Below are 53,731 nucleotides of genomic sequence, written 5' to 3'. Positions count from 1 at the left end.
GCGCCGCGGGACGGGGCACCCGCGACGGCGCCCGAGGACGCGGCGGCCGACGGCGGCCCGGCGGCCCGGACCCCGGACCACGACGAAGCGCCCGACGACGACCCCGCCGCCCTCCCGGCGCACGACGACCACCCCCTCGCCGCCTACGTCCTGCGGGTCAACGGAACCGACCGGCCCGTCACCGACGCCTGGATCGGCGAGTCCCTGCTGTACGTCCTGCGCGAGCGGCTCGGTCTCGCCGGGGCCAAGGACGGCTGCTCGCAGGGCGAGTGCGGCGCCTGCAACGTGCAGGTCGACGGCCGCCTGGTGGCATCGTGCCTGGTCCCGGCCGTCACCGCGGCCGGCAGCGAGGTGCGCACCGTCGAGGGCCTGGCCGCCGACGGGCGGCCCTCCGACGTGCAGCGCGCGCTCGCCCGGTGCGGCGCCGTGCAGTGCGGCTTCTGCGTGCCCGGCATGGCGATGACCCTGCACGACCTCCTCGAGGGCAACCCCGCGCCGACCGAGCTGGAGACCCGCCAGGCCCTGTGCGGCAACCTGTGCCGCTGCTCCGGCTACCGGGGCGTCCTGGACGCCGTCAAGGAGGTCGTCGCCGAGCGCGAGGCGCACACCGCCGACGGCGACGGGCCGGACACCGAGGAGGCGCGCATCCCGCACCAGGCGGGTCCCGGCGCCGGCGGCGTCAACCCGGCGGCCTTCGAGTCACCGGGGCTCTTCGGCAGCCCCACCGCCTTCGGCGCACCGGAACCGCACGACCAGCAGTACGGCCAGGACGGAGGCCAGGCGTGACCGACGAAGCCGCCACCGCGACCGCCGCCACGGCGGCACCCGCCGCCGAGCCCGAGCCGCCGCACGGCCTCGGCGCCTCGCTGCCGCACGCCGACGCCCGCGCCAAGACCGAGGGCACCTTCCCCTACGCGGCCGACCTGTGGGCCGAGGGACTGCTGTGGGCCGCCGTGCTGCGCTCCCCGCACGCGCACGCGCGCATCGTCTCCATCGACACCACCCACGCGCGGGAGATGCCCGGCGTGCACGCCGTCGTCACCCACGACGACATCCCCGGCACCCCCCGCCACGGCCGGGGCACGCCGGACCGCCCGGTGTTCGCCTCCGAGGTCGTGCGGCACCACGGCGAGCCCATCGCCGCCGTCGCCGCCGACCACCCCGACACCGCGCGGATGGCGGCCGCGGCCGTCATCGTCGAGTACGAGGTGCTCGACCCGGTCACCGACCCCGAGCACTCCTTCGAGGCCGCGCCGCTGCACCCGGACGGCAACCTGATCCGGCACATCCCGTTGCACCACGGCGACCCGGAGGCGGCCGGCGAGGTCGTCGTCGAGGGCCAGTACCGCATCGGCCGCCAGGACCCGGCCCCCATCGGAGCCGAGGCCGGCCTCGCGGTGCCGCGGCCCGACGGCGGTGTGGAGCTGTACCTCGCCTCCACCGACCCGCACACCGACCGCAACACGGCCGCCGCCTGCTACGGCCTGTCCCCGGATCGGGTGAGGATCGTCGTCACCGGGGTCCCCGGCGCCACGGCCGACCGCGAGGACCAGGGCTTCCAGCTCCCGCTCGGTCTGCTCGCCCTGAAGACCGGCTGCCCGGTGAAGCTCACGGCCACCCGCGAGGAGTCCTTCCTCGGACACGCCCACCGCCACCCCACCCTGCTGCGCTACCGCCACCACGCGGACGCCGACGGCAGGCTGGTGAAGGTGGAGGCGCAGATCCTGCTCGACGCGGGCGCCTACGCGGACACCTCCGCCGAGGCCCTCGCCGCCGCGGTCTCCTTCGCGTGCGGCCCCTACGTCGTCCCGAACGCCTTCATCGAGGGCTGGGCCGTGCGCACCAACAACCCGCCCTCCGGCCACGTGCGCGGAGAGGGCGCCATGCAGGTCTGCGCCGCCTACGAGGCGCAGATGGACAAGCTGGCGAGGAAACTCGGCCTGGACCCGGCCGAGCTGCGCCTGCGCAACGCCCTCGCGACCGGCGACGTCCTGCCCATCGGGCAGACCGTGACCTGCCCGGCCCCGGTGGCCGAACTCCTGCAGGCGGTCCGTGACTTCCCGCTGCCCGAGCTGCCCGTGGACACCCCCGAGGAGGAGTGGCTGCTGCCCGGCGGCCCCGAGGGCGCGGGCGAGCCGGGCGCGGTGCGCCGGGGCGTCGGCTACGGCCTGGGCATGGTGCACATGCTCGGCGCCGAGGGCGCCGACGAGGTCTCCACGGCGACGGTGAAGGTGCACGACGGCGTGGCCACCGTGCTCTGCGGGGCCGTGGAGACGGGCCAGGGCTTCACCACCCTGGCCCGCCAGATCGTCCAGGAGACGCTCGGCATCGACGAGGTGCACGTGGCCCCCGTCGACACCGACCAGCCGCCGGCCGGCGCGGGCTGCCGCGGCCGCCACACCTGGGTGTCGGGCGGCGCGGTGGAGCGGGCGGCGAAGATGGTCCGCACCCAGCTCCTGCAGCCCCTGGCCCACAAGTTCGGCATGTCCACCGAGCTGCTCCAGATCACGGACGGCAAGATCACCTCCTACGACGGAGTGCTGTCGACCACCGTCACCGAGGCGATGGAGGGCAAGGAACTGTGGGCCACGGCCCAGTGCCGCCCGCACCCCACCGAGCCGCTGGACGCCGCCGGCCAGGGCGACGCCTTCGTGGGGCTCGCCTTCTGCGCGATCCGCGCGGTGGTGGACGTCGACATCGAGATCGGCTCGGTCCGGGTGGTGGAACTGGCGGTCGCCCAGGACGTCGGCCGGATCCTCAACCCCGCCCAGCTCGAGGCCCGTATCGAGGCGGGCGTCACCCAGGGCGTGGGCATCGCCCTCACCGAGAACCTGCGCGCCCCGCGCGGCCTCGTCCGCCACCCCGACCTGACCGGGTACGCGCTGCCGACCGCCCTGGACGCGCCGGACATCCGGATCGTGAAGCTGGTCGAGGAACGGGACGTGGTCGCGCCCTTCGGCGCGAAGTCGGTCAGCGCGGTCCCGGTGGTGACGTCTCCGGCGGCGATCGCCTCCGCCGTCCGGGCGGCCACGGGCCGTCCGGTCAACCGTCTCCCGATCCGCCCGCAGGCGGCCGTGGTGACGTCCCCGTGACCACACCCCGGCGCACGGCGGCGGCCGTGCCCGGGCCGGGCGGGCAACGGACCCGGCCCGTCTGACGTCCTTCCTGCCGAGGGCCGTTGTCAGTGGTGCGGCGTAGTGTGCCGAGCAGTCGGGGGCACCTGCCCGGGCACCGCGCACGACGACGCGCACACAGGCACGCACGGGGACGATCGCGGGGGAGCGATGAGCACGACCGACGCCGGGGTCCCGGCGATCACACTGACCGAGGCGGAACTGGGCCGGCACATCGCCCACGCGCCGACCCGCGGGCTGCTCGCGGGTCCCGGACTGCCCGCCGAGACCGACCTGTTGACCTTCTCCCCGCTGCGCGCGCACGGCCTGCGCACCCTCGGCGACGCCACCGACGGCCCCTTCCACCTCGCGGAGGAACTGCGCGACCGCCTGGTGATCGGCGAACTGCTCAACCCGGGCGGCATGGAGCGCGAGTCGATCCTGCTCGACGGCGACACCGGCGAGCTGACCACGGCCTACCTCGCCGGCCCGGGCGCCCCGCGTCCTTTCGCGCCCTCGCTGGCCACCCTGCTGCGTTTCGCCGCGGTCACGGAGGAACTGGCGGGGCTGCGCGGCCGTTTCGCGTCCCTGGCGGGCACGTACGGCCCGAGGACGGTGACCGAGGCGTCGCGCCGCCTGCTCGCGCTGTTCGCGAAGGGCACGGACGGCCGTGTCCCGCCCTACTGGAAGGCCGCGGCCCTGATCCGTCCGCTGGCCCTCGTCGCGGGGCCGGGCACCACGTCCGGTCTCACCCTCGACGTTCCGGCCCGCCTGCTGGACCAGGAGTTCGGCCACGGCCGGGTGGCCAGGTTCGAGGAGGTCGACTTCCCCGCCACGCTCACCCACGAGCCGACCCGCCGCTTCCTGCGGGAGACGGGCCTGCCGGAGGAGGCGGCCGTCCTCCACGCCGACACCGACGCCCCGCTGCCGACGCTCACCGAGTACTTCAGCGCCGAGCACTGCGACGACCACCTCCTGGACGCCCTGCCCGCGCACGCCGGCCACCTGATCCGCCTCGGTCACCTGGCCGAGGACGACAGCCTGGTGGTCGACGGAAGAACGGGCGCGGTGCTCACCCTCAGCGGGCCCGGGGCGACGCTCCACCCGCTGAACACCGATGTCTCCACCCTGGCGTTCACCCTCTGGCTCCTGCACCACGAGCGCACCATCGACGGACACCTGTCGAACGAGCTGAGCACGCAGGCCTACGACCACCTGGCCGCCGCCATGATCCACACCCTGACCGCGGTCGACCCCGCGGCCACCCTGCCGGACACCGCCTGGCACTACTGGACCCAACTGCTCCAGGACGGGGCGGGCGGGGAGCTCTAGTGCCGCCCGTCCGGATCGTGCCGGGCTCGCTGGTCCGGCCCGTCGAGGGACGCCAACCGCGGGCCGCGTCCGGAACCGAACCCGCCCGGGTCCCCGCGAAGCCGACTCCCCGGCGGACGCGGTACGGGGCCGGCGCGGATCGGGGGTCTACGACCAAGGTCGGAGCGCGAGCGGGACCACCGACAGGGGTCAAAGGCGGCTGTGCACCTTACTCTGGCGACCATGAGTGCCCTCGAGTCCCGTGACACCGCTGTGCCGGCCGACGCCGCCGAGAAGGACGGCGGTGGTGTGCTGAGCCGGGACCGCCGGGCGCTCAGTGTCGGGATCGTCTCCGTCGTGTGCCTCATCGCCTTCGAGGCGACCGCAGTCGGGACCGCGATGCCCGTTGCCGCACGCGAGCTGCACGGGGTGGCGCTGTACGCGTTCGCGTTCTCCGCGTACTTCACCACCAGCCTGTTCGGCATGGTGCTCGCCGGCCAGTGGTCCGACCGGAGCGGCCCGCTCGGCGCGCTGACCACGGGCATCGCCGCCTTCGCCGCCGGACTCGTGGTCGCCGGGACCGCCGGTGCCATGTGGGTGTTCGTCCTGGGGCGGGCCGTACAGGGTCTCGGCGGCGGGCTGGTCATCGTGGCGCTGTACGTCGTCGTCGGGCGGGCCTATCCCGAGCGGCTGCGGCCCGCGATCATGGCGTCGTTCGCCGCGGGGTGGGTCGTACCGTCCATCGTCGGCCCGCTCGCCGCGGGCGCCGTCACCGAGCACCTCGGCTGGCGCTGGGTCTTCCTCGGCATACCCGCCCTGGTCGTCCTCCCGCTCGTGCTGGCACTGCCGCAGATACGGGTCCGGGCGGCGGGCCCCGTGGACGGCGCCGACGGCGCCGCCTCCTTCGACCGGCGCCGCATCCGGCTCGCCCTCGCGATCTCCCTCGGCGCGGGACTCCTGCAGTACGCCGCCCAGGACCTGCGATGGCTCTCGCTGGTCCCCGGTCTCGCCGGTGCGGCGCTGCTCGTCCCCGCCGTGCTGGGGCTGCTTCCGCGCGGCACCTACCGTGCGGTGCGCGGTCTGCCGTCCGTCGTGCTGCTGCGCGGACTGTCCGCCGGGTCCTTCATCGCCGCCGAGTCCTTCGTCCCGCTGATGCTGGTCACCCAGCGGGGGCTGTCGCCGACGCTCGCCGGGTTCTCGCTGGCGGCCGGCGGGGTCACCTGGGCGCTGGGCTCGTGGGTGCAGTCGCGGCCCCGCGTGGAGCCCTACCGGGAACGGCTGATGACGGCGGGCATGGCGCTGGTCGCCGCCGCGATCGTCACCGCGCCGGGCGTGCTGCTGCCCTCCGTCCCCGTCTGGAGCGTCGCCGTCGCCTGGGGTTTCGGCTGCTTCGGCATGGGGCTGGTGATCTCCTCCACCAGCGTGCTGCTGCTCAAGCTCTCCGCGCCGAGGGACGCCGGTGCCAACTCGGCGGCGCTCCAGATCTCCGACGCCCTGTCCAACGTCGTCCTGCTCGCGGCGACCGGCGCGGCCTTCTCGGCCCTGGGCGGCGGGGACGCGGCGGCCGCGTCGACCGCGGCGACCGGCGGTTCCCACTCCGCCGCCTTCGCCGCCGTCTTCCTGCCGATGGCGGCGGTGGCACTGGTGGGTGCGTGGGTGACGCGGCGGCTGCGGTCCCCCGAGTGACACCGTGCGGCACCGCGCCCCGACTGTGATGTGAGTCGCACCCGCGGGCGACCCGGCTCCGTTCGCGCGTGGGCGTCGCCGGGCCGCCGGTAGGGTGGCCCGGTCGTCGTACGCAGCCGAGCCGTCCCACCCCTTGACCCACGGAGACCGTGACTACCACCGCCGCTTCCTCCGCGCACTCGCACCACCTCTCGCCCGCCTTCCCCGGCCGTGCCCCCTGGGGCACCGCCAGCAAGCTGCGTGCCTGGCAGCAGGGGGCGATGGAGAAGTACATCCAGGAGCAGCCGCGTGACTTCCTCGCGGTGGCCACGCCCGGCGCCGGCAAGACGACCTTCGCGCTGACCCTCGCCTCCTGGCTGCTGCACCACCACGTCGTGCAGCAGGTGACCGTCGTCGCGCCGACCGAGCACCTCAAGAAGCAGTGGGCGGAGGCCGCGGCCCGGATAGGCATCAAGCTCGACCCCGAGTACAGCGCCGGCCCGCTCGGCAAGGACTACCACGGCGTCGCGGTCACCTACGCGGGCGTCGGCGTCCGCCCGATGCTGCACCGCAACCGCGTCGAGCAGCGCAAGACACTGGTGATCCTCGACGAGATCCACCACGCCGGTGACTCCAAGTCCTGGGGCGAGGCCTGCCTGGAGGCGTTCGAGCCCGCGACCCGGCGGCTCGCGCTGACCGGTACGCCGTTCCGGTCCGACACCAACCCGATCCCCTTCGTCACGTACGCGGAGGGACAGGACGGGATCCGCCGCTCCGCCGCCGACTACACCTACGGCTACGGCAACGCCCTCGCCGACCACGTCGTCCGGCCCGTCATCTTCCTCTCCTACAGCGGCAACATGCGCTGGCGCACGAAGGCCGGCGACGAGATCGCCGCCCGGCTGGGCGAGCCGATGACCAAGGACGCGGTCAGCCAGGCCTGGCGCACCGCCCTCGATCCGCGCGGGGAGTGGATGCCCAGCGTGCTGCGCGCCGCCGACCAGCGGCTCACCGAGGTCAGGAAGGCCATCCCGGACGCCGGCGCCCTGGTCATCGCCTCCGACCAGGACTCCGCCCGCGCCTACGCCAAACTCATCCGGGAGATCACCGGCACGAAGGCGACCCTCGTGCTCTCCGACGACGCCGGCGCCTCGCAGCGGATCGACGACTTCAGCGGCGGCTCGGACCGCTGGATGGTCGCGGTCCGCATGGTGTCCGAGGGCGTCGACGTGCCCCGGCTCGCGGTCGGGGTGTACGCCACCACCATCTCGACCCCGCTGTTCTTCGCCCAGGCCGTCGGCCGTTTCGTGCGGTCCCGGCGCCGCGGCGAGACCGCGTCCGTGTTCCTGCCGACCGTCCCGGACCTGCTGACCTTCGCCAACGAGATGGAGAAGGAACGCGACCACGCCCTCGACAAGCCCAAGAAGGAGGGCGAGGAGGACCCGTACGCCGAATCCGAGAAGGAGATGGAGGAGGCGAACAAGGAGCAGGACGAGGACACCGGCGAGCAGGAGCAGTTCTCCTTCGAGGCGCTGGAGTCCGAGGCCGTCTTCGACCGGGTCCTCTACGACGGCGCCGAGTTCGGCATGCAGGCCCACCCGGGCAGCGAGGAGGAGCAGGACTACCTCGGCATCCCCGGCCTGCTGGAACCCGACCAGGTGCAGATGCTGCTGCAGAAGCGGCAGGCCCGGCAGATCGCGCACAGCCGCAAGAAACCGGACACCGAGGCCGACCTGCTGGAAGTGCCCGCCGAGCGCCGGCCCGTGGTCAGCCACAAGGAGATGATGGAGCTGCGCAAGCGGCTCAACACCCTGGTCGGCGCCTACGTCCACCAGAGCGGCAAGCCGCACGGTGTCATCCACACCGAGCTGCGCCGGGTGTGCGGGGGGCCGGCCAGCGCCGAGGCGACGGCCGGGCAGCTCCGGCAGCGGATCGCCAAGGTTCAGGAGTGGGCGACTCGCATGCGGTAAAAGCCTGGGGTACGTGCGTATGGGGACGAATACAGGCAGTCCGGATCCGGTCTTGACCGGATTCTGGACGGAGGCTTCCGCTCAGCGAACCGCCTTCGCTACTGTCCGGCTACGCACACGCCCCGTGGCAGCGCCGCCGCGGAGCGCAGCCGTGAAGCGACATGGCCCGGAGCCGCCGGGCGTCCTGCCGATCGGCGGCCTCTGAAGCGCGTCGCCGTCGGGACTCGGTGCCGCATCCGTCGCTCCGGGGTCCGCCGACCTCACCGCCGAAGGAGTGGGCGTCGTGACCGCGGAGACCTCCCAGACGCTCGACCGGGGACTGCGTGTCCTCAAGCTGCTGGCCGACACCGACCACGGGCTGACCGTCACCGAGCTTTCCAACAAACTGGGCGTCAACCGGACCGTGGTGTACCGGTTGCTCGCCACGCTGGAGCAGCACGCGTTGGTGCGGCGTGACCTGGGCGGGCGTGCCAGGGTCGGGCTCGGGGTGCTGCGGCTCGGCCGCCAGGTGCATCCGCTGGTACGGGAGGCGGCGCTGCCCGCGCTGCGGTCGCTCGCCGAGGACATCGGGGCGACGGCGCACCTGACCCTGGTGGACGGGACCGAGGCGCTGGCCGTCGCGGTGGTGGAGCCGACCTGGACGGACTACCACGTGGCCTACCGGGCCGGTTTCCGGCACCCGCTGGACCGGGGGGCCGCGGGCCGGGCGATCCTCTCCGCCCGCCAGTCGCCGCAGGCCGACCCCGGGTACACCCTGACGCACGGGGAGCTGGAGGCCGGCGCCTGCGGGGCCGCGGCACCCCTCGTCGGGGTGACGGGCGTCGAGGGCAGCGTGGGCGTGGTGATGCTGGCGGACTCCGTGCCGGAGCGGGTGGGGCCGCGGGTGATGGACGCGGCCCGGGAGGTCGCGGAGGCGCTGCGCTGAGCTTGCGCTGAGCTGTGGTGGGCCGCCACCGAGGGGTCACGTAGATTGATTGCGTGCTCTCACGTCTCACGCGTTCCCAGGCCGTCGCCGTCTGCACCCTGCCCGTCGTGGCCCTGCTCGCCACGGCGGTCTTCGCGCCGCTGCCGTTCTCGGTGGCGCAGCCCGGGATGACGGCGAACGTGCTCGGCAAGAACCGGAGCACCCAGGTGATCACCGTGTCGGGCGCGCCGGCCCGGAAGACCAGCGGGCAGTTGCGGATGACGACCATCGAGGCGACCGGCCCGGACGCCCGGGTGTCGCTCGCGGACGTGCTCGGCAACTGGTTCCGCACCGACCGGGCCGTGATGCCCCGGGACGCGGTCTACCCGAGCGGGAACAGCGTCAAGGAGATCGAGCGGTACAACGCCAGGCAGATGCGGCAGTCCCAGGACGCGGCGACGCAGGCGGCGCTGAGGTACCTGGACCTGAGCCCCGACAAGGTCAAGGTCCGGTTGAAGCTCGCGGACGTGGGCGGGCCGAGCGCGGGGCTGCTGTTCACCCTGGGGATCGTCGACACGCTGGACGGCGACGGCCGCGGCGGCGACCTCACGGGCGGCCGCACCATCGCCGGAACGGGCACGATCGACGCGGCCGGCAAGGTCGGCGCGGTGGGCGGGGTGGCCCTGAAGACCCAGGCCGCCCGGCGGGACGGGGCCACCGTCTTCCTGGTGCCGAAGGCCGAGTGCGCCGACGCCGAGTCGGAGCTGCCGAAGGGCCTGCGGCTGGTCCCGGTGACCACCCTCGAGGGGGCGGTGGACGCCCTGGTGGCCCTGGAGCAGGGCAAGGGCGCGGTCCCGAGCTGCTGAGGGCTGTCCCGCGATCCCCGGCGGGCGCACGACGGCAACCACGGCACCCCGCCGCGTTGTCGGATCACCCGGGTACGCCCGGCACGAGGACGGCCCCGCGCCTGTCGGCCCACCGCGTCCGACGCCGTGCGCCGATCCACCGGGGGCACGGGACAGCCCTCGGGGTGCGGGAACGGGGTCGGCCCGTCGCGGCGCCCGTCGCGGCGCCCACCGGCGCCGCCCCGCCGCGGCGCCCGCCCCGCGGGGGCGCGCTCCTGTGACGCGGCCCGGGGCCTCACCGGGCCGGCGCCGGGACGGGCTCCGGGGCGGGCTCCGGGGCGGCGGCGAGCCGCAGACCGAGCTCGACCAGCGTCCAGCCGACGCGGGTGCGCGGTTCGACCGGGGGCTTGGCCTCGGCGGCGAGGTGATGCGCGGCGGCGGCCCCGCGCAGACTGGTGGTGTGGTGCTCCGGGGCGGCCGGGCCGGGGGAGCGGCTACTTCACGAACCCCTCCGCCTTCATCCAGTCCAGTGCCACCTGGTGCGGGTCCTGTCCGTCCACGTCGACCCGGGCGTTCAGCGTCTGCGCCACCGAGTTGTCCAGCCTGGCGTTGACCGGTTCGATGACCTTCGCGATGGCGGGCCACTTCTCGAGCACCTTGCTGTTGATCACCGGCGTCGCGTTGTAGTTGGGGAAGAACTTCTTGTCGTCCGCCATCACCACCAGGTTCATCGACTTGATGCGCCCGTCGGTGGTGAACACCTCGCCGTAGGTGCACGCCCCCTTCTCCACCTGGGTGTAGATGATCCCGGTGTCCATCTGCGTGATGTTCTTCGCCGGCACGCTCATGCCGTACGCCTTCTCCATGCCGGGCAGCCCGTCCGCCCGGTTGGCGAACTCGCTCTCCACGCACAGGGTGACGGCTCCCGGGTCCCGCTCGGACAGCTCGGCCACCTCGGACAGCGTCCTCGTGCCGTACTTCTTGAAGTTGGCCTGGTTCATGGCGAGCGCGTAGGTGTTGTCGAGCTTCGACGGCTCCAGCCAGGTCAGCCCGTTCCTCAGGTCCGCGGCTCGCACCGCCTCCCACTGCTTGCGCGGGTCGGGGATCGGCCGGCTGTTGCCCAGGTAGGTGATCCAGCCCGTGCCCGTGTACTCGTACTGCGCGTCCGCGTCACCGCTCTTGACCGCCTCCCGCGACCCGATGGAGCCCTGGATGCCGGTCCGGTCCAGGACGTCCGCGCCGGCGGCCTGGAAGGCGATCCCCATGATCGCGCCGAGGATGAGCTGCTCGGTGAACTCCTTGGAGGTGACGGTGAGATGGGCGCCCTTCAGCGGCTCGCCCGCCCCGATGGAGCCCGGCCGGACGTCGTCGACCATCGGGGAGCCGCTGGTCAGGCCGCAGCCGGCCGGTACGACGAGCAGCGCCGCCAGCGGCAGCGACACCAGGCGCCTCATGTTCCCGCCTCGAGTCCGCGCGGCCGCAGCATGATCTCCGCCAGCAGCGCCAGCCAGTCGACCAGCAGGGCCAGGGAGATGGTGAGGAGGGCGCCGAGCACCAGCACCGGCATGCGCTGGGTGGTGATGCCGGTGGTGATCAGCACGCCCAGGCCGCCGCCCCCGCCGAAGGTCGCCAGGGTCGCCGTACCGACGTTGAGGACCAGCGCCGTACGGACACCGGCGAGGATCAGCGGTACGGCGAGGGGCAGTTCGATGCGGGTGAGGACCCCCAGCGGGGACATGCCGATGCCGCGGGCCGCCTCCAGCAGGGTCGGGTCGTTGGCCTTCAGGCCGGCGATGGTGTTGGCCAGCACGGGGAGCACGGCGTAGACGATGATGCCGATCAGGGCCGCCCTCGTGCCCGTCCCCAGCGCGATCACCAGCAGTGCCAGCAGGCCGATCGCCGGGGTCGCCTGGCCCATGTTGGCGATCGTCATCGCCAGCGGGGTCGCCTTCCGCATGGCCCCGCGGGTGAGCAGGATCCCCAGCGGGATCGCGATGATCAACACGAAGAACGTCGAGATCACCGTCAACTGCACGTGCTGCCACAGCGCCTTGGAGACCTGGCCGCCCGAGAGCGCGTTTCGCGAGATCGTGTCCAGGTCCGCCTGGCGGAACCACAGCCAGGTCGCCAGCAGCAGCAGGACCAGGAACGTGGGCAGGACGGTCAGCTGCTGCCAGCTCAGCCGGCCTGCGTGCGGGCGCCGCCGGGGCGGCGGGGCCTGTTGATCCGCCGTCGGTTCCGCCTCGCCCTCGTCCCGCGGGGGCGGCTCCCCGGCCTCGTGCTCGTCCCCGGGCCGCTGCTCGGTGCTCACGCCTTCGTCTCCCCTCCGTGCCCCTCCTGCTCGAAATGGGTCTGCTGGCTGCGGGCCTCCTCCAGCTCGGCCTGCGCCTCCATGGCCTCCAGCCGGTCGGCCTCCAGCAGTTCGTGCACGGAGTTGATCAGCGTCTCCATGTCCACGACGCCGATGTACGCCCCGCGCCGCCCGGTCACGGCCACCCGTCCGGCGTTGTCGGTGAGCACCGCCTCCAGCGCGTCCCGCAGGGTCGCGTCCCGGGTCACCGTGTCGTGCACCAGCGTGCCCGCGCGGGCCAGCGAGCCCCGGGCGCGCATCAGGTCGCCGCGCCGCAGCCACTTGTAGGGGCGGCCCCGCTTGTCGAGCAGCAGGATCTCGTTGGTGCCGCCGCCGCGCAGCATCCCGAAGATCTGCTGCAGCGGGGTGTCCACGGTCACCGTCGGGTAGTCCCGCATCTCCACGTCCCGGACCCGGGTCAGGTTGAGCCGCTTCAGGGCCGCGCCCGCGCCGACGAACCCGGAGACGAAGTCGTCCGACGGGTTGGTCAGGATGGCCTCCGGGGTGTCGAACTGCGCGATGTGCGAGTGCTCGCGCAGGACGGCGATCCGGTCGCCCAGCTTGATCGCCTCGTCGAAGTCATGGGTGACGAAGACGATCGTCTTGTGCAGCTCGCGCTGGAGCCGGATCAGCTCGTCCTGGAGGTGGTCGCGGGTGATCGGGTCGACCGCGCCGAACGGCTCGTCCATCAGCAGCACCGGGGGATCGGCGGCCAGGGCCCGGGCCACGCCGACGCGCTGCTGCTGGCCGCCGGAGAGCTGGCGCGGATAGCGGTCGCGGAACTCGCCCGGGTCGAGCCCGACGAGGTCCAGCATCTCCTCGACCCGCTCGCGCACCCGGCTCGTGGACCAGCCGACCATCTTCGGCACCAGGGCGATGTTCTGCGCGACCGTCATGTGCGGGAACAGCCCCGAGGACTGGATGGCGTACCCGACCTTGCGGCGCAGCCGCACCGGGTCGATGCGGGTGACGTCCTCGCCGTCGATGCGGATGCGCCCGCCGGTCGGCTCGATCAGCCGGTTGATCATCTTCAGTGTGGTGGACTTGCCGCAACCGGAGGGGCCGACGAAGATCACCGTCTCGCCGGCCCTGATCTCCATGCTGACGTTGTCGACGGCGGGCTGCGGATTGCCCGGGTAGCGCTTGGTCAGGTTCTCCAGCTCGATCGTGGCGCCGTGCGTGGAGGTCGTCTCAGCCACGGATCCCCCTGGGAATGGTCAGCCGGCCGAGCAGCACGTACGCGGCGTCGAACAGCAGGGCGAGGATGACGATGCCGATGGTGCCGGCGAGCACCTGGTTCAGGGCGTTCTTGCTGCCCAGCGAGGCGAGCCCGCGGAAGATCTCATTGCCCAGGCCGGGGCCGGAGGCGTAGGCGGCGATGGCCGCGATGCCCATGAGCATCTGCGTGGCGACCCGGATCCCGGTCAGGATGGGCGGCCAGGCCAGCGGCAGCTCGACGCGCAGCAGCCGCGCCGACCGCGACATGCCGATGCCGCGGGCCGCGTCCACCAGCGCCGGATCGACCCCGCGCAGGCCCACGATGGAGTTCCGCACGATCGGCAGCAGTCCGTACAGGGTCAGCGCGATCACGGTGGGCGCCACCCCGAGGCCCACGATCGGGATGAGCAGGCCGATCATCGCGAGCGAGGGGATGGTCAGGAAGGTCGCCGTGGTCGTGGTGGCCAGGTTGCCCGCCCACTCGGAGTGGTAGGTGGCGATCCCGATCAGCACACCCAGGACGGTCGCCACCACCATGCACTGGAAGACCGCGCTGGCATGCTGATAGCCGTCCGCGAGCAGTTGCTGGTGCCGGCTGCCCAGATACTCCCAGAAGCTCACGCGCCCTCACTCCGGCTCGTCGGAACCTTCCCGGCGTCCGAGCCGCGCGCTCGCCCGCCTCCGGCTCACTCGCCGACGGCGGCCTGCTCCACCAGCGGGATGATCCGCAGCGGAACGGGGTTCTCCATGACGATCGCCGTGGAGGCCCGGACGATGCCATCAAAACCGACGACCCGGTCGATCACCCGCTGGAGATCGGCGTTGGACCGGGCCACGAGCCGGCACAGCATGTCCCCGCTGCCGGTGGTGGTCAGCAGCTCCAGCACCTCCGGCACCGTCGCCAAGTGCGCCCGTACATCGGCCCCTTGGCCCTGCCGGATCTGCAGCGTGGCGAACGCGGTGACCGGGTAGCCGAGCGCCGCCGGGTCCACCTGGGGCCCGAAGCCGCGGATGACTCCATTCGACTGAAGCCGGTCCAGACGCGCCTGCACCGTCCCCCGGGCGACCCCCAGCCGACGGGACATCTCCAGCACCCCGATCCGCGGCTCCCGCGCCAGCAGCACGATGATCCGGCCGTCCAGGCGATCGATCGCCACAGCACCTCCCGGGGATGGTCATCCTGTACAGAAAGTCCGCTGAAGGGGCTCTTCGGCTGAACATATTGACCAGTGATGATGTGAACTATTGCGCACCTTGCAGGCCCGGTCCACCCTTCCGCTATGACGCAGACCACAGACCACACTCCCGACACCGCACGGCAGGCCGACCCCTTCCCGGTCAAGGGAATGGACGCGGTCGTCTTCGCCGTGGGCAACGCCAAGCAGGCCGCGCACTACTACTCCAGCGCCTTCGGCATGAAGCTGGTCGCCTACTCCGGACCGGAGAACGGCAGCCGCGAGACCGCGAGCTACGTGCTGGAGAACGGCTCGGCGCGCTTCGTCCTCACCTCGGTGATCAAGCCGAGCAGCCCGTGGGGCCACTTCATCGCCCAGCACGTGGCCGAGCACGGCGACGGCGTCGTCGACCTGGCCATCGAGGTCCCGGACGCGCGCGCCGCCCACGCCTACGCCGTCGAGCACGGCGCCCGTTCGGTCACCGAGCCCTACGAGGTGAAGGACGAGCACGGCACGGTCGTCCTCGCCGCCATCGCCACCTACGGCGAGACCCGCCACACCCTGGTCGAGCGCACCGGGTACGACGGCCCGTACCTGCCCGGCTACGTGGCGGCCGAGCCGATGGTCGCGCCCCCCGCCCAGCGCACCTTCCAGGCCATCGACCACTGCGTCGGCAACGTCGAACTCGGCCGGATGAACGAGTGGGTCGAGTTCTACAACAAGGTCATGGGCTTCACGAACATGAAGGAGTTCGTGGGCGACGACATCGCCACCGAGTACAGCGCGCTGATGTCGAAGGTCGTCGCGGACGGCACCCTGAAGGTGAAGTTCCCGATCAACGAGCCCGCGATCGCCAAGAAGAAGTCCCAGATCGACGAGTACCTGGAGTTCTACGGCGGCGCCGGTGTCCAGCACATCGCGCTGAACACCAACGACATCGTGCAGACGGTGCGGACGATGCGCGCGGCCGGCGTCCGGTTCCTCGACACCCCGGACTCCTACTACGACACCCTCGGCGAGTGGGTCGGCGACACCCGCGTGCCGGTCGACACCCTGCGCGAACTGAAGATCCTCGCCGACCGCGACGAGGACGGCTACCTGCTGCAGATCTTCACCAAGCCGGTCCAGGACAAGCCGACCGTGTTCTTCGAACTGATCGAGCGGCACGGTTCGATGGGCTTCGGCAAGGGCAACTTCAAGGCCCTGTTCGAGGCGATCGAGCGGGAGCAGGAAAAGCGGGGCAACCTGTAACGGCGTCCCTCAGGACATGTCGTCCGGCGGGGGCTCGTCGGGAATCTCCCCGAGCTCCCGCAGGGCCTCTCGCGCGGCCCCGGCCCCGGTCGGCGAGAAGTACGGGTTGATCCGCAGCGCTTCCTCCAGGTGCCGCCGGGCCGGCCCGTCCAGCCCCAGCTCACGCTCGATCATGCCGCGGTGGAACGCGTACGGGGCACTGAGCACGCCACCGCCCTTCGCCTTGTCCGTCGCGACCGAGGCGTAGGTCAGCGCCTCCGTGTCCTCGCCGGCCCGGTGCAGCGCCCAGCCGAGGGCGTCGGCCACCTCGATCCCGGGCTGGCGCCGCCACTCCTCCCGCAGCCGCTCCACCGCGTCCCGGGCGTCGGCGTGGTCCGCCTCGAACCGCCCGATCAGCAGCTCCTCGTCCACCCCGCCCGCCGCCGAGAGCCGGACCCGCTCGCGCAGCAGGTCGTAACTCTCCTCCGCGTCCTCGTACCGGCCCAGCGACTCGTACAGCTCGCCCAGCTCCAGCGCGTCGCGCGGGTCCGGCTGCCGGGCCAGCGCCGCGCGGTACGCGGCCACCGCCTCGTCCGTGCGGCCCAGCGCCGCCAGCGCCCGCCCCCTGCCCGACAGCGCCGCCCGGTGGCCGGGGGCCAGCCGCAGCGCCGCCTCGAAGTGCCGCAGCGCGTCCTCCCGGTCGCCCCGCTCCCAGGCGAGCCGGCCCACCCCGGTGAGGTACGCGGCCTGCTCGGCGGGGGTGCGGGCGGCCGCCGCCGCGTCCGTGAGCTGGGCCACGGAGTCCTCCCGCCAGCCCCGGTCCCGGTAGACGGCCGAGGCCCGCGCCATCACCGCCGGCCGGTCGGCCGCCGCGGTGCGCAGCCCCAGCAGCTTGTCCAGGGCGTCCCGGGCCGCCTTGTAGTCGCCGAGCCCGGTGTAGGCGTCGATCAGCGGCGGATACGCCGACCAGCGCTTCGGGGTCAGCTTCAGCGCCTGCTCGCCGTACCGTTTCGCCGCCGGGAAGTCCCGCCGAGCGTTCGCCAGCGAGGTCAGCCCGCCGAGCGCCGCCGCGCGCTCCGCCGGCCGGGTGCCGGCCGCCTCCAGCGAGGTCCGCAGCGCCCGGTCCGCCTTCGGGAAGTCCGCCGCGTCGGAGGCGCTCCGACCCCGCTGCACATACGCGGCCCCCAGCACCGCCCAGGCCCGCGCGTCCCGGGGCCGGGCCCGCACCGCGGCCTCCTGCCGCCCGATGAGCGCCGACAGGTCCGGCAACGCGGCCGGGACCCCGGAGGTCACCGCGGCGGCGGTCAGCGCCGGCGACTGCGCCCGCGGTCCCGCGGCGGGCGGTGCCGCACGGTGGTGCGCCGGCTCCGGCGGCAGCAGCATCAGCACCCCGCCCGCCGCGGCCGAGCCCGCCAGCACGGTGACCAGCAGGCGCCGCAGCAGGCGCCGGGTGCGGCGCGGCGGGGGCGGCCCGGCCACCAGGGACGTTCCGGGGGCGGAGCTGCCGTGCGGTCGGATCTCCATACCTTCACTGTGCGGCAGCGCACCGGGCACGTCCGGGTGGCCCAAGGGCGGCACGGACGGGGTTCACACCGATGGCCCCCGAGTGTCACGCTGTGATCGTGAGCCGTATCGAAGCGCCCCGCGACGAAGAGACGAGCAACCTCACCGACCGGCTCCTGGCCGGCCTGCCGCCCGAGGCCGTCCTGACCGATCCCGACGTCACGGCCTCCTACGCCAACGACATGGCGAGCTTCTGCCCGTCCGGCGCCCCGGCCGTGGTGGTGCTGCCGCGCACCGTGGAACAGGTGCAGCACGTCATGCGCACCGCGTCCGGGCTGCGCGTCCCCGTGGTCCCGCAGGGTGCCCGCACGGGCCTGTCCGGCGGCGCCAACGCCACGGACGGCTCCATCGTGCTGTCCCTGACCCGGATGGACCGCATCCTGGAGGTCAGCCCGGTCGACCGGATCGCCGTCGTCGAACCGGGCGTCGTCAACGCGGCGCTCTCCCGCGAGGTGGAGAAGCACGGCCTGTACTACCCGCCGGATCCTTCGAGCTGGGAGACGTGCACCATCGGGGGCAACATCGGCACGGCGTCCGGCGGTCTGTGCTGCGTGAAGTACGGCGTGACGGCCGAGTACGTGCTCGGCCTGGACGTCGTCCTCGCCGACGGCCGGCTGATGTCCACCGGCCGGCGCACCGCCAAGGGCGTGGCGGGCTACGACCTGACCCGTCTCTTCGTGGGCTCCGAGGGGTCCCTCGGCATCGTCGTGCGGGCCGTGCTGGCGCTGAGGCCGAAGCCGCCCCAGCAGCTCGTGCTGGCGGCCGAGTTCGCCTCGTCGGCCGCCGCCTGCGACGCCGTCTGCCGGATCATGGAGGGCGGACACGTGCCGTCCCTCCTCGAACTGATGGACCGTACGACCGTCAAGGCGGTCAACGACCTCGCCCACATGGGCCTGCCGGAGACCACCGAGGCACTGCTGCTGGCCGCCTTCGACACCCCGCACCCCGCCGCCGACCTCGCCGCCGTCGGCGCGCTGTGCGAGGCGGCCGGCGCCACCCAGGTGGTGCCCGCCGACGACGCCGCCGAGTCCGAACTCCTCCTCCAGGCCCGGCGGCTCTCGCTGACCGCGCTGGAGGCGGTCAAGGGCACGACGATGATCGACGACGTGTGCGTGCCCCGCTCGAAGCTGGGCGCGATGCTCGAGGGCGTCGAGCGGATCGGCGCCGAGTACGGCCTCACCATCGGCGTCTGCGCGCACGCCGGCGACGGCAACACCCACCCCACCGTCTGCTTCGACGCCCAGGACGACGACGAGTCCCGGCGGGCCCGTGAGTCCTTCGACGAGATCATGGCGCTCGGCCTGGCGCTCGGCGGCACCATCACCGGTGAGCACGGTGTGGGCGTGCTCAAGAAGGAGTGGCTGGCGCGGGAGATCGGGCCGGTCGGCGTGGAGATGCAGCGCGCGGTGAAGGACGTCTTCGACCCGCTCGGCATCCTCAACCCGGGCAAGCTCTTCTGAGCCGCCGGCCTCACCCGGCGAGCAGCTCGTCGAGCGCGTCGTCGAGGCCGAGCCGCGCGTCCTCGGTGCCCGGCGGCACCGCCCGCAGCGTCCGCTCCAGCCAGGCGGACACCGGCGTGGCCGGCAGCTCCAGCAGGGCGTCGCCGTCCGGCGAACTCAGCGCGACGAGGACGACGCCGCGGCCCTCGGCCTTCGTCGGCCAGACGCGCACGTCCCCGTGCCCGCAGGGCCGGAACACCCCGTCCACCAGCAGGTCCCGGGCGAACGTCCACTCGACGGGGTGCTCGGAGGTGGTGTGGAAGGTGAGGCGCACGGCGTAGGGGTCGCCGGAGCGGTAGCCCAGCCGGGCCGGCACCGGGACGCTCCGTTCGGGCGACAGGACGAGCTGGATCTCCAGCTCCCGTTCCACCACGGTCTGCTGCATGACCTGTGTTTCCTCTCTTCCGGGGCCGCTCTGCGCGGGCCCGCACCGGGGGAGAGGGAGCAGGGGGGCGACCATTACGCGGGTCCGGGGAAGTTTCTCCGGCCGCGTGCGGGAGCCGTGGACGGCGTTGCCCGGAAAGGGGCGGGTACGGCGGGACTGGCGGTGCGGCATGCCCCGGTCTGATAGATGTGGAGCCCCTTACCACCCCCGAGCAGATACGGGACGACGGACATGAGCGCCCCAACCCCGGCCCCCGGTGACGACAGGCCCCGCGAGGGCTACTACCCGGACCCGTCCATCCCCGGTTACGTCCGGTACTGGAACGGCGCCTCCTGGGTGCCGGGCACCAGCAGGCCGGCGCCGCGGGACGGCGTACCGCTCAACCCGCCGCCCGGCTTCCGCCCGGCGGTCCCGGCCGTGGAGGAGACGGGCCCGCACTTCTTCGACGAGGACCCGCAGCCGGGGCCCGCCGCGGAGCGGCCCGACCAGCGGCAGGCGCCCGCCTGGGACGCCGGTCCCGGGGTCCCCGCGGTCGGTCCGTCCCATCCGTCCGGCCACGCCGCCCGTACCGACGGCACGGCGCCGATCCCGCCGGCCGGGGAAGAGCCGGATCCCAGCGGCACGTTCATCTTCCGCCGTCCGGTCCCGGGTCCCGCGGCCGTCCAGGACTCCGGGACCATGACGTTCCGTCAGGTCCCGGGGCAGGGGCAGAACCCGGCCCCGGAGCAGCAGTCCGGCGCGCCCGCGGCCTCCGGCCCGGGTGGTGCCCCCGGTACCTCCGGCACCCCCGGGTTCGGCCCGGCGGCCACCGGTTCCGGCGGTGAGCCACCCGCGGGCTTCGGCGCCCAGGGTCCGACCGTCGCGCCGCAGGCGGGTCCTGGCGGGGCGGGCGGATCCGGTGGCAAGGGCGCGCCGGGACCGGCCGCGGGCCCAGGCTTCGGCGCCGGCAAGGCGGCCGCCGCGCGTGCGGCGGACACCCGGACCCCGCCCGCTCCCCAGGCCTCGACCGCTCCGGCAGCCGCGGCCTCCGCCGGACCGGAGCGGGCCGCACCCCGGCAGGGCGTGCCCCACCAGTCGGCGGCCCGGCAGCCCGGCGACTCCGGCACCCCGCTGACCGCCGGGCCGGGCGGCGGCCAGGCGTCCTGGGCGCAGCAGGTGCACCGGCTGGCCGGGGCAGCGGACGAACAGCCCGTGGCGCCGTGGAAGCCGCCGGTGGAGGACCCGTTCCAGGCGGTGGCCCGCCGGCAGGCCGCGGCCCGCCCGGCCGGCCTGGGCAAGCGGTTCGCCGCCCGTCTGGTCGACAGCCTGGTCGTCGGCGCCGTCACCGCGGCCGCCGCCGTCCCGCTCGGCACCCGGGCGGTCGACCACATCCAGGACAAGATCGACGCGGCCAGGCTGTCCGGCCGCACCGTCACCGTCTGGCTGATCGACGGCACGACCGGCACCGCGCTCGCCGTCGTCCTCGGCGTCCTGCTGGTCTTCGGCGTGCTGTACGAGGCGCTGCCCACCGCCAAGTGGGGCCGCACGCTGGGCAAGAAGCTGTGCGGGATCGAGGTCCGGGACATCGAGGGCCACGAGCCGCCGGGGTTCGGCGCGGCCCTGCGCCGCTGGCTGGTCTACAGCGTTCCCGGCCTGCTCGGCGTCGGCCTGATCGGGGTGCTGTGGTGCCTGTTCGACCGGCCCTGGCGCCAGTGCTGGCACGACAAGGCCGCCCACACCTTCGTGGCCGACTGAGGCGGGCCGGCGGGTCCGCGTGACCCGTACGGCCGCCCGCCGGATGCGGAGCCGGCGCGTTCGCGGTCCACTCGGGCACATGAGCAGCGAACCGCCCCCGGGCTCCGGCGCGGAGCCCCCCGAGGACGACCCGTTCAGGAAGCGGCCCCCGTCGGACCAGGGGGCGGGCTCGCCCTACGGCAGCCCGTACGGCGACCGGCAGCCCCCGCCGCCGGGCGGCGGGCAGCCGCCTCCCGGTGAGGGCGGGCAGCCCCCGCCGCCCGGGGAAGGGCAGCAGCCGCCCCCCTACGGCGGTGGTGACCCCCATGGCGGCGGCCCCTACGGGGGCGGGCCGTACGGTGCCGGCGGACCCTACGGCGGTGGCCCGTACGGCGGTCCCGCCGACCCCCTCGCCGGCATGCCTCCGCTCGCGGACAGCGGCAGGCGCACCCTGGCCCGCATCATCGACATGATCCTCGTGGGCGTCGTCGTCTGGCTGGTCACCTGGCCCCTCGGGGTGCACCAGTACGAGGTGAACGGGAACCGGATGGAGGTCGGCCGGTCCCTGTGGCAGTCCTTCGTCGCCGCCGTCCTCTACGTCGCCTACGACACGATCATGATCGCCAGGTCGGGGCAGACCCTGGGCAAGAAGTGGCTCAAGATGCGGGTGGCCAACCTGAACGACGGTGCCACGCCCTCGACGCAGACCTCGCTGGTCCGCGCCCTGGTGCTGTGGCTGCCGTTCGCCTTCTGCTGCGCCTGTGTCTGGACGGTGATCTGCGGCGGCTGGAGCTACTTCGACAAGCCGTACAAACAGGGCCTGCACGACAAGGCCGCCAAGACGGTGGAGGTCGACACCCGCTGAGGCGCGGTGTGCCGGTGCGCGAGCGGCGGGCCCGTGGATGCCACGGGCCCGCCGCTCGTGTGCGCGCCCTTCAGAGCGTGGTCGGGACCCGCTCGCTCTCCCGCGCCGGCTCCGCGGGCCGCACCGCGGCCCCCGTCCCGGGCAGGGGAACCGTCATCGCGACGAGCAGCCCCAGGGCGAGCGCGGCCAGGGCGATGACGGCGACCGCGAGAACCGAACTCGCCTGCGACAGCAGCAGCATGGCGAGTGTCGACAGGATCACGGTGCACGAACCGTAGGCGAGCTGTGCGGGCGTCGGACGAGGCATGGCAATCGTGTCCTCGGAACATCTCGGGGGATTCGGGGTGCCGTTCGACTCTCTGCGCGGTGCATGCCCGAGCGGCGCGCCCGGTAAGCATGCCCTAACCCACGGTACCGGTGCACAGGGGGCGCACGGAGTCATGGGGTCCGGGAAGTGGCCGGTCGCACGCGCCGTCGGGTGGCACCTTCCGGCGTTCGTAAAGCGAACCCCGTCTCCGCATAGTGCACTTGTCCTGCTCAAGTCAAGGTCTGTTTTTTCTTCTAAACCTCTAGTCAAATGACGTCACTTGATACACGCGTTGAACGTGCGCGCACGGAATCCTCCATCCAATGGGAACCCCCTGTCCGTGTGCGCGGCGCGGGGGAGGAACTCAAGTGACCAGCAGAACCTGGACGTTCAGAGCCGCCGCGATAGGCGTGGCGCTCGCGACGGCCTCCGCCACGTACGCGACCTTCGCGGTCGCCGAGGCGAGCACCCAGGCCCCGTCGGCAGCCGCGAACCGGCACGACCCGGCCCCGGTGCACCAGAAGGCCCACGACCTCGACGGCCCGCTGAGCAAGACGCAGCGCGCCCAGCGTCAGGAGGCCCTGAACCAGCTCATAGCGGGCAAGACGAAGGCCAAGAACCGCAACGGCTCGAAGGTCGTCCAGCTCAAGAGCAGGAAGGGCGACAGCAAGTACGTCGAGCTGAGCCGGGAGAAGACCGACAAGATCTTCACCATCCTGGTCGAGTTCGGCGACCAGACGGACCCCAAGTACGGGGGCACCGCCGGCCCGCTGCACAACACGATCGCCAAGCCGAACCGCAAGAAGGACAACTCGACGGCCTGGCAGCAGGACTACAACCAGAAGCACTTCCAGGACCTCTACTTCGGCACCGGCTCGAAGAAGCAGTCGCTGAAGAAGTACTACGAGAAGCAGTCCTCGGGCCGCTACTCGGTCGACGGCGAGGTCTCGGACTGGGTCAAGGTCCCCTACAACGAGGCCCGTTACGGCAACAACGCCTGCGGTCAGACGAACTGCTCCAGCGTGTGGAACGTCGTCCGCGACGGCCTCAACGCCTGGGTCGCCGACCAGAAGAAGGCCGGCAAGTCCGACGCCGCCATCAAGGCGGACCTGGCCAAGTACGACCAGTGGGACCGGTACGACTACGACGGCGACGGCAACTTCAACGAGCCCGACGGCTACGTCGACCACTTCCAGCTCGTGCACGCCGGTGAGGACGAGTCCGCGGGCGGCGGCGCCCAGGGCACGGACGCCATCTGGGCGCACCGCTGGTACGCCTTCGGCACCGACGCCGGCGCGACCGGCCCGAGCGACAACAAGCTCGGTGGCACGCAGGTCGGCGACACCGGCATCTGGGTCGGCGACTACACCATCCAGCCGGAGAACGGCGGCCTCGGTGTCTTCGCCCACGAGTACGGCCACGACCTCGGTCTGCCGGACGAGTACGACACCGCCGGCGGTGACAACTCCACCGGCTTCTGGACGCTGATGTCCTCCGGTTCCTGGCTGGGCACCGGCAAGGAGTCCATCGGCGACATGCCCGGCGACATGAACGCCTGGGACAAGATGCAGCTCGGCTGGCTGAACTACGACACCGCCAAGGCGGGCGTCAAGTCCTGGCACAAGCTGGGTGTCGCCGAGTACAACACCAAGTACCGCCAGGCGCTGGTCGTCTCGCTGCCGGACAAGGCCGTGAAGACCGAGATCGTCACCCCGGCCGAGGGCGCCACCCAGTGGTGGAGCGGCAGCGGCGACGACCTCAAGAACACGCTGACCCGCTCCGTGGACCTCACGGGCAAGTCGTCGGCCACCCTCTCGCTCGACGGCTGGTACGACATCGAGTCCGAGTACGACTACCTCTACACCGAGGTGTCGACCGACGGTGGCGCCAACTGGACCGCCGTCGACGGCACGGTGGACGGCCAGGCCATCCCGCGTGACGCCTCCGGCAAGCCGGCCCTGACCGGCACGGTCGACAGCTACAAGAAGCTGTCGTACCCGCTGGACGCCTACGCCGGCCAGAAGGTGCAGCTTCGCTTCCGCTACCAGACCGACGGCGGCGTGGCCCTGAAGGGCTTCACGGCCGACGAGATCACGGTGACGGCCGACGGCACGCCGCTGTTCTCCGACAACGCCGAGTCCGCGGACGCCGCTTGGACCGCCAAGGGCTTCTCCCGCGTCGGCGAGTCCTTCACCAAGGACTACAAGCAGTACTACCTCGCCGAGAACCGTCAGTACGTGTCGTACGACAAGACCCTCAAGGTCGGCCCGTACAACTTCGGCTTCTCGTCGCGCCCGGACTGGGTGGAGCACTACCCGTACCAGAACGGCCTGCTGATCTGGAAGTGGGACACCTCCCAGGCGGACAACAACACCAACAGCGCCAACGGCCACCCGGGCACCGGTCTGATCCTGCCCGTGGACGCGCACTACAAGGCGCTCAAGTGGGCCGACGGCACCCTGGTGCGCAACCGGATCCAGGCCTTCGACTCGACCTTCGGCCTGGGCGCCACGGACGCCTTCACGCTGCACAAGGCCGACAAGGCGCTCAAGATCAAGTCGCACAAGGGCGTGCGGGTCTTCAACGACCACACCAGCACCTACTACGACGCGTCCAACCCGACCGGTGGCGTCAAGATCACTGACACCAACACCAAGGTCAAGATCGTCAAGCAGGGCCACGGCGGCACGACGCTCGAGCTGGAAGTCGGCCCCGCGGTGAAGTAGCGGATATTTCCGCAGGTCAGAAGCGTATCGGCGGTGACCCCCTGGCGGGTCGCCGCCGATCGTGTTTAGGTGCGTCCTGTGGCTCGCTTATTGACACCGACCGAAACGGGGATGTGACCGCATGGCCGCAGGAGGCTTCAGCAAACTGCCGAACGGCACGGTGGTGGTGGCACTCAACCTGCCCAGCCCCAGTCCGGCAGGCGGCTCCACCGGGGTACGCGTCCTGGTGCACGCCCAGAACCGGGCACGAGCCCTGACCAGGCTCCGCAACCTGGGTCTGCGCGCCATCTACCTGCGGGGCAACGCCGCCCCGCCGACCCCGGACGAGATCACCGCGGTGCTGCACCATCCCGACGGCCTGATATGGCGCACGGCACCGGACGCCGGGGTCGCGGTGACCGAGCTGTGGCATCCCATCCGCGCCCTGCTGCGCGCACCGGCCGTGGCCCGGCGCGGCTGAGCGTCCCGGACGGGCGGCGGCCCGGGGGGCCCGGGGCCGCCCGTTCGGATCAGGCCGGATCCGGGCGGCAGCCGGCCCTCAGCCGCCGACCACCGGCTTGCCGGTGAGCTCCACCCCGGCCTCGCGCAGCTCCTCCAGGGCCCGCTCCGTGGTCTCCGGTGCGACGCCCGCGGTCAGGTCCAGGAGGACCTGCGTGCGGAAACCCTCCCGGAGCGCGTCCAGCGCCGTGGCCCGTACGCAGTGGTCGGTGGCTATGCCGACCACGTCCACCTCGTCGACGTGCCGGGCGCGCAGCCACTCGGCCAGCGGGACCCCGTTCTCGTCGGCGCCCTCGAAGCCGCTGTAGGCCGCCGAGTACGCGCCCTTGTCGAAGACCGCGTCCACCGCGCCGGAGGCGACGGCGGGCGCGAAGTTCGGGTGGAAGCCGACCCCCTCGGTCCCCGCGACGCAGTGCGCGGGCCAGGAGTGGACGAAGTCGGGGTCGTCGGCGAAGTGACCGCCGGGCGCGATGTGGTGGTCGCGGGTGGCCACCACATGGCGGTACCCGGTGCCCCCCGCCTGTCCGATCAGCTCGGTGACGGCGGCGGCCACGTCCGCGCCGCCGGCCACCGCCAGGCTGCCTCCCTCGCAGAAGTCGTTCTGCACGTCTACGACGATCAAGGCGCGGCGCATGGTGGGTGTCCTTCGACTGTCCGGTTGAGTGACTGAGCCTGGAGTCCTAGAGGTCCCTGCGGGAGGGGGTCGGTGGGCGGGGGAGCGGAGGTCGTCCTGCTTTAGTTACCCGAGAGGCCCTGCGCGTACTCCGTCGGGAGGACGGGCTCGCCCCGGGAGAGCTGCGTCGCGGACAGCGGCAGGGCGGCGCGCGCCGCGATGTGCCGGTCGCGGGGCACGTCCAGCGACTCGCGGGCGACGACCTCGCCGCCCTCGACCAGCCGCACCAGGAGCTGCTGTCCGGCCAGCTCCTCGGGTACCGGCCCGGTGCCCACGACCTCGGCCTCCGCGATGCCGTCCCGGTCCAGCCGCCGGGCCGCCCACTTGCGGCCGCCGACGGAGACCTTCCCCCCGCTGGACCTCTTCGCCACCGGCACCAGCGGCGCCGCCGCGTCGGCGGAGGCGGCCCGCGCGACCAGCTTGTAGACCATCGAGCAGGTCGGGTGCCCGGAGCCGGTCACGAGCTGGGTGCCGACGCCGTACGCGTCCACGGGCGCGGCCGCCAGCGAGGCGATGGCGTACTCGTCCAGGTCGGAGGTGACGACGATCTTCGTGTCGGTCGCGCCCAGCTCGTCGAGCTGCTGCCGCACCCGGTGCGCGACCAGCAGCAGGTCCCCGGAGTCGATGCGCACCGCGCCCAGCTCGGGACCGGCCACCTCCACCGCCGTGCGGACGGCCTCGGCGACGTCGTAGGTGTCCACCAGGAGCGTGGTGCCCCGGCCGAGGGACTCCACCTGGGCCTGGAAGGCGTCCCGCTCCCGGTCGTGCAGCAGGGTGAAGGCGTGCGCGGAGGTGCCGACCGTCGGGATGCCGTACCGGAAGCCGGCCGCGAGGTCGGAGGTGGTCGCGAAGCCGCCGACGTACGCGGCCCGGGAGGCGGCCACGGCGGCCAGCTCGTGGGTGCGGCGGGCGCCCATCTCGATCAGCGGCCGGTCGCCGGCGGCGGAGGCCATCCGGGACGCGGCGGCCGCGATCGCCGAGTCGTGGTTGAGGATGGAGAGGATCACGGTCTCCAGCAGCACGCACTCCGCGAAGGAGCCCTCGACCCGCAGGACGGGCGAGCCCGGGAAGTAGACCTCGCCCTCGGGGTAGCCCCACACGTCACCGCTGAAGCGGTAGCCGGCGAGCCACTTCAGGGTCTCCTCGTCGACGATCCCGCGCTCCCGCAGGAAGCCGAGGACGCCCTCGTCGAAGCGGAAGTTCTCGACCGCGTCCAGCACCCGCCCGGTGCCCGCCACGACGCCGTAGCGGCGCCCGTGGGGCAGCCTCCGGGTGAAGACCTCGAAGACGCTGCGCCGCTCGGCCGTGCCGCCCCTGAGGGCGGCCTGCAGCATCGTCAGCTCGTACTGGTCCGTGAAGAGCGCCGTCGAGGGAACGTCCACCGGCAGCCCAAGGTCCGCCACGTCCACCACTACCTCCGTCAGCTCGTGGCTGCCCGGCTCCCCCGGGCCCGGCCGGGGGTCCGGGGACCGGCCCCGGTGTGTGCAGCATGACGGGGATGCTACCCCCATTTCGTCAGTGTGACGAATAGTGCCGCGCGTGGCAGCATGGGCGGTGTGACGTCACCCGCGCCCGTAGAGATCGAACGCACCGAGTCGGCGGAGGAGGTCTTCGCCGTACCCGAGCCCGACGTCCCCTGGGTCACGATCGTGCACAACGACCCGGTCAACCTCATGAGCTACGTGACCTACGTCTTCCAGTCCTATTTCGGCTACCCGAAGGACAAGGCGACCAAGCTCATGCTCGACGTCCACCACAAGGGCCGGGCGGTCGTCTCCAGCGGTACCCGCGAGGAGATGGAGCGCGACGTGCAGGCGATGCACGGTTACGGACTGTGGGCCACCCTCCAGCAGGACCGGAAGTAGCGATCCCCTCCATGCCCGGAACCTTCGAACCGATTCCCGGTGGCGGCGCGGCCGTCGCCCTCGACGACGTCGAGATCTCCATCATCCGGTCGCTGGCCGTGCAGCTCCTGGAGCTCATCGGCCCCGGCCCCGCCGAGGACGCCGACCCGCTGGCCGAGCTGTTCGCCGACGGGCCGAGCGAGCCGCCCGCCGACCCGGTCCTCAGGAGGCTCTTCCCCGACGCCTACACCGACCCCGAACGGACGCCCGCCTCGCCGGCCGAGGCGGAGGAGCGGCAGGCGCACTCCGCCGAGTTCCGCCGCTACACCGAGAACGACCTGCGTGCGGGCAAGCGGGAGAACGCGCTCGCGGTGATCCGCACCCTGGACGCGCTGAACGCCTCCGACGCGGGCGCGGCGGTTCTCAAGCTGTCCCCGGAGGAGTCCCGCTGGTGGCTCGGCGCCCTCAACGACCTCCGGCTGGCGATCGGCGCCCGGCTGGAGGTCTCCGACGAGGGTGACACCGAGCTGCTCTACCGGCTGCCGGACGAGGACCCGCGCAAGCCGATGGTGATGGCCTACCTGTGGCTGGGCGGGCTCCAGGAAACGCTTGTGGCGACCTTGATGCCCTGATCGTCCCTCTTTCGTGTTCGCTCAGAGGACACTCAAATCCGGATAACGATCATGTCACCACTGAGGTCCTTTTTGCCTCATTCGGGCGCTCTTTGTCCGCTTCTCCCTGTGTGATGCGTCACAACCGCCTCCGGTGCTCGATATTGCGGCCGTGATAGATCTTCACGACCGCCCGGCCGACACCACCCATGTCCGGCCGGGTGCGCCACCGAGCCGGCAACCGCCGGCCAGGCACGGGCGGGCTCCCGCAGCTCCGCCCAGCTCCATCAATCCGGGGGGATCGAAACCCGATCCGAGGCCGACGCAAGGCCTGGGTCGGCATGGAGAAAGGCGCACCACACATGGCCTCCGAGAGGGTCACGGAAACCCCTGAAGAGGGGTACGAACGCGGGCTCGGCAGCCGTCAGGTCCAGATGATCGCCATTGGCGGCGCCATCGGCGTCGGCCTGTTCCTGGGAGCCGGGGCGAACATCGCCAAGGCCGGTCCCAGCCTCATCCTCATGTACGCCCTCGCCGGCGTGATCATCTTCTTCATCATGCGGGCCCTGGGCGAGCTGCTGCTCTACCGTCCCGTCTCCGGCTCCTTCGCCGAGTACTCCCGCGAGTTCCTCGGCCCGTTCTTCGGCTACTTCACCGGCTGGACGTACTGGCTGATGTGGGTGGTCACCGGCATGGCCGAGCTGACGGCCGCCGCCATCTACGTCAACTACTGGTTCCCGGCCGTCCCGCAGTGGGTCACGGCACTGGTCTTCCTGGTGGTCCTGTTCGTGGCCAACCTGATCTCGGTCAAGCTGTTCGGCGAGATCGAGTTCTGGTTCTCCATGGTCAAGGTCACCGCCCTGATCGGCATGATCGTGATCGGTCTGGGCGTGCTCACCTTCGGCTTCAGCGCCGCCGGTGACACCGCGCACGTGGCGAACCTGTGGCAGTTCGACGGCTTCTTCCCGAAGGGCGTCGGCTCCTCGCTGATGACGCTGCAGGGCGTGATGTTCGCCTACCTCGCCGTCGAGCTGGTCGGCGTCACCGCGGGCGAGTCCGAGAACCCGGAGAAGACCCTCCCCAAGGCGATCAACACCCTGCCGTGGCGCATCGCCCTGTTCTACGTGGGCGCCCTCACCGTCATCCTGTGCGTGGTCAAGTGGACCGAGTTCGCCGAGGGTGTCAGTCCCTTCGTGAAGGCGTTCGCGGTCATCGGCATCCCGGCCGGCGCCGGCATCGTCAACTTCGTGGTGCTCACCGCGGCCCTGTCCTCCTGCAACTCGGGCATGTACTCCACCGGCCGCATGCTGCGCACCCTGGCCGACAACGGCGAGGCCCCGCGCGTCTTCGCGAAGCTGTCGACGACCAAGACCCCGGCGCTCGGCATCACCGTGTCGATGCTGTTCATGGGGATCGGCGTGATCCTCAACTACGTCGTCCCGGAGAAGGCCTTCGGCTACGTCACCTCCGTGGCCACCGCGGCCGGCATCTGGACCTGGCTGATGATCCTGGTCAGCCACGTCCTCTACCGCCGCGCGGTCGACGCGGGGCGGCTGCCCGCGTCCTCCTTCCCGGCGCCGGGCGGCGCGGTGTGCTCGTACATCGCCATCGTCTTCCTGCTCTTCGTCACCGGCCTGATCGCCTACGACGCCGACTCCCGGATCTGCCTGTACGTGATGGCCGGCTGGGCGATCGCGCTCGGCATCGGCTGGAGGGTCATGAAGAACCGCGCGCCGCAGGTCACGGACCGCGACGAGCAGGTGTTCGAGAAGGTCGGCTGACCAGGGCGGAAACCCCTCCCCCAGGACGTCCGGTCGCCGGGAGTACTCGTGGCAGTCCCGGCCGCCGCCGCTCAGGGCGTCCACCATGTGGGCCGCCCCGTACCGAACCTCGGTACGGGGTGGCTCCTCTGCTTATCCTGGCCCCCATGCTGACCATCACCCAGGCCCTGTACGACCAGATCGTCGCCCACGCGCGCGAGGACCACCCCGACGAGGCGTGCGGCGTCGTCGCGGGCCCGGTGGGCGCCGGCCGCCCGGAGCGCTTCATCCCGATGCTGAACGCGGCCCGCTCGCCCACCTTCTACGAGTTCGACTCGCAGGACCTGCTGAAGCTCTACCGCGAGATGGACGACCGCGACGAGGAGCCGGTGATCATCTACCACTCCCACACCGCGACCGAGGCCCATCCCTCCCGCACCGACATCGGCTACGCCAACGAGCCCGGCGCCCACTACGTCCTCGTCTCCACCGCCGACACCGACGGCCTCGGCGATTTCCAGTTCCGCTCCTTCCGCATCCTCGACGGCGAGGTCACGGAGGAGGAGGTCACGGTCGTCCAGGCGTACTGACAGGTGCGCTGATCTCGGAAGTCTCATCCACTGGCCGGCGATCATCCGAAGTGTGGGACGACACTCCGGAGATGGGGGCGGGAATCGATACGATGACCTCATGGTTATCCGAGACGTGAGCGACAAGACGCCGGGCATGCTGCTCGTGGCGCGGCTGCACGTCGACCTGTGCAGGCTGGCCAGCGCCATCTGTTGACGCAACGCGCCCCTGCCGCCGTACGGCCATGAGCCGACGGCGCCCCCTCCCGCGTACACGAGACGCCCGCGCTGTCGCGCCCACCGACCTGACTCATTCCGACAGGAGCCCTGACGCCATGGCCATCGAGGTCCGCATCCCGACCATCCTCCGCACGTACACCGACGGCCAGAAGGCCGTGGAGGGCACCGGGGACACCCTCGCCGACCTGTTCACCGACCTGGAGTCCCGGCACCCGGGCATCCAGGCCCGTATCGTGGACGGCGAGCAGCTTCGCCGGTTCGTGAACGTCTACCTGAACGACGAGGACGTGCGTTTCCTCGACGGCATCTCCACCAAGCTGGCCGACGGCGACAGCGTGACGATCCTGCCGGCGGTCGCCGGCGGATCCGCCGCCGCGGAGGCCCGCCCGGCCGGGGTCGCGGTCGGGCGGCGGGCCGGAACGGCCTGATCCCCATGCGCTACGACTCCCCGCTGGCCGCGGTGGGCAACACCCCCCTGGTGCGCCTGCCGCGGCTCTCGCCGTCCGACGACGTCCGCATCTGGGCCAAGCTGGAGGACCGCAACCCCACCGGTTCGGTCAAGGACCGCCCGGCCCTGCACATGATCGAGCAGGCGGAGAAGGACGGCCGGCTGACCCCGGGCTGCACCATCCTCGAGCCCACCTCGGGCAACACCGGCATCTCCCTCGCCATGGCCGCCAGGCTCAGGGGCTACCGCATGGTGTGCGTGATGCCGGAGAACACCTCGCAGGAGCGTCGTGACCTGCTCGCCATGTGGGGCGCCGAGATCATCTCCTCCCCGGCCGCCGGCGGCTCCAACACCGCCGTGCGCGTCGCCAAGGAACTCTCCGCCGAGCATCCCGACTGGGTGATGCTCTACCAGTACGGCAACCCGGACAACGCGGGCGCCCACTACGCCACGACCGGCCCGGAGATCCTCGCCGACCTGCCCTCCGTCACCCACTTCGTCGCGGGCCTCGGCACCACCGGCACCCTCATGGGCGTCGGGCGCTACCTGCGCGATCACAAGCCGGACGTCAAGATCGTCGCCGCCGAACCGCGCTACGACGACCTCGTCTACGGGCTGCGCAACCTCGACGAGGGCTTCGTCCCCGAGCTGTACGACGCCTCGGTCCTCACCACCCGCTTCTCGGTGGGCTCCGCCGACGCGGTCACCCGCACCCGTGAACTCCTCCAGCAGGAGGGCATCTTCGCGGGTGTCTCCACGGGTGCCGCCCTGCACGCGGCGATCGGCGTCGGCAGGAAGGCCGTCAAGGCCGGCGAGAGCGCCGACATCGTCTTCGTCGTGGCCGACGGCGGCTGGAAGTACCTCTCCACCGGCGTCTACACCGCCGCCACCACCGAAGAGGCCATCGAGACCCTGCACGGCCAGCTCTGGGCATAGGTCCGTGCGCCCGCCGGGGAATTCCGCCCTCCGTGCGCGGGATCCGTCCGCGCCGCTGCCACGTCACATCGGTACCAGCGGCCGGACGGCCGGCCACGGACGAAAGGCGGACCCCATGCGTCGAACGACGACCCTCGCCCTCGCGGCAGCCGCGCTGCTCCTCGCGGGCTGCGGCTCGCAGAGCGGCGGGGACGGCGGGGACGACACCGGGGGCGGCAGCGGCCGGGTGTCACCGTCGGCGAGCGGCTCGCCGGCCTCCGGCGGGTGCGTCTCCCACGCGGAGCTGACCGCCGCCGACGACGGCCACACCGTCTGCCTGACCGGGGGCGGTGAGCTGCGGCTCACCCTCGACGGCACCAAGGAGCGCCCCTGGAGGCCGGTCGCGGCCGACGGCCCCGCCCTGGAGGCGATCAACTCGGGCTTCGTCATCCAGCCGGGCGACGCCACCGCCGCCTACCGGGCGAAGGCCGCCGGCACCACGAAACTCACGTCCTCCCGGCCCCTGTGTCCCGAGCCCACGGCCTCCGGCCAGGTCTCCTGCAAGGGCCTGCAGGAGTGGACGGTCACGGTGACGGTCCGCCCGTAGCCGCTCGGCCCCGCTCAGCCCGCGAGGTGGCGCACCTGGTCCCACAGGACCGGGTCGACCACGCCCACCCGGCGCCGGAAGTCCCCCACCGGCACCTCCCGCAGCTCGTCGGTCTGCAGGAAGCTGGGCCGCCCGTGCGCGTCGCCGACCGCGCCGGGCGGCAGCGGGATGACCCCGGCGCGCTCGTCGTGGTACTTGCTGGTGATCTTCGCCACCGTGGCCCGGTTGCCGCGCACGGCCAGCACCAGACAGGGGCGGTCCTTGGCCTCCGCCCGGTCCTCGTAGGGCACGTTCGCCCACCAGATGTCCCCGGGGCGCGGGCGTGTCAGGGTCCGGTCCCGGGCCCCCGGGCGTCCGGGCGGCCGCAGTCTGCGCCCGCGGGGCCGCCGGCTCCGCCCCCAGCCGTCGACGAGCGTGGCGACCAGCGCCAGCAGTACCACCGCCGCGAGCGCCAGCCACCAGGACGTGTCCATGAGGACGACGTTACCGGCGCGCGAACGACAACGCGCGCCCTCCTCTGTTCTCACGCGCTCCTGGTCCAGCCGAACCGGTGACAGCGCAGGTGAGTTCGCCCACAACGGCCCCTGGTGGAGGAGCGACCCGTGCTTTTGCGCCTTACGCTCGACGGACCGCACGACCCCCCTCTGCCATGCCCCGGCCCGTTGTGCCGGCTCCCCGCCCGCCGCCTTTCTGCCAACGGAGGTTTCTGCTTCATGAAGCTCACCGTCGTCGGCTGCTCGGGGTCGTTCCCCTCCGCGGAATCGGCCTGCTCGAGCTACCTCGTCGAGGCCGACGGCTTCCGGCTGCTCCTCGACATGGGCAACGGCGCCCTCGGCGAGCTGCAGCGCCACTGCGGTCTCTACGACCTCGACGCGATCTTCCTGAGCCATCTGCACGTCGACCACTGCATCGACATGTGCGCCTACTTCGTCGCGCGCTACTACCGCTTCGACGGCGGCCGCTGCGCCCCGATCCCGGTCTACGGCCCCGAGGGCACCGAGCACCGCCTGACCACGGCCTACGCCGACACCCCCTCCGCCTCGTCCATGAGCGAGGTCTTCGACTTCCACACGGTCAAGCCGTCCACGTTCGAGATCGGCCCGTTCCGCGTGCACACCGAGCGGGTGCGGCACCCCGTGGAGGCGTACGGGATCCGGATCGAGCACGGCGGCAAGGTGCTGACGTACTCCGGCGACACGGGAGTCACCGCGGCGCTGGACGAGCTGGCCCGGGACGCGGACCTGTTCCTGTGCGAGGCCGCGTTCACGTACGGCAAGGAGGACATCCCGGACCTGCACCTCAACGGCCGGGAGGCCGGCGAGACGGCGGCCCGCGCGAACGCCCGCCACCTGGTCCTCACCCACATCCCGCCCTGGACCGATCCCCAGCTCAACGCGGCCCACGCCCGAGAGGTCTTCACCGGCCGGGTGGACCTGGCGGTCCCGGGAACGACGTACGAGATCTGACCCCTGGTACACGTGGAAGGGCCCCGGAGTCGATCGGCTCCGGGGCCCTTCCACGCGTACCAGGGAGGCTACTTGGCCTCCGCCTTCTGCAGCTCGGCCAGTTCCTCGTCGGACTCGCGGCCCGGTGTCGGCAGGTTGAACCTGATGATGGCGAAGCGGAAGATCACGTAGTAGACGACCGCGAAGCACAGCCCGACCAGGACCAGGCCCCAGGGGTTGGTCGCGATGCCCAGGTTCAGGCCGAAGTCGACCACGCCCGCGGAGAACCCGAATCCGTCCTTCATGCCCAGCGCCCAGGTCAGCGCCAGCGCGACCCCGGTGAGGACCGCGTGGATGCCGTACAGGACCGGCGCGATGAACATGAAGGTGAACTCGATCGGCTCGGTCACACCGGTCACGAACGAGGTCAGCGCGATCGAGAACATCATGCCGCCGACCACCTTGCGGCGCTCCGGACGGGCGCAGTGCACGATGGCCAGGCAGGCCGCCGGGAGGCCGAACATCATGATCGGGAAGAAACCGGTCATGAACTGGCCGGCGGCCGGGTCGCCGGCCAGGAAGCGGGCGATGTCGCCGCTCTTGCCGTGGTAGTCGCCGGCCTGGAACCACGGGAACGAGTTGAGCAGGTGGTGCATGCCGATCGGGATCAGCGCGCGGTTGGCCACACCGAAGATGCCCGCCCCGACCGCGCCCGACCCGACCAGCCACTCACCGAAGTTGTGCAGACCGGTGCCCAGGACCGGCCAGATGTAGCCGAACACGATGCCGAGGACCAGACCGGCGAAGGCCGACAGGATCGGCACCAGGCGCCGGCCGCCGAAGAAGCCCGCCCAGTCGGGCAGCTTGGTGCGGTAGAAGCGCTGGTAGATCAGGGCGACCACGATGCCCATCACGACGCCGCCGAGGACCTTGGCGTCCACCGGAGCGTCCACCATGACGACCTTGCCGTCGACGGCGGTCGCCACCTTCGGGAGGTTCTTGTCGGTGAACGTGCCCAGCACGTTCTTGAAGACCAGGTAGCCGACCACCGCCGCGAGCGCCGTCGAGCCGTCCGACTTCCTGGCGAAACCGATGGCGATGCCCACGGCGAAGAGCAGCGCCATGTTGTCGAGGATCGCGTTCCCGCCGGCGGCCATGAAGCCCGCGGTCTTCGTCAGGAACGTGGGGAACGACGGGCGCCCCAGCATGTCGGTGTTGCCGAGGCGCACCAGCAGGGCGGCGGCCGGCAGGACCGCCACCGGCAGCATGAGGCTGCGGCCGATGCGCTGCAGCACAGCCATCGCGCCGGCGCCCTTCTTCTTCTCGGCCGCGGGAGCGGCGCTGGCCGTGGTCACAACTTCCTCCATGTGGGCATGGCGCCGCCCGTGCGTGGGGGAGGGAGGACGGCGGCGTCTCTGGTCTACACCACTCAGTGGTGTAGACCTGTTGTAGCACGATGAAGGCGGTGTAAGGAACCCGCGATTCCCGTTACCGGCGCGCTACTCGCCGTGCCCCCGAAGGCGCCTATGCCTTGGTGACGTCCTCCACCTCCTCGGCCGGCTCCCGCCCCGGTGTCCTCAGGTCGAACCTGGTGATCGCGAAGCGGAAGACCGCGTAGTACACCGCCGCGAAGCACAGGCCGATCGGGACGATGAGCCACGGCTTCGTCGCCAGGTGCCAGTTGATGACGTAGTCGATCAGGCCGGCCGAGAAGGCGAAGCCGTCGTGCACGCCCAGTGCCCACGTCACCGCCATCGAGGCCCCCGTCAGCACCGCGTGGACCGCGTACAGCGCCGGTGCGACGAACAGGAAGGAGTACTCGATCGGCTCGGTGATGCCCGTCACGAACGACGTCAGCGCCACCGACAGCATCAGTCCGCCGACCTCCTTGCGCCGCTCCGGCCGCGCGCAGTGCGTGATGGCCAGCGCCGCCGCCGGCAGCGCGAACATCATGATCGGGAAGAAGCCGGAGGTGAACTGCCCCGCGTTCGGGTCGCCCGACAGGAACATGTTGATGTCGCCGTGGACCACCGTGCCGTCGGGCTTGGTGTAGCTGCCGAACTGGAACCACAGGGGCACGTTCAGGAACTGGTGCAGCCCGATCACCAGCAGCGCCCGGTTGGCGACGCCGAACAGCCCCGCGCCCCACGAGCCCGCGTCCCGCAGCCAGTGGCCGAAGCTCTCCAGTCCGCTGCCGACCGGCGGCCAGACCCACAGGCACAGGCCCGCGAAGAGGATGGCGACGAACGACATGATGATCGGCACCAGTCGGCGGCCGTTGAAGAAGCCCAGCCAGTCCACCAGCCGGGTGCGGTGGAAGCGGGCCCAGAAGAAGGCGGCCAGCAGGCCCATCACGATGCCTCCGAAGACACCCGGGTTCTGGAAGGTGAAGGCCGTCACCGACCCGTCCGTCACCTGGCAGCCGACGTGCTCGACCGCCTTCGAGCCGGCCGGGCAGTCCTCCGGGAACTCGTGCAGCACGCCGTAGTAGACGAGGAAGCCCGCCACCGCCGCGAGCGCCGTCGACCCGTCGGCCTTCCTGGCCATGCCGATCGCCACGCCCACGCAGAACAGCAGCGGCAGCCCCAGCGAGCCGTCGAGCAGCGCGCCGCCCGCGCCCAGCATCACCTTGGCGACCGCGTTCCAGCCGAGGCCCCCCTCGCCGACCACGCCCGGCTGGGCCAGCCCGATCAGGATGCCCGCGGCCGGCAGCACCGCGATCGGCAGTTGCAGGCTGCGGCCCATCTTCTGCAGGCCCTGGTACAGCCGGTGCAGCCGGGCGTGCGCGGGGCCGGCCGTGCTGTCGGCGCTCATCGGCGTCCTCCCTGAACCACTCGGACTCGGAGTCCCGCCCGGCGGCCGAACCGCTCGGCGCGCAAGCCGGTTTGGCTGTCGTCCACCCGGTGGTGTAGACCAGTCGGCGGACGGTTCCGCTGTGGTGATCGCCATCATTGGGCACGTACCGCACGGCCGCTCGCGAAGATGGGCCAACTGTGGGTTACTGCGACAAAGCGGTTCGGATCAGGGAGAAGCAACATGGCCAGCAAGGCTGAGAAGATCGTCGCCGGCCTCGGCGGCATCGAGAACATCGAGGAGATCGAGGGCTGCATCACCCGGCTCCGCACCGAGGTCTCCGACCCCTCGCTCGTCGACGACACCGCCCTGAAGGCCGCCGGCGCCCACGGCGTCGTCAAGATGGGCACCGCCATCCAGGTCGTCATCGGTACCGACGCCGACCCGATCGCCGCGGAGATCGAAGACATGATGTGAGCCCCGCGGTTCACCTGGAAGGGGCACTTCCCGATGCGGGAGCGGCCCCTTCCGCGCGTACGGCTAGGCTCGTCCGCATGTCTCGAATCGACGGCCGCACCCCCGAACAACTCCGCCCGGTCACCATCGAACGCGGCTGGAGCAAGCACGCCGAGGGCTCCGTCCTCGTCTCCTTCGGCGACACCAAGGTCTTCTGCACCGCCTCCGTCACCGAAGGAGTCCCGCGCTGGCGCAAGGGCAGCGGCGAGGGCTGGGTCACCGCCGAGTACGCCATGCTGCCCCGCGCCACCAACACGCGCGGCGACCGCGAGTCCGTCAAGGGCCGGATCGGCGGTCGCACCCACGAGATCTCCCGGCTCATCGGCCGCTCCCTGCGCGCCGTCATCGACTACAAGGCGCTCGGCGAGAACACCGTCGTCCTCGACTGCGACGTCCTCCAGGCCGACGGCGGCACCCGCACCGCCGCCATCACCGGCGCCTACGTCGCCCTGGCCGACGCCGTCGCCTGGGCCCAGGGCCGCAAGCTGATCAAGGCCGGCCGGCAGCCGCTCACCGGAACCGTCAGCGCCGTCTCCGTCGGCATCGTCGGCGGGGTGCCCCTCCTCGACCTCTGCTACGAGGAGGACGTCCGTGCCGAGACCGACATGAACGTCGTCTGCACCGGTGACGGCCGCTTCGTCGAGGTCCAGGGCACCGCCGAGGCCGAGCCGTTCGCCCGCGACGAGCTCAACGCCCTGCTCGACCTCGCCGTGGCCGGCTGCGACCAGCTCGCCGCGGCCCAGCGCGCGGCCCTGGCGGCCGCCCTCGCACAGTAGAGGGACCGCCGAAGAAGCCGGAACGCGGGGGCAACCCCCGCATCCCTCCCGACGTCCGTATGGGTACGGGCGCGCGGCCCACCGTCACGCGCCCGGCCAGCCGTACCAGGGGAGGGACACCACACCATGGCCGCCAGCCGACGCCGCAGACGGCTCACCGCCGTCGCCGCCGCCCTAGCGACCGCCGCGCTGACCGCCGGCCTCACCACCGGCTGCGACGCCGTGCACAAGGCCCTGGACTGCGTACAGACCGCCGACTCCATCGCCGACGGCGTCACCGACCTCCAGCAGGCCGTGGAGAACGCCGGCGACGACCCCGCCCGGGCCGACGCCTCCCTCGACTCCATCGAGAGGAACCTGGACAAGATCGGCGACAGGACCGGCGACACCGACATCGACGAGGCCGTCGACGGCCTCTCCAAGGCCGTCGACAACGTCCGTACCGCCATCGAGAACGGCGACCGGACCCCCGACGTCGGCCCCGTCACGGACGCCGCGGGCGAACTGACCAAGGTCTGCACCTCGTAGAAGCGGACCGCCGGAGCCCGGGGGGAGTGCGCCGAGCACCCCCGCGCCGGGCCCGGCACCGCCCCGGAGCCGGCCACGCGCCGGCCACCAGGGCCCCTCGTGCGCGCCAGGCCCTGGTGCCGCGACCGCAAGGGTTCACCGGCTCGCGGCGCCCGGCACGGCACCTCGCCGCGTTGTCGCTTCACCCGAGTACGTCCGGTACGCGGGCGATGCTCCACCTTGCGCTGCACCGCACGGGACGCCGCGAGCTTTCCGGCAAACCCTTCCGGTCACAGCACTAGCGGTCCCGCCGCCGCTCCTCGCGCCGTTCCCGCTGCAGTTCGTGCCGGGCCTCCCTGCGCTCCAGCCGCTCCTGCCGGCGCTGCTCCCTCAGCCGCTGCCGCTCGGCCCGCGTCACCTTGCGCTCGACGCCCACCCCGCCCCAGAACGCGAAGCCGCCGACGACCACCCGCGGGGCGCCCGGATCCGGCGGGCCGTCGTCGCGCGGATGCTCGAAGCCGCCCATCACACCGATGCCCCGGACCACCACCTCGACGCCCGGCGGCACGATCACCTGCACCCCGCCCATGACCGCCACGCAGTTGATCTCCACCTCGCGGTCCGCGAAGTTCGCCTCCCGGAGGTCGATCTCGCCGCCGCCCATGAAGGCGAAGCAGTTGAACCGCTTCGGCACCGTCCAGCGGCCCCTGCGTTCGAACCCCGACAGCACCGCGAACCCGCCCGTCGAGGAGGCCTCGCCCCCGACGATCCGGGCCGCCCAGCCGCCCTGCTCCACGGGCGCCTTCGAGAACGAGACGGGTGCGGGCGCCGCCGCGCCGCCGGCCGGCAGATCGCGGGTGATCGGCGTCAGCTCACCGTACGTACGCGCCTGGTACGTCGCCTCCAGCCGTTCTTCGAACTCCCCCATGTCCAGGCGCCCTTCGGCGAGGGCGTCGCGCAGGACCTCGGCGACCCGCTCGCGGTCGGCGTCGGACGCCCGGAGGTCCGGGACTGCGTCGTCGGTCATGGCAGCAGCCTACGAGACCGCCTTCTCGGCGTACATCTTCGCGATGACCGCCTCGATGTCCGGCTCCCGCACCGACAGGTCCACCAGCGGGTACTCGGCCGCGATGTGCGCCACCAGCGGCGCCGCCGACCGCCCGGCCGGGAACGCCAGCCACTGCCGCGGACCCGCCACCCGCACCACCCGGCACGAGGGCGCCTCGATCGGCGGCAGCTCCCGCTCCAGGTCCACCACCAGCGTGCGCTCGCCCTCCCCGGCCTCGTGCAGCCCGGCCAGGGCACCGTCGTACATCAGCCGCCCGTGGTCGATCACCATCACCCGCGAGCACAACTGCTCGATGTCCTGCAGGTCGTGCGTCGTCAGCAGCACCGTCGTACCGCTCCCGGCGTTCAGCTCCTTCAGGAAGCCCCGCACCTTGGCCTTGGACACCACGTCCAGACCGATCGTCGGCTCGTCCAGGTAGAGCACCTCCGGATCGTGCAGCAGGGCCGCCGCGATGTCCCCGCGCATCCGCTGCCCGAGCGACAGCTGCCGCACCGGAACGTCCAGCAGCGCGCCCAGTTCCAGCAGTTCGACACAGCGCTCCAGGTTCTCCCGGTAACGGGCGTCCGGGATCCGGTACATCCGGTGCGCCAGCCGGTAGGAGTCGATCAGCGGCAGGTCCCACCACAGCGTCGTCCGCTGCCCGAACACCACGCCGATCCGGTGCGCCAGCCTGGTCCGGTCCCGCGACGGATCGATCCCCGCCACCCGCAGCCGGCCGGCGCTCGGCATGAGGATCCCGGTCAGCATCTTGACCGTCGTCGACTTCCCGGCTCCGTTCGGGCCGATGTAGCCGACCATCTCGCCGCGCGCCACGGTGAACGAGAGGGAGTCCACCGCCCGGACCTGCCGCTTGACCCGCTTCATGAACCCGGTCCTCCGGCGCACCTCGAAGACCTTCTCGACCCTGTCCACCTCGATGAACGCGTCCACCGCTAACTCCCTGTACTCCGATACGACCGAAGGCCCGCCCGCCACGCCAGCGCCGCCGCCGCGCAGCACCCCACCGCCACCAGCGGCGGTGCGAAGGCCGCCCACCGGGGCAGCCCGCCCAGCGGGTACGGCCGCCCCAGCACATAGGCGGCCGGCACCCAGTTGACGAAGGCCAGCGGGAACATGAAGGTCACCCCCCGCACCAGCTCCTTGCCGAACACCGTCGGCGGGTACTGCAGCAGCGTCTGGCCGCCGTACGTGAACGCGTGCTGCACCTCGGACGCGTCCTGCGCCACGAACTGGAAGGCCGCCCCCGCCACGAACACCGCGGAGAAGATCGCACCACCGCAGACCAGCATCCCCGGCACCATCAGCGCCTTGACCGGTGTCCAGGCGATGTCCGACGCGATGAGCGCGTAGCCCAGCACCAGCGATCCCTGGGCGACCCGGCCGATCCGGCGCAGCGCGAACCGGTCGGCGGCGACCTGCGCCAGCACCGGCGCGGGCCGCACCAGCAGAATGTCGAGGGTTCCGTCGCGCACCCGGCGGCCCAGCCGGTCGGCCGAACCGATCGCCAGGTCCGCGAGACCGAAGGACGTCGCCGACAGCCCGTACAGGAACGCCACCTCGGGCAGCGAGTAGCCGCCGAGGACGTCCACCCGGGAGAACATCAGGACGATCGTCACGAAGTCCAGTCCGGTCACGACCAGCCCGCCGAACGCGGTCATCGCGAAGGAGGCCCGGTAGGTCAGCGTGGAGCGGACCCACATCCCCGCGATCAGCCGGTAGGCGCGCAGCCCCTCGGTCAGCGGCCGGTACTCACCCACCCTGGACCACCACCCGCCGGGCCGCCGCCGTCTGCAGCAGCCGTCCCGCCGCCAGCAGCACCACCGCCCAGGCCCCCTGGAAGAGGAACGAGGGGAGCGGGGCGGCCGTCCCCATCAGCACATCCGCCGGCACCTGGACCTGCGCCGCCCACGGCAGCGCCCGTACGATCTCGCCGAGCGTCCCGGGGAAGGCGTTCAGCGGCAGTGTCATCCCCGAGCAGAAGATGCCGGTGACCATCAGCGCCTGCAGCGCCCCGGTGCCGTCTATCAGCCAGAACCCGGTCAGTGCCACCAGGTAGCGGATGCCGAAGCTGACGACCATCGCGAGCGCCACGGAGACCAGGAACGCCGACCAGGTCCCCACGTCGTCGGGCAGCGCCGTCTCGAAGACCAGCGCGCCGAAGGCGAACGGGACCACCCCGCGCCCGAGCAACTGGAACAGTGCCCGGCCCAAGTCGTTGGCCAGCCACCACCCTTGCAGGTCCACCGGCCGGTAGAGGTCGATCGCGACCTCGCCCGTGCGGATGCGCTCCATGAACTCGACCTCGAAGCCGCCCCCTTGGATCGCCAGCGTCGCGTACAGGGCCTGCCCCAGCCAGACGAACGTGACGGCCTGGGCCTGGTCGTAGCCCCCGAGATGCGGCTTCTCCTCCCACAACGCCAGATAGGTGTAGACGAGGATCAGCCCGAAGGCCGTGTTCGTGAACACCCCTGCCGCAGTGGCCGCCCGATACGTCGCGTACCGTCTGAATCCCCCCGTCGCGACTGCGGCGTACAACCGTCCCGCGCCCACGTCAGTCAACCTCCCCGGGCCGCTCGACACCGAAGCGCAGGAGCCTAGTCCTGAGGCCCGCGACCGGCGACGCATTTTCGTGCCGGAAGCGTGCCGGGATCCGGGAACGGATCGCCAGGTGCGAGAGTCTTCCAACCGGGGGCAGAAGGCGTACGAGGCGTACGGGAAACGTACGACGCGAAACAGGAGTCCGTGCACGACATGAGCGACGAGCCGCAGCCGCAGCAGCCGAACGAGGGCGGGGCACCGGAACGACCGCTGCCGGCTGCAGGGCCCGCACGATCCGGTGAGGCCGCCGGCGGTGCCGGCGCAGACAGCCGGCCCGCAGACGGCGACGGCCGGGACCGGGGCAGCAGCAAGGACCGGCCGGGGTCGAATCAGGACCAGGGCCGGGGCCAGGGCCGGAACACGGACCGGGAAGCCGCGGCCGCCGGGCCCAACCGGGGTGGCCGGGAGGAGAAGGCCGGATCGCCGGTCGACGGCACCCTTGGCGGTCAGTCGTCTTCGGCCGCCGGCGCGGACCAGGCCGCCCGGGCCCGCCGCGCGGCCCTGGCCGCCCAGATGGGCCGGGCCGCCCGCGCGAACGGCCCGGACGCCCCGGACACCGGGGCCGGGGCGCCCCGCGAGCCGCGGTCCGGCCTGCCCGCCCAGCAGGCCGGAAGGTCCGGGGAACCGGGCGGGCCCGGGGGCGCCGAGGGCCACCGCACCGGTGTGCCCGCGCAGGCGCCGGGGAAGGGCGACGGGCCCCGGAAGCCGGAAGCCGAGGGGGCGTGGCGTCCCGGCGTACCTCAGCAGTCGGGCAAGCCGCAGGGCCCCGGCAAGCCCGAGGGCCCCGAGGGCCGGGCGGCCGGACGTGCCGACGGTTCCCCGCGCTCCGGCCTGCCCCGGCAGCCGGGGCGGTCGCCGGGGTCCGGGAAGTCCCAGGACTCCGAGCAGCGGGCGGCAGGGCGTTCCCCCGCGCCCGGGCGGCCCGGGGTGCCCGGCCAGGCGGGGGAGCCGCAGGGGCCCGCGAAGTCCGGCGCCGACGGCACCCGGAACCCGGCGGCCGAGCGGCCCGCGACCCCCCGGCGCCCCGGAGCGCCCGGCCGGGCCGGGCAGCCGCAGGAGTCCGCCCGGTCGCGGGAGACGCAGCGGCCCGGGACCGGGGAGCCCGAAGCGGCCGAGAGCACCCAGGTGCTCCGTCGCGTCGACGCATCCGGTGCCTCCGCCGCCGAGGGCGCCTCGGCGGCCCGTGAGGCGGGCGACGGGAAGACGTCCGGCGGACGGGGACCCGGGGACGCCCAGGCGCCCGAGACGACGCAGGTCCTCCGCAAGGTCAAGGCCTCCACCACGTCCGAGCCGGCCCGGCCGGGCGACGGCACCACCGCCGCGAAGAGCGACGGCCCGGCCGCCGCGCCCGGCGGCCCCAGGACGGGCCCCCGTGCCGCCACGGGAAGCGGTGCCGGCACGGCGGCCCTGGCCGCCACGGGCAGCGGCGCGGCCGAGGACGCCCCGGCCACGACGGCCGGTGGCGGCGCGGCCAAGGCCGGGGCTGCCGCCGCGGGCGCCGCCGCGTCCGCCGCAGCCACCGGGAAGACCACCGCCGCCGAATCCCCCGCCACCACCACCGACGCGGACAGCGGCGGCGGAGCCGACGGCGGCGGAGGCGGCAAGGGCAGGAAGCCCAAGCGGCCCAAGCGGACCGGGTGGCGGCGCCTCGTGCCCACCTGGCGCATGCTGCTCGGCACCTTCGTGATCGGCGTCATGCTGGTCATCGGCCTGTTCTTCCTCGGCTACTCGATGGTGCAGATCCCGTCCGCCAACGCCCTCGCGACCAAGCAGAGCAACGTCTACCTCTACGCCGACGGCTCCCAGCTCGCCCGCGACACCCGCGACAGCAAGGTCAACCGCGAGAACGTCAGCCTCGCCAAGGTCTCCAAGGCGGCCCAGCACGCCGTCCTGGCCGCCGAGGACCGCGACTTCTACTCGGAGTCCGCCGTCGACCCCAAGGCCATGCTCCGCGCCGGCTGGAACACGGCCCTGGGCAAGGGCAAGCAGTCCGGCTCGACCATCACCCAGCAGTACGTGAAGAACTACTACCTGGGCCAGGAGCAGACCGTCACCCGCAAGGCCAAGGAGTTCTTCATCTCGATGAAGCTGGACCGGGAGAAGTCCAAGGACGAGATCCTGGAGGGCTACCTCAACACCAGCTACTTCGGCCGCGGCGCCTACGGCATCCAGGCCGCCGCCCAGGCCTACTACGGCAAGGACGCCGCGGACCTCGACCCGGCCCGCGCCGCCTACCTCGCCGCCCTCGTCAACGCCCCCAGCGAGTACGACGTCGTCGCGCACCCCGAGAACAAGCCCGCCGCCGTCGCCCGCTGGAACTACGTCCTGGACGGCATGGTCAAGGAGGGCTGGCTCGACCAGGGTGAGCGCGCGGGACTGAAGTTCCCCACGACCAGGGACCAGATCGTCCCCAACGGCCTGTCCGGCCAGCGCGGCTACCTCGTCGACGCGGTCAGGAAGTACCTGATCAGCAACGACATCGTCACCTCCGACGAACTCGAGGCCGGCGGCTACCGGATCACCACCACCATCCAGAAGGGCCGGCAGAACGCCTTCGTCAAGGCCGTCGACGACCAGCTCATCTCCAAGCTCGACAAGAAGAACCGCAAGGCCGACAACTACGTCCGGGCCGGCGGCGCCTCCGTCGACCCCAAGACCGGCGAGATCGTCGCCATGTACGGCGGCATCGACTACGTGAAGCAGTACACCAACGGCGCCACCCGGGGTGACTTCCAGGTCGGCTCCACCTTCAAGCCCTTCGTGTTCACCTCGGCCGTCCAGAACAGCTCCACCACGCAGGACAGCCGGCCCATCACCCCGAACACCATCTACGACGGCACGAGCAGGCGCCCCGTGCAGGGCTGGACCGGCGGCGGCTACAGCCCGGCCAACGAGGACGAGAGGTCGTACGGCGACATCACCGTCCGCAAGGCCACCGATCTGTCGGTCAACTCCGTCTACGCCCAGATGGCCGTCGACGTCGGCCCCGCCAAGGTGAAGCAGACCGCCGTCCAGCTCGGCATCCCCGAGGGCACCAAGGACCTCCAGCCCTACCCGTCCATCGCCCTCGGCACCGCCACCGCCAGCGTCCTCGACATGGCGGAGGCCTACGCCACGCTCGCCAACCACGGTCAGCGCGCCACGTACACCATGGTCAAGAAGGTCACCAAGAACGGCACCCAGCAGATCGAGCTGCCCGAGCGGCAGACCAGGCGGGCCGTCACCCGCGAGGCCGCCGACACGACCACCTCGGTCCTGCGGAGCGTCGTCGACAACGGCACCGCCGTCGCCGCCCAGGCCGCGGGCCGTCCCGCGGCGGGCAAGACCGGCACCGCCGAGGAGGACACCGCCGCCTGGTTCGCGGGCTACACCCCGAACCTCGCCACCGTGGTCTCCGTCATGGGCCAGGACCCGGTCACCGCGGCCCACAAGTCGCTGTACTACGCCCTGGGCCAGCCCCGGATGAACGGTGGTGGCCCGCCCACCGCCATCTGGGCCCAGTACACCCGCGACGCCCTGAAGGGGAAGCCGGTCAGCGACTTCGACCTCCGGCTCCAGCCGGGCGCCGACCAGACCCAGGCCCCCGCCGACCCCACCGGCGACCCGGGCACCGGCTCCCCGGACGGCGGCGGCACCACCGGCGGGACCCCCAGCACCGACGGGGGCACCACCGGCGGGACCCCCAGCACCGACGGGGGCACCACCGGCGGCACCCCCACCACCGGCGGTACCCCCACCACCGACGGCGGCGGCACCACCACCGACGGCGGCACCACCGACGGCGGAGGCACCACCGACGGCGGGGCGACGACCACGGGCGGCGGCGCCGACGGTGGTGCGACGACCACGGGCGGTGGCACGGACACCGGCGGCGGCACCCCCGGCGGCAGCACCGGAGGAGGGCTGGACACGGGCGGCGGTACCGACACCGGGGCCACCGGGGGCCAGCAGTAGGCCCGCCCGTCAGTGACCGCCGGTCGCCTTGAGCCCCACCACGGCGACCAGCAGCAGGCAGACGAAGAAGACCCGGGCGGCGGTGACCGGCTCACCCAGCACCACCATGCCGAGCACCGCCGCCCCGGCCGCCCCGATCCCGACCCACACGCCGTAGGCCGTGCCGATCGGCAACGACCTCGCCGCGTACGACAGCAGCACCATGCTGGCCACGATCCCGGCCCCCGTGAACACACTGGGGACCGGCCGGGTGAACCCGTCGGTGTACTTCATCCCCACCGACCAGGCTACCTCGAGCAGCCCGGCGACGATCAGCAGAACCCACGCCACGACGACACACCTCCGGTGGACGAACCCATTCCTGGTGCGTCGTCTTTGCCTGCATCCCGGTACGGCGCGTCTCGTCGGGCTCCCCCGAACGTAGCAAAGCGACGGCGGCAAGCGGTACCTCAGAGGTAGAGCCCCGTGGAGTCCTCCGCGCCCTCGAAGCGGTCCGCGGCCACCGCGTGCAGATCCCGCTCCCGCATCAGCACGTACGCCACGCCCCGCACCTCGACCTCGGCCCGGTCCTCCGGGTCGAACAGCACCCGGTCGCCCGGCTCCACGGTGCGCACGTTCTGGCCCACCGCGACCACCTCGGCCCAGGCCAGCCGGCGCCCGACCGCCGCCGTGGCGGGAATCAGGATGCCGCCGCCCGACCGCCGCTCACCCTCGCCCGTCTCCTGCCTGACCAGCACCCGGTCATGCAGCATCCGAATGGGCAGCTTGTCGTGATGGGGGGTGCTCTGTACGTTTCTGTTGGCGCTCACGCTCCGAACCTACCTGCCTTCGGCGCGCCCGTACGAGCCCGGGGCGCCGAGCCGCTCAGCGGCCGCGCCGCCGCACACCCAGCGCCAGCAGCCCCACCAGGCCCACCGCGACCAGTGCCACCGGCACCACCCGCTCCAGACGCGGCGCGCCCTCCTCGTCCACGAACTGCGCCCTGACGTCACTCACCACCCGGTTGACCTGGACATACGCCCGTCCAACCGTGTGATCGAGATTGGCGACGACCTTGGCCTTGGCGTCCCCGACGATCGTCTTCGGGTGCACCCGCACCCCGATCTCGTCGAGCGTCTCGGCCAGTACTTCGCGGCGGCGCCTGATGTCCGCCTCGATCTCTGCCGGGGTTCTGGTGTCCGACGTGTCCGCCACCGTACGGCCTCCGAAGTCTCCTGATGCTGTCCTGGACAGTCTGTCAGTTCCCGGTCGGGCCGTACCGCAATGCCCCCCGTTACGCTGGACCGATGAGCGAGCGACTCCAGCCCGGCGACGTGGCCCCCGCCTTCACCCTCCCGGACGCCGACGGCAACCAGGTGTCCCTGTCGGACCGCAAGGGCCGCAAGGTCATCGTCTACTTCTACCCCGCGGCGCTGACCCCCGGCTGCACCAAGCAGGCCTGCGACTTCACGGACAACCTCTCCCTCCTCGCCGACGCCGGCTACGACGTCATCGGCATCTCCCCGGACCAGCCGGAGAAGCTGGCCAGGTTCCGCGAGAAGGAGTCCCTGAAGATCACCCTGCTCGCCGACCCCGAGAAGACGACCACCGAGGCCTACGGCGCCTACGGCGAGAAGAAGAACTACGGCAAGACCTACATGGGCGTCATCCGCTCCACGATCGTCGTGGACGAGGAGGGCAAGGTCGACCGGGCCCTCTACAACGTCCGTGCCACCGGTCATGTGGCCAAGATCATCAAGGACCTGGGGATCTGACGCCCCGGGGCGCCCCGAAGGCGCCTCCCCGCCTTCCGTGCGGCCCGCACCGGAGTCCCGGTTGCGGGCCGTTGGTCTGCCGGGCGCCCAACTGGCCCTGAGGGCAACGCACTTCACGTGTCCGCCACCGCAAACTCTTTGACCTCCGGTTCGGTACGTGCCTAGGGTGATCACCAAGTTCGGTTCGCCTGACCAGCCATGACCGGGCATCACCGACGACCGGGGGGACACGTCGCCATGGGGGTTCGCATCGTCATGCCTTCCAACAGGTCGAGTTCACGCGCGCCGTTCCGGGCCGAACCGTTCCGCTGGAGCTCCATCTGTGCAAAGGGGAAGAAGATGCGCAAGATCATGCGTGCCGTCCTGACCGGCGGCGTGGCCGCCGGCATCGCTCTGACGTCCACCGCCGCCTACGCCAACACCACCTACACGGTGTACGCGGCGCCCGGCTGCGGCGCCAAGTCCGTCTTCAAGACGTACGGCGACCACCTGTACATCTCGGACATCGAGGCCGACGGGCACTCCGCCGTGGGTGTCATCGAGAACGGCACCAAGTACTTCTACTGGAACTCGAACGGCAACGGCACGACCCGTCACGTCGACCTCGACCTGCCCGAGAACCGGGCGATCGCCCTCGGCGCGATGACCGGTGACTGGCACGGCACCCCGACCGGCGGGCTGGACTTCTCCTGCCTCAGCACGCAGACGGTCATGACCTCGTGACGACGCGATGAGGGCACGACGCCTCGCGCGGCTGGGGAGCCTGATCGCGACGCCCCTTCTGCTGGCCGCCTGCGCCACGCACGATCCGGGCGCGGAGGAGGAGAGCCGTACGCCGATGCCCACTCTGGGCTCGGCGGTCGGCCAGAAGCTCACGAAGGGCATCGAGGGCGCCAAGAAGGCCGGCCTGGGGGCCACCTTCGTCGACCCGACGGACCCGCACCGGGCCATCGGCCTGGAGTCCGCGGCCCGCTACACGATCTGCTCCCAGCGGCCGGTCCCCGAGATGCGGGCCGTGAAGTTCTACGTCGTACCGAGTTCCGGCCGGTGCCCCAGCGGTACCGGTGACGCCGGATAGCGGTCCGGGACCCACCCGCCGCGCGGCCGGCGACAGCAGCCGCGCAGGGGGCGGACGGCGTACGGCGCGGCACAGTAAAGTGGGCCGCGCCTCAGGCGGCCGTGATGGAACTGGCAGTCATGCTGGGTTTAGGTCCCAGTGGGTTCACGCCCGTGTGGGTTCGAATCCCACCGGCCGCACCGCCTCCCGCCTTCGACCCGAAGGCGGGAGGCGTTTCGCATGTCAGCCCAGCAGCTCCCGCACAACCGGCACCAGCGCCCGGAACGCCTTGCCCCGGTGGCTGATCGCGTTCTTCTCGTCGGCGCTCAGCTCCGCGCAGGTACGGCTCTCGCCGTCCGGCTGGAGGACCGGGTCGTAGCCGAAGCCGTTCGTACCGGCCGGGGCGTGCCGCAGGACGCCCCGGAGCTGCCCCTCGACCACGCGCTCCGTGCCGTCCGGCAGGGCCAGCGCGGCCGCGCAGGCGAAGTGCGCTCCCCGGTGCTCCTCCGCGATGTCGGAGAGCTGGGCCAGCAGGAGGTCCAGGTTGGCCTTGTCGTCGCCGTGGGCGCCCGCCCAGCGGGCGGAGAAGATGCCGGGGGCGCCGTTCAGGACGTCGACGCACAGGCCCGAGTCGTCGGCGACGGCCGGGAGGCCGGTGGCCCGGGCCAGGGCGTGCGCCTTGAGCAGGGCGTTCTCCGCGAAGGTGACACCGGTCTCCCGGACGTCGGGGACGTCGGGGAAGGCGTCGGCGCCGATCAGCTCGTGGGGGAGGCCTGCTTCGGTGAGGACGGCCCTCAGTTCGGTGATCTTTCCGGCGTTGCGGGTGGCGAGGATCAGGCGGGTCATGGGGGCCAGTATCCCCCGGCGGACCGGTCCCGCGGCCGTCAGGTCCTGCCGGCCGCGGGCGGTGCCGAGGGGCCCTGCGGGCCGTCGGCCGGCCGCGCCGCCGCCCTGGCCCGGCCGGCGGCCGCGGTCAGCGGGCGGGCGATGTCCTCGAGGGACCGGCGCTCGGCGTTCACCGCGAGGAACACGGCGACGAGACCGGCCGCGCACATCAGCCCGGCGCCGATCTGGAACGCCAGGACGGTGTCACCGACCTTGCCGGTGCTGGTGAGGTCGGCGAAGAGCAGCGGGCCGCTGATGCCGCCGGCGGCGGTGCCGAGGGCGTAGAAGAAGGCGATCGACATGGCCCGGGTCTCCATCGGGAAGATCTCGGAGACCGTGAGGTACGCGCTGGAGGCGCCGGCGGAGGCGAAGAAGAGCACCGCGCACCAGCAGGCGGTGAGCGTGCCGGCACCGAGCGAGCCGCGGTCGAAGAGCCAGGCGGTGCCGAACAGCAGCAGGCCCGACAGCAGATAGGTCGAGGAGATCATCACGCGGCGGCCGACGGTGTCGAAGAGGTGGCCGAGCAGCAACGGGCCGCAGAAGTTGCCGACGGCGATCACGGCGAAGTAGTAGCCCGTGTGGTCGGCGGGCACGTCGAAGAACTTGGTGAGGATCGCGCCGAAGCCGAAGGTGATGGCGTTGTAGAGGAACGCCTGGCCGATGAAGAGGGAGAAGCCGAGGACCGCGCGCTTGCGGTACCGGCCGAAGACGGTGCGCGCGATCTCCGTGAAGGTGACGCTCTTGCGCTGGTGGATCTCCAGCTCGCCCTCGGGCTCGGCGAGGGCTTCGCCCTTCTCCGCCCGGACCCGGCGTTCGATGCCGGTGACGATCTCCTCCGCCTCGCCGTCGCGGCCGTGGATGAGCAGCCACCGCGGGCTCTCCGGGACGTGCCGGCGGACGAGGAGGATGACCAGGGCGAGGACGGCGCCGAGCGCGAAGGTGAGGCGCCAGCCGACACCGGCCGGGAGCACGTCGGTGTTGAGGGCGAGGATGGAGAGCAGGGAGCCGCCGACCGCGCCGAGCCAGAAGCTGCCGTTGATGACGAGGTCGACGCGGCCCCGGTAGTTCGCGGGGATGAGCTCGTCGATGGCGCTGTTGATCGCCGCGTACTCGCCGCCGATGCCGAAGCCGGTCAGGAACCGGAACAGGAAGAACCACCAGGCCTCGGTGGACACCGCGGTGAGGGCCGTCGCCGCGAGGTACACCGCGAGCGTGATCATGAACAGCTTCTTGCGGCCGAAGCGGTCGGTGAGCCGGCCCCAGAACAGCGCGCCGACGCAGGCGCCGGCCACGTAGAGCGCGGCGGCGACGCCGGTGACCTGCCCGGAGCTGATGCTCAGCCCGCTGCCCGGCTCGGACAGCCGGCCGGCGATGTTGCCGACGACCGTGACCTCGAGGCCGTCGAGGATCCATACGGTGCCCAGGCCGATGACGATCGACCAGTGCCACCGGGACCAGGGCAGGCGGTCGAGTCGGGCGGGGATGTTCGTGGTGATGGTCCGGCCGCTCTGCGGTGCCGGTGCCGCGGCAGTGCTCATGGGCTCCCCTCAACGCCGAAGGACGGGATACGGGTGCCCTCGCGTGGCCCGGGTAGGCCCGGGGCAGGCCCGCGCAAGGGGGACCGGGCAGGTTCGGAGAGGTTCCGCGGCAGGCCCGGGGCGGACCGGTCTCAGGCGCCCACGGCGCGGGTGACGACGTAGATGAGCAGGCCCGCCAGCGAACCGACGACCGTGCCGTTGATGCGGATGAACTGGAGGTCGCGGCCGATGTGCGCCTCGATCTTGCGGGTGGTGTGCTCGGCGTCCCAGCCGGCGACGGTTTCGGTGATCAGCGAGGTGATCTCCTTGCGGTACGTGGTGACGACGTGCACGGCCACGCCTTCCACCCAGCCGTCGACCTTCTGCTGCACCCTCGGCTCGTTCGCCATCCGGGTGCCGAGCGAGAGCAGGGCGGCCCGCACCCGCGTGCGCAGCTCGCTGCGCTCGTCCCCGGCGGCCGCGACGACCATGGAGCGTACGGCGGTCCAGGCGGAGGCGATCAGGTCCTGCACCTCGCCGCGGCCGAGGATGTCGCCCTTGAGCCGTTCCACCCGTCCGCGGGTGTCGGTGTCGGACTGCAGGTCGGAGGCGAAGTCCGTGAGGAAGCGGTCGAGGGCGCCGCGGGCCGGGTGGGAGGGCATGTCGCGCATCTCGGTGACGAAGCGCAGCAGTTCCTTGTACACGCGGTCGCCGACCTTCTTGTCGACGAAGCGCGGGGTCCAGCCGGGCGCCCCGCCCTCGACGGCGCTCATCACGTCGGCGCGGTGCAGTTCCAGCCAGTCGTGGGCGCGGGCGACGACGAGGTCGACGACGCGGTTGTGGCCGCCGTCGGCGACGATCCGCTCCAGCATCTTGCCGAGGCCGGGCGCGATCTCCTGGACGTCGGCCCGCCGGGTGACGGCCTCCGTGACGACGGCCTGGACGTCCCGGTCGCGCATCACGGTGAGCGCGCCGCGCAGCGCGGTGGCGAGTTCGGCGGTGACCCGGTCGGCGTGCTCGGGCCGGGCGAGCCAGGCGCCGAGCCGGCTGCCGATGCCGACGGCGCGCAGCCGCTGCCGCACGACGTCCTGGGAGAGGAAGTTCTCCCCGACGAACTCGCCCAGGGAGACGCCGAGCTGGTCCTTCTTGGTGGGGATGATCGCCGTGTGCGGGATGGGCAGCCCGAGGGGGTGCCGGAAGAGGGCGGTGACGGCGAACCAGTCGGCGAGGGCGCCCACCATGCCGGCCTCGGCCGCGGCGGCCACGTATCCCGCCCAGGCGCCCGCGCCCTGGTGCGTGGCGAGCCGGGCGAGCACGTAGACGAGGGCGACGAACAGCAGCAGCCCGGTCGCGGTGAGTTTCATGCGCCGCACGCCCCGCCGCCGTTCCTCGTCGGCGGGCGTGAAGGCGGTCATCGTCCGGTGCGACGCGGTCTGCCGTGCCGTCGTCCGGTCCGCTGTTCGTGTCTCGGTGCTTTCCATCAGCTCCACCCGTACTCCACCCGTGCGGTGATCCCGCCCACAATTGTCCCTTCCTGACCGACTCCCGGAACGGAACGGGAGTTCCCGGCGTCTGTTCCCAGGGGGTTTCGGGCAGGGCCCTGTCAGGTCTCCCGAACCCATGACGCATCATGGGTTCATCAAGATCGGAGCCCCGGGCTCCCGTCTCCCGAGGAGAACAACGCAAGCATGACCAAGCGTCATGGTTATGCCGTACTCAGCGCCCTGGTCGCGCTGATCGTGGCCGTATCCGCAGCCGTCTACGTCACGGTGGCCATGGGCCACGGCACCCCCAGCAGCACTGTCACCGACGGCCGTCCACGCCATGGCTCCTCCGTCGCTCCCGCGTCGACCGGC

At 72.2% G+C, this 53,731-nt stretch carries 53 protein-coding genes, 1 tRNA gene and 1 riboswitch (1 of these 55 only partly in view); of the genes, 31 read left to right on the top strand and 23 right to left on the bottom strand.

What is annotated here, in order from left to right:
- The 7 genes from MXD57_RS08485 to MXD57_RS08455 all read left to right on the top strand — a co-directional run.
- Nucleotides 1-786: (2Fe-2S)-binding protein (locus MXD57_RS08485; RefSeq protein WP_250400700.1), on the top strand; the 786-nt coding region annotated here is incomplete at its 5' end.
- Nucleotides 783-3,092, top strand: a complete 2,310-nt coding sequence (locus tag MXD57_RS08480) for a xanthine dehydrogenase family protein molybdopterin-binding subunit (protein WP_250400699.1) — start codon at nucleotides 783-785, stop codon at nucleotides 3,090-3,092. The genes MXD57_RS08485 and MXD57_RS08480, both read left to right, overlap by 4 nt.
- A 192-nt stretch (nucleotides 3,093-3,284) precedes the next feature.
- Nucleotides 3,285-4,445, top strand: a complete 1,161-nt coding sequence (locus tag MXD57_RS08475) for an SUKH-4 family immunity protein (protein WP_250400698.1) — start codon at nucleotides 3,285-3,287, stop codon at nucleotides 4,443-4,445.
- A 222-nt stretch (nucleotides 4,446-4,667) separates the two neighbouring features.
- Nucleotides 4,668-6,110, top strand: a complete 1,443-nt coding sequence (locus MXD57_RS08470; protein WP_250400697.1) for an MFS transporter — start codon at nucleotides 4,668-4,670, stop codon at nucleotides 6,108-6,110.
- A gap of 149 nt (nucleotides 6,111-6,259) precedes the next feature.
- Entirely contained in the window at nucleotides 6,260-8,059 is a 1,800-nt protein-coding gene (locus MXD57_RS08465) for a DEAD/DEAH box helicase (protein WP_250400696.1), read from the top strand.
- A 283-nt stretch (nucleotides 8,060-8,342) separates the two neighbouring features.
- A complete protein-coding gene (locus tag MXD57_RS08460; protein ID WP_250400695.1) occupies nucleotides 8,343-8,984 on the top strand; it encodes an IclR family transcriptional regulator in 642 nt (213 codons plus the stop codon).
- Between the two features lie 53 nt (nucleotides 8,985-9,037).
- The gene (locus tag MXD57_RS08455; protein WP_250400694.1) at nucleotides 9,038-9,829 is read left to right on the top strand and encodes a S16 family serine protease; all 792 of its coding nucleotides are present in this window, start codon (nucleotides 9,038-9,040) and stop codon (nucleotides 9,827-9,829) included.
- Nucleotides 9,830-10,302: 473 nt separating this feature from the next.
- On the opposite strand, the gene MXD57_RS08450 is transcribed toward MXD57_RS08455, so the two are convergent.
- The 5 genes from MXD57_RS08450 to MXD57_RS08430 all read right to left on the bottom strand — a co-directional run bounded on the left by MXD57_RS08450 (nucleotide 10,303) and on the right by MXD57_RS08430 (nucleotide 14,533).
- Entirely contained in the window at nucleotides 10,303-11,262 is a 960-nt protein-coding gene (locus MXD57_RS08450) for a glycine betaine ABC transporter substrate-binding protein (RefSeq protein WP_250400693.1), read from the bottom strand.
- Nucleotides 11,259-12,119: an ABC transporter permease gene (locus MXD57_RS08445; protein ID WP_250400692.1), complete on the bottom strand. Its 861-nt coding sequence runs from the start codon at nucleotides 12,117-12,119 to the stop codon at nucleotides 11,259-11,261. The genes MXD57_RS08450 and MXD57_RS08445 overlap by 4 nt, the downstream gene beginning before the upstream one ends.
- A complete protein-coding gene (locus MXD57_RS08440) occupies nucleotides 12,116-13,357 on the bottom strand; it encodes a betaine/proline/choline family ABC transporter ATP-binding protein (RefSeq protein ID WP_250400691.1) in 1,242 nt (413 codons plus the stop codon). The genes MXD57_RS08445 and MXD57_RS08440 overlap by 4 nt, the downstream gene beginning before the upstream one ends.
- Nucleotides 13,350-13,997 (bottom strand): ABC transporter permease, encoded by a 648-nt coding sequence (locus MXD57_RS08435; RefSeq protein WP_250400690.1) that lies wholly within the window; start codon nucleotides 13,995-13,997, stop codon nucleotides 13,350-13,352. Before MXD57_RS08435 ends, MXD57_RS08440 begins: the two co-directional genes overlap by 8 nt.
- Before the next feature lie 65 nt (nucleotides 13,998-14,062).
- Nucleotides 14,063-14,533: an Lrp/AsnC family transcriptional regulator gene (locus MXD57_RS08430; protein WP_250400689.1), complete on the bottom strand. Its 471-nt coding sequence runs from the start codon at nucleotides 14,531-14,533 to the stop codon at nucleotides 14,063-14,065.
- A gap of 123 nt (nucleotides 14,534-14,656) precedes the next feature.
- On the opposite strand from MXD57_RS08430, the gene hppD reads away from it, so the two are divergent.
- Nucleotides 14,657-15,802, top strand: coding sequence for a 4-hydroxyphenylpyruvate dioxygenase (gene hppD / locus MXD57_RS08425; RefSeq protein ID WP_250400688.1), 1,146 nt, complete (start codon nucleotides 14,657-14,659; stop codon nucleotides 15,800-15,802).
- A gap of 9 nt (nucleotides 15,803-15,811) precedes the next feature.
- Here hppD and MXD57_RS08420 read toward each other — a convergent pair whose 3' ends face one another.
- On the bottom strand, nucleotides 15,812-17,305 hold the full coding sequence (locus MXD57_RS08420; RefSeq protein ID WP_250400687.1) for a tetratricopeptide repeat protein: 1,494 nt from the start codon (nucleotides 17,303-17,305) through the stop codon (nucleotides 15,812-15,814).
- Nucleotides 17,306-17,397: 92 nt separating this feature from the next.
- Here MXD57_RS08420 and MXD57_RS08415 point away from each other — a divergent pair, with 92 nt between their 5' ends.
- Nucleotides 17,398-18,804, top strand: a complete 1,407-nt coding sequence (locus MXD57_RS08415) for an FAD-binding oxidoreductase (protein WP_250400686.1) — start codon at nucleotides 17,398-17,400, stop codon at nucleotides 18,802-18,804.
- 10 nt (nucleotides 18,805-18,814) lie between these two features.
- On the opposite strand, the gene MXD57_RS08410 is transcribed toward MXD57_RS08415, so the two are convergent.
- Nucleotides 18,815-19,228 carry an SsgA family sporulation/cell division regulator gene (locus tag MXD57_RS08410; RefSeq protein ID WP_250400685.1) on the bottom strand — a complete coding sequence of 138 codons (414 nt, stop codon included), beginning with the start codon at nucleotides 19,226-19,228 and terminating at the stop codon, nucleotides 18,815-18,817.
- 231 nt (nucleotides 19,229-19,459) lie between these two features.
- Here MXD57_RS08410 and MXD57_RS08405 point away from each other — a divergent pair, with 231 nt between their 5' ends.
- Together MXD57_RS08405 and MXD57_RS08400 are read left to right on the top strand one after the other, a co-directional pair.
- Nucleotides 19,460-20,962, top strand: coding sequence for an RDD family protein (locus MXD57_RS08405; protein ID WP_250400684.1), 1,503 nt, complete (start codon nucleotides 19,460-19,462; stop codon nucleotides 20,960-20,962).
- Between the two features lie 79 nt (nucleotides 20,963-21,041).
- Entirely contained in the window at nucleotides 21,042-21,806 is a 765-nt protein-coding gene (locus tag MXD57_RS08400; protein WP_250400683.1) for an RDD family protein, read from the top strand.
- Between the two features lie 70 nt (nucleotides 21,807-21,876).
- Here MXD57_RS08400 and MXD57_RS08395 read toward each other — a convergent pair whose 3' ends face one another.
- Nucleotides 21,877-22,113 (bottom strand): hypothetical protein, encoded by a 237-nt coding sequence (locus MXD57_RS08395; protein WP_250400682.1) that lies wholly within the window; start codon nucleotides 22,111-22,113, stop codon nucleotides 21,877-21,879.
- Between the two features lie 368 nt (nucleotides 22,114-22,481).
- Between MXD57_RS08395 and MXD57_RS08390 the strand changes: the two genes are divergently transcribed.
- The gene (locus MXD57_RS08390; RefSeq protein WP_250400681.1) at nucleotides 22,482-24,839 is read left to right on the top strand and encodes an immune inhibitor A domain-containing protein; all 2,358 of its coding nucleotides are present in this window, start codon (nucleotides 22,482-22,484) and stop codon (nucleotides 24,837-24,839) included.
- Between the two features lie 121 nt (nucleotides 24,840-24,960).
- Nucleotides 24,961-25,299, top strand: coding sequence for a hypothetical protein (locus MXD57_RS08385; RefSeq protein WP_250400680.1), 339 nt, complete (start codon nucleotides 24,961-24,963; stop codon nucleotides 25,297-25,299).
- Nucleotides 25,300-25,377: 78 nt separating this feature from the next.
- On the opposite strand, the gene MXD57_RS08380 is transcribed toward MXD57_RS08385, so the two are convergent.
- Together MXD57_RS08380 and MXD57_RS08375 are read right to left on the bottom strand one after the other, a co-directional pair.
- Complete coding sequence (locus tag MXD57_RS08380; RefSeq protein ID WP_250400679.1) at nucleotides 25,378-25,971, bottom strand: isochorismatase family protein; 594 nt, start codon at nucleotides 25,969-25,971, stop codon at nucleotides 25,378-25,380.
- A gap of 101 nt (nucleotides 25,972-26,072) precedes the next feature.
- Nucleotides 26,073-27,419, bottom strand: coding sequence for a nicotinate phosphoribosyltransferase (locus tag MXD57_RS08375; RefSeq protein ID WP_250400678.1), 1,347 nt, complete (start codon nucleotides 27,417-27,419; stop codon nucleotides 26,073-26,075).
- A gap of 138 nt (nucleotides 27,420-27,557) precedes the next feature.
- On the opposite strand from MXD57_RS08375, the gene clpS reads away from it, so the two are divergent.
- The 8 genes from clpS (at nucleotide 27,558) to MXD57_RS08340 (ending at nucleotide 33,004) form a co-directional block, all read left to right on the top strand.
- The gene (clpS, locus tag MXD57_RS08370) at nucleotides 27,558-27,875 is read left to right on the top strand and encodes an ATP-dependent Clp protease adapter ClpS (protein ID WP_250400677.1); all 318 of its coding nucleotides are present in this window, start codon (nucleotides 27,558-27,560) and stop codon (nucleotides 27,873-27,875) included.
- An 11-nt stretch (nucleotides 27,876-27,886) separates the two neighbouring features.
- Nucleotides 27,887-28,486: a DUF2017 domain-containing protein gene (locus MXD57_RS08365; protein WP_250400676.1), complete on the top strand. Its 600-nt coding sequence runs from the start codon at nucleotides 27,887-27,889 to the stop codon at nucleotides 28,484-28,486.
- A gap of 341 nt (nucleotides 28,487-28,827) precedes the next feature.
- Complete coding sequence (locus tag MXD57_RS08360) at nucleotides 28,828-30,246, top strand: amino acid permease (RefSeq protein ID WP_250400675.1); 1,419 nt, start codon at nucleotides 28,828-28,830, stop codon at nucleotides 30,244-30,246.
- 146 nt (nucleotides 30,247-30,392) lie between these two features.
- A complete protein-coding gene (locus MXD57_RS08355; RefSeq protein WP_250400674.1) occupies nucleotides 30,393-30,815 on the top strand; it encodes a Mov34/MPN/PAD-1 family protein in 423 nt (140 codons plus the stop codon).
- Between the two features lie 100 nt (nucleotides 30,816-30,915).
- The gene (locus MXD57_RS31975) at nucleotides 30,916-31,011 is read left to right on the top strand and encodes a putative leader peptide (RefSeq protein ID WP_351665262.1); all 96 of its coding nucleotides are present in this window, start codon (nucleotides 30,916-30,918) and stop codon (nucleotides 31,009-31,011) included.
- A gap of 118 nt (nucleotides 31,012-31,129) precedes the next feature.
- On the top strand, nucleotides 31,130-31,462 hold the full coding sequence (locus tag MXD57_RS08350) for a MoaD/ThiS family protein (RefSeq protein ID WP_250400673.1): 333 nt from the start codon (nucleotides 31,130-31,132) through the stop codon (nucleotides 31,460-31,462).
- A gap of 5 nt (nucleotides 31,463-31,467) precedes the next feature.
- Nucleotides 31,468-32,418, top strand: coding sequence for a PLP-dependent cysteine synthase family protein (locus MXD57_RS08345; RefSeq protein WP_250400672.1), 951 nt, complete (start codon nucleotides 31,468-31,470; stop codon nucleotides 32,416-32,418).
- Nucleotides 32,419-32,533: 115 nt separating this feature from the next.
- A complete protein-coding gene (locus MXD57_RS08340) occupies nucleotides 32,534-33,004 on the top strand; it encodes a hypothetical protein (RefSeq protein WP_250400671.1) in 471 nt (156 codons plus the stop codon).
- 14 nt (nucleotides 33,005-33,018) lie between these two features.
- Here MXD57_RS08340 and MXD57_RS08335 read toward each other — a convergent pair whose 3' ends face one another.
- Nucleotides 33,019-33,477: a type II toxin-antitoxin system PemK/MazF family toxin gene (locus MXD57_RS08335; protein WP_250400670.1), complete on the bottom strand. Its 459-nt coding sequence runs from the start codon at nucleotides 33,475-33,477 to the stop codon at nucleotides 33,019-33,021.
- A gap of 240 nt (nucleotides 33,478-33,717) precedes the next feature.
- Between MXD57_RS08335 and MXD57_RS08330 the strand changes: the two genes are divergently transcribed.
- Nucleotides 33,718-34,470: an MBL fold metallo-hydrolase gene (locus tag MXD57_RS08330; protein ID WP_250400669.1), complete on the top strand. Its 753-nt coding sequence runs from the start codon at nucleotides 33,718-33,720 to the stop codon at nucleotides 34,468-34,470.
- Between the two features lie 68 nt (nucleotides 34,471-34,538).
- On the opposite strand, the gene MXD57_RS08325 is transcribed toward MXD57_RS08330, so the two are convergent.
- Complete coding sequence (locus MXD57_RS08325) at nucleotides 34,539-35,804, bottom strand: PTS transporter subunit EIIC (protein ID WP_250400668.1); 1,266 nt, start codon at nucleotides 35,802-35,804, stop codon at nucleotides 34,539-34,541.
- A 169-nt stretch (nucleotides 35,805-35,973) separates the two neighbouring features.
- Nucleotides 35,974-37,263: a PTS transporter subunit EIIC gene (locus MXD57_RS08320; protein ID WP_250400667.1), complete on the bottom strand. Its 1,290-nt coding sequence runs from the start codon at nucleotides 37,261-37,263 to the stop codon at nucleotides 35,974-35,976.
- A 222-nt stretch (nucleotides 37,264-37,485) separates the two neighbouring features.
- On the opposite strand from MXD57_RS08320, the gene MXD57_RS08315 reads away from it, so the two are divergent.
- From MXD57_RS08315 to MXD57_RS08305, 3 genes are all read left to right on the top strand, one after another.
- Nucleotides 37,486-37,719, top strand: coding sequence for a glucose PTS transporter subunit EIIB (locus MXD57_RS08315; RefSeq protein ID WP_199210715.1), 234 nt, complete (start codon nucleotides 37,486-37,488; stop codon nucleotides 37,717-37,719).
- 77 nt (nucleotides 37,720-37,796) lie between these two features.
- The gene (rph, locus tag MXD57_RS08310; protein WP_250400666.1) at nucleotides 37,797-38,534 is read left to right on the top strand and encodes a ribonuclease PH; all 738 of its coding nucleotides are present in this window, start codon (nucleotides 37,797-37,799) and stop codon (nucleotides 38,532-38,534) included.
- 126 nt (nucleotides 38,535-38,660) lie between these two features.
- Nucleotides 38,661-39,062 carry a hypothetical protein gene (locus MXD57_RS08305; protein ID WP_250400665.1) on the top strand — a complete coding sequence of 134 codons (402 nt, stop codon included), beginning with the start codon at nucleotides 38,661-38,663 and terminating at the stop codon, nucleotides 39,060-39,062.
- A 277-nt stretch (nucleotides 39,063-39,339) separates the two neighbouring features.
- Here the strand turns inward: MXD57_RS08305 and MXD57_RS08300 are convergent, their stop codons facing one another.
- The 4 genes from MXD57_RS08300 to MXD57_RS08285 are packed head-to-tail and all read right to left on the bottom strand — an operon-like array spanning nucleotide 39,340 to nucleotide 42,660.
- A complete protein-coding gene (locus tag MXD57_RS08300) occupies nucleotides 39,340-40,068 on the bottom strand; it encodes a DUF1707 SHOCT-like domain-containing protein (RefSeq protein ID WP_250400664.1) in 729 nt (242 codons plus the stop codon).
- 9 nt (nucleotides 40,069-40,077) lie between these two features.
- Complete coding sequence (locus MXD57_RS08295) at nucleotides 40,078-41,085, bottom strand: ABC transporter ATP-binding protein (RefSeq protein WP_250400663.1); 1,008 nt, start codon at nucleotides 41,083-41,085, stop codon at nucleotides 40,078-40,080.
- Entirely contained in the window at nucleotides 41,043-41,810 is a 768-nt protein-coding gene (locus tag MXD57_RS08290) for an ABC transporter permease (protein WP_250400709.1), read from the bottom strand. Before MXD57_RS08290 ends, MXD57_RS08295 begins: the two co-directional genes overlap by 43 nt.
- Before the next feature lie 49 nt (nucleotides 41,811-41,859).
- Nucleotides 41,860-42,660: an ABC transporter permease gene (locus MXD57_RS08285; RefSeq protein WP_250400662.1), complete on the bottom strand. Its 801-nt coding sequence runs from the start codon at nucleotides 42,658-42,660 to the stop codon at nucleotides 41,860-41,862.
- Nucleotides 42,661-44,115: 1,455 nt separating this feature from the next.
- Between MXD57_RS08285 and MXD57_RS08280 the strand changes: the two genes are divergently transcribed.
- Complete coding sequence (locus MXD57_RS08280) at nucleotides 44,116-46,662, top strand: transglycosylase domain-containing protein (protein WP_284505267.1); 2,547 nt, start codon at nucleotides 44,116-44,118, stop codon at nucleotides 46,660-46,662.
- Nucleotides 46,663-46,671: 9 nt separating this feature from the next.
- On the opposite strand, the gene MXD57_RS08275 is transcribed toward MXD57_RS08280, so the two are convergent.
- The 3 genes from MXD57_RS08275 to MXD57_RS08265 form a co-directional block, all read right to left on the bottom strand.
- Nucleotides 46,672-46,992: a DMT family transporter gene (locus MXD57_RS08275; RefSeq protein ID WP_250400661.1), complete on the bottom strand. Its 321-nt coding sequence runs from the start codon at nucleotides 46,990-46,992 to the stop codon at nucleotides 46,672-46,674.
- Between the two features lie 33 nt (nucleotides 46,993-47,025).
- A riboswitch (guanidine-III (ykkC-III) riboswitch) is annotated at nucleotides 47,026-47,092 on the bottom strand.
- A gap of 19 nt (nucleotides 47,093-47,111) precedes the next feature.
- Entirely contained in the window at nucleotides 47,112-47,414 is a 303-nt protein-coding gene (locus MXD57_RS08270; RefSeq protein WP_250400707.1) for a GroES family chaperonin, read from the bottom strand.
- 112 nt (nucleotides 47,415-47,526) lie between these two features.
- On the bottom strand, nucleotides 47,527-47,856 hold the full coding sequence (locus MXD57_RS08265) for a DUF3618 domain-containing protein (RefSeq protein WP_199210710.1): 330 nt from the start codon (nucleotides 47,854-47,856) through the stop codon (nucleotides 47,527-47,529).
- A 92-nt stretch (nucleotides 47,857-47,948) separates the two neighbouring features.
- Between MXD57_RS08265 and bcp the strand changes: the two genes are divergently transcribed.
- The 4 genes from bcp (at nucleotide 47,949) to MXD57_RS08245 (ending at nucleotide 49,673) form a co-directional block, all read left to right on the top strand.
- On the top strand, nucleotides 47,949-48,416 hold the full coding sequence (gene bcp / locus MXD57_RS08260; protein WP_250400660.1) for a thioredoxin-dependent thiol peroxidase: 468 nt from the start codon (nucleotides 47,949-47,951) through the stop codon (nucleotides 48,414-48,416).
- Between the two features lie 339 nt (nucleotides 48,417-48,755).
- On the top strand, nucleotides 48,756-49,139 hold the full coding sequence (locus tag MXD57_RS08255; RefSeq protein ID WP_250400659.1) for a hypothetical protein: 384 nt from the start codon (nucleotides 48,756-48,758) through the stop codon (nucleotides 49,137-49,139).
- 7 nt (nucleotides 49,140-49,146) lie between these two features.
- Nucleotides 49,147-49,494, top strand: coding sequence for a hypothetical protein (locus MXD57_RS08250; protein ID WP_250400658.1), 348 nt, complete (start codon nucleotides 49,147-49,149; stop codon nucleotides 49,492-49,494).
- Between the two features lie 95 nt (nucleotides 49,495-49,589).
- Nucleotides 49,590-49,673, top strand: a tRNA-Leu gene (locus MXD57_RS08245).
- A gap of 43 nt (nucleotides 49,674-49,716) precedes the next feature.
- Here MXD57_RS08245 and rdgB read toward each other — a convergent pair.
- The 3 genes from rdgB to MXD57_RS08230 form a co-directional block, all read right to left on the bottom strand.
- Nucleotides 49,717-50,319: an RdgB/HAM1 family non-canonical purine NTP pyrophosphatase gene (rdgB, locus tag MXD57_RS08240; protein ID WP_250400657.1), complete on the bottom strand. Its 603-nt coding sequence runs from the start codon at nucleotides 50,317-50,319 to the stop codon at nucleotides 49,717-49,719.
- 38 nt (nucleotides 50,320-50,357) lie between these two features.
- The gene (locus tag MXD57_RS08235; RefSeq protein ID WP_250400656.1) at nucleotides 50,358-51,896 is read right to left on the bottom strand and encodes an MFS transporter; all 1,539 of its coding nucleotides are present in this window, start codon (nucleotides 51,894-51,896) and stop codon (nucleotides 50,358-50,360) included.
- Between the two features lie 131 nt (nucleotides 51,897-52,027).
- Nucleotides 52,028-53,290 carry a DUF445 domain-containing protein gene (locus MXD57_RS08230; protein ID WP_374114671.1) on the bottom strand — a complete coding sequence of 421 codons (1,263 nt, stop codon included), beginning with the start codon at nucleotides 53,288-53,290 and terminating at the stop codon, nucleotides 52,028-52,030.
- 273 nt (nucleotides 53,291-53,563) lie between these two features.
- On the opposite strand from MXD57_RS08230, the gene MXD57_RS08225 reads away from it, so the two are divergent.
- Nucleotides 53,564-53,731, top strand: the start of a protein-coding gene (locus tag MXD57_RS08225) for an SGNH/GDSL hydrolase family protein (protein ID WP_250400654.1). It continues 1,167 nt past the right edge of the window; 168 of the gene's 1,335 nt are visible here — the first part of the coding sequence; the start codon lies at nucleotides 53,564-53,566; its stop codon lies off the right edge, out of view.

Origin of the sequence: Streptomyces cellostaticus, from assembly GCF_023630175.1 — a bacterium.
Lineage (GTDB): Bacteria > Actinomycetota > Actinomycetes > Streptomycetales > Streptomycetaceae > Streptomyces > Streptomyces cellostaticus_A.
The sequence above is the reverse complement of the archived record's forward strand: the minus strand, read 5'-3'. Positions and strand labels throughout refer to the sequence as shown.

Bases quoted from the DNA above. Each gene is read 5' to 3' on its own strand.
- MXD57_RS08475 (WP_250400698.1), top strand. From the start codon at position 3,285: ATGAGCACGACCGACGCCGGGGTCCCGGCGATCACACTGACCGAGGCG.
- MXD57_RS08470 (WP_250400697.1), top strand. From the start codon at position 4,668: ATGAGTGCCCTCGAGTCCCGTGACACCGCTGTGCCGGCCGACGCCGCC.
- MXD57_RS08450 (WP_250400693.1), bottom strand. From the start codon at position 11,262: ATGAGGCGCCTGGTGTCGCTGCCGCTGGCGGCGCTGCTCGTCGTACCG.
- hppD (WP_250400688.1), top strand. From the start codon at position 14,657: ATGACGCAGACCACAGACCACACTCCCGACACCGCACGGCAGGCCGAC.
- MXD57_RS08420 (WP_250400687.1), bottom strand. From the start codon at position 17,305: ATGGAGATCCGACCGCACGGCAGCTCCGCCCCCGGAACGTCCCTGGTG.
- MXD57_RS08410 (WP_250400685.1), bottom strand. From the start codon at position 19,228: ATGCAGCAGACCGTGGTGGAACGGGAGCTGGAGATCCAGCTCGTCCTG.
- MXD57_RS08405 (WP_250400684.1), top strand. From the start codon at position 19,460: ATGAGCGCCCCAACCCCGGCCCCCGGTGACGACAGGCCCCGCGAGGGC.
- MXD57_RS08400 (WP_250400683.1), top strand. From the start codon at position 21,042: ATGAGCAGCGAACCGCCCCCGGGCTCCGGCGCGGAGCCCCCCGAGGAC.
- MXD57_RS08395 (WP_250400682.1), bottom strand. From the start codon at position 22,113: ATGCCTCGTCCGACGCCCGCACAGCTCGCCTACGGTTCGTGCACCGTG.
- MXD57_RS08385 (WP_250400680.1), top strand. From the start codon at position 24,961: ATGGCCGCAGGAGGCTTCAGCAAACTGCCGAACGGCACGGTGGTGGTG.
- MXD57_RS08380 (WP_250400679.1), bottom strand. From the start codon at position 25,971: ATGCGCCGCGCCTTGATCGTCGTAGACGTGCAGAACGACTTCTGCGAG.
- clpS (WP_250400677.1), top strand. From the start codon at position 27,558: ATGGGCGGTGTGACGTCACCCGCGCCCGTAGAGATCGAACGCACCGAG.
- MXD57_RS08365 (WP_250400676.1), top strand. From the start codon at position 27,887: ATGCCCGGAACCTTCGAACCGATTCCCGGTGGCGGCGCGGCCGTCGCC.
- MXD57_RS08360 (WP_250400675.1), top strand. From the start codon at position 28,828: ATGGCCTCCGAGAGGGTCACGGAAACCCCTGAAGAGGGGTACGAACGC.
- MXD57_RS08355 (WP_250400674.1), top strand. From the start codon at position 30,393: ATGCTGACCATCACCCAGGCCCTGTACGACCAGATCGTCGCCCACGCG.
- MXD57_RS31975 (WP_351665262.1), top strand. From the start codon at position 30,916: ATGGTTATCCGAGACGTGAGCGACAAGACGCCGGGCATGCTGCTCGTG.
- MXD57_RS08350 (WP_250400673.1), top strand. From the start codon at position 31,130: ATGGCCATCGAGGTCCGCATCCCGACCATCCTCCGCACGTACACCGAC.
- MXD57_RS08345 (WP_250400672.1), top strand. From the start codon at position 31,468: ATGCGCTACGACTCCCCGCTGGCCGCGGTGGGCAACACCCCCCTGGTG.
- MXD57_RS08340 (WP_250400671.1), top strand. From the start codon at position 32,534: ATGCGTCGAACGACGACCCTCGCCCTCGCGGCAGCCGCGCTGCTCCTC.
- MXD57_RS08335 (WP_250400670.1), bottom strand. From the start codon at position 33,477: ATGGACACGTCCTGGTGGCTGGCGCTCGCGGCGGTGGTACTGCTGGCG.
- MXD57_RS08330 (WP_250400669.1), top strand. From the start codon at position 33,718: ATGAAGCTCACCGTCGTCGGCTGCTCGGGGTCGTTCCCCTCCGCGGAA.
- MXD57_RS08320 (WP_250400667.1), bottom strand. From the start codon at position 37,263: ATGAGCGCCGACAGCACGGCCGGCCCCGCGCACGCCCGGCTGCACCGG.
- MXD57_RS08315 (WP_199210715.1), top strand. From the start codon at position 37,486: ATGGCCAGCAAGGCTGAGAAGATCGTCGCCGGCCTCGGCGGCATCGAG.
- rph (WP_250400666.1), top strand. From the start codon at position 37,797: ATGTCTCGAATCGACGGCCGCACCCCCGAACAACTCCGCCCGGTCACC.
- MXD57_RS08305 (WP_250400665.1), top strand. From the start codon at position 38,661: ATGGCCGCCAGCCGACGCCGCAGACGGCTCACCGCCGTCGCCGCCGCC.
- MXD57_RS08300 (WP_250400664.1), bottom strand. From the start codon at position 40,068: ATGACCGACGACGCAGTCCCGGACCTCCGGGCGTCCGACGCCGACCGC.
- MXD57_RS08290 (WP_250400709.1), bottom strand. From the start codon at position 41,810: ATGTGGGTCCGCTCCACGCTGACCTACCGGGCCTCCTTCGCGATGACC.
- MXD57_RS08270 (WP_250400707.1), bottom strand. From the start codon at position 47,414: ATGCTGCATGACCGGGTGCTGGTCAGGCAGGAGACGGGCGAGGGTGAG.
- bcp (WP_250400660.1), top strand. From the start codon at position 47,949: ATGAGCGAGCGACTCCAGCCCGGCGACGTGGCCCCCGCCTTCACCCTC.
- MXD57_RS08255 (WP_250400659.1), top strand. From the start codon at position 48,756: ATGCGCAAGATCATGCGTGCCGTCCTGACCGGCGGCGTGGCCGCCGGC.
- MXD57_RS08250 (WP_250400658.1), top strand. From the start codon at position 49,147: ATGAGGGCACGACGCCTCGCGCGGCTGGGGAGCCTGATCGCGACGCCC.
- rdgB (WP_250400657.1), bottom strand. From the start codon at position 50,319: ATGACCCGCCTGATCCTCGCCACCCGCAACGCCGGAAAGATCACCGAA.
- MXD57_RS08235 (WP_250400656.1), bottom strand. From the start codon at position 51,896: ATGAGCACTGCCGCGGCACCGGCACCGCAGAGCGGCCGGACCATCACC.
- MXD57_RS08230 (WP_374114671.1), bottom strand. From the start codon at position 53,290: ATGACCGCCTTCACGCCCGCCGACGAGGAACGGCGGCGGGGCGTGCGG.